The following is a 43,613-nucleotide window of genomic DNA, read 5'->3' as shown; positions in this document are numbered from 1 at the left end:
TCAGGTGGAGAACAATCTAGCGATTTGAACTGAATACGATTCCCTTGTCCAAGTTTTATAGATTTACACAACCCATGCTAAACTGCGAATAGCCAAAAAAGATAAAGCTCGACGTTGCGAGGGTATCCTGCGTTCACTGTGCGGAACGTGGCGAATTTTCCGGCAACCGGTTCAAGCCATTCATTCAACGGTTTATCGTTTGTTATCATGACCGGCGTATAAAGACGGTTCGACGCCTCCGGATCTTCCAGCGGACCCAGTTCGCCTGCAAGCACCAGCGGACCGTACATGACCGCCGCCCGATTCGGATTGTCCGGCATGCTTTCCAGACGCAGCGTCATTGGAATTTTCATTTGTACGATATCGCCATCGTTCCATTCGCTCCGTACTGGGCTGTTAACGAATGGTAAGCGTAAAGGACGTCGCTTGTTTGCAGGATAGCCCTATAACGATGCGATCGTCTTCCGGGTAAAGAGTTTCCTGCTTCAACTCAATCTCTTTTTCCTTCCAGCAAAGAACTGATGGAATATATTGGTTAACATAAAGTTTGTCGCCATGATGAAAATAGATACTGTTGTTATAGCTTGCATGATTTTCCATGCCCGTTCCGATACAGCAGGTAAAATCCTCGAACCGTTTGTTGTAATCTTTAAATCCGCCCATAGTTACACGTTTCCGTCGTTGTCGGTCCGAGGCGGTTGCGCCGCCGGATTAATCCTCTCTGATCCAAACCTGCATTTCGCCCGCTCTGGTTTGCCCAAGCGAAATACGGTATCGCTTTGATCGTGACGGCGCGACCGCTTCGTTTTTTGGCTGCATACAACGTCGCATCCCAACCGAATAACTCGCCGCGCACCGCTTCACCGGTAATGACGGTAACGCCGCCCAGCATGTCCGGTTCGAATCGGGCGTCGAGCGCGGCATGCTCCGGCAACGAAATATCCGGCAAAATCGCGCCGTTGTCGGCTTGCTCCAGACAATACACGACCGGACCGCGCTGCAGCGCCACCTTGCCCGCATTTACAAGCACGTTCGGGTTGGCATAAATACCCTCGATTGGCATCGGCAGGAAGAACCGCACGACATCCCCGGTCTTACATTCACGCTTGATCGCGGCGTAGCCTTTATGTAACACGGCTTCTACAGAAACCGCTTGTCCGTTCACATGGACGGATGCGCCTTCGCACCAGAACTTCAAGCTTCGTTTCGCTGCCGATGAATTGATGAACGTACGCCGTTTGCTCCCTTTGCGAATAAATATATTGGCCAAGCGAGGCAATAAGCCGGGCAATATTCGGCGGGCAGCAGGCGCAGCCGAACCATTTTTGCTGGATATGGCCCGGATAACCGCGCAGCTTTCCTTCCTCTTCGCCGTATACGGAATCGATATGATCCGCGAGCTTGCACGCTATGTCGAGCAGCTTGATTTTGCCCGTCGTTTCATGATAGGCGACCGCCGCTTCAATCAAATGTCCGGCACAATACGTTTCGTGATTGTCACGCTCGTTAAGCCAACGTTGATCCGGATGGTAGCTGTCGGCCTGTTGCGCTCTGCCCAACAAATCGATCGTTTCGTCTGCCAGCTTCTCCAGCTCGGAATCGGGTGACCACGCCAAGCTGTATGCGACGGCTTCCAGCCATTTTACTACATCGCTATCCTGAAATATATACCCGTAAAAGTCCCCTCCCGCTTCGCTTGCGGCAATGCGGAAATTCTGGATCTCATGGCTCGGCTCAGCGTCTTCGATACGGTATTCAGCTTTCCCATTTTGATAAAGTCCTTTCTCTCATGTATATTCCTCGTTGCGGATGTCCCGGCGCCGCACAGCTCCACCTTGCAATCTTCGAGCCGTTTACCGACCAGCTTGACAGCATTGTATAATCCGGCCAGCAGTACAACGGCTGTTCCATGCTGATCGTCGTGAAACACCGGAATGTCAAGCTGCTCGATCAAAAACTGTTGATAAAGCTAATGCTGCGAAAGGTTTAGTTTTTTTCATGCCCTCACCCTCCATCATTTTTACAAACCGTTTATATATTTAGTTTAAGGAAGAGCGCGTATAAATAAAATGCGAACATTTTTGTATAGGTGGAGGATATTTGTATCTTCTTAATCCTTTATGTGACAATAACTCTTACATCCCGCATCCTTCATGTAATATAAATATTGTATTTTATGACAAAGGGAGAGTGACTTTCACGACTGTTCCCTTCTTTACTTCCGATGTCACCGTTACCCCATACAACTCTCCGTAAATCAGTTTAATTCTTTTGTCGACATTTTGGATTCCGATAGAATCGCTTTCGATTTCGGTTAAATTTGCTATTCGATCCTCCGGGATGCCTTTCCCGTTATCCTCAACGGTGAAAATGCGCTGATCGTCCTCGATCCAGCCTCGAATTCTAATAATCCCGCCGCTGTGTATATGGGCAAATCCATGAACGATTGCATTTTCGACAAACGGTTGCAGGAATAGCTTAGGAACCGTATAGGCGTATAATTCCTGAGCAATGTCATAGGAGACGGTAAATTTCCCTTCAAAGCGCTGATCCGTGATGTAAATGTAATGTTTGAGCCAGTTTAGATCTTGGTTCAAATCTCCGAGATCCTGTTTATTCTCGGATGTGTACTGAAGCATGGAAGATAAGCTGACGATCATACTGCTTAGCTCTTTTTGGTTATTTTCAAGCGCTGTCCAATTCATAATGTTTAATGTGTTATACAAAAAATGCGGGTTCAGCTGAATATTAAGCGACATGATTTGGGTTTCCTTTTCCCTTAGCTTTACAATGTAATTTTCTTCTATTAAATTATTGATCTTTGTATTCATTTGATTGTATCTATGGATGAGAAAACCCATCTCATTATAAGATTCTACCGGTATTTTCGTATCGAACTCTCCATCCCCCGTCTTTTTTATAGCTTTAAGTAGCTGGTGAATGGGCCGGGTTATTGAACTAGCGAATATATAAGCCAGCAGGAGCGATACGATCAGCAGGAATAAAGCCAAATACAACGTGTAGAACTCAATTTCCGGTAAAAAGGAGGCCATTAGTTTTTCCGGGGAAATTGTAACAGCGGAGATCCACCCTGTAACTTCGGAAGTATCGAAACAAACAATCATTGGCTTTCCGTCCTGCATAACCGTTAAGGTACCGCTTTTCATTTTCGCTATTTCATCCAGCCATGAAGGCTTGTTTCGGGTGCCTTCTATATCCCTTTCCGTTCCCGACACAAGATCCCCTTCCGGGGTAAAAATTAAAAAAGAAGCCCCGTAGGAAGGGAGCGCATTGGAAAACCGCGAACTATAAATTTCAGGTTTATACGTGATGACCAACACCGGCATCTCAGCCTTGCCTTTTAGCTCGATCACTTCGTTATTTTGAATTTCATATAGCTGGAGGAGCCGTACGCCGGATAGCAAGCGGGAATAGTCAGGCGGATTTGTTAGGCTTGGCTCCCGGTCAAACATTTGATCGAATGAAAAGGTAGGCACCCATTTCATCCCCCCCTTGCCTTCCAAAGCAGCCCGATATAAAGCCGTCTTATCAAACTCTTGATAGGGAATAAATGCGGAAGTACCAATGTTAGCGTAGCTGGTTATCAAATTTATAGCGTACATTCGATTCATCTCAGGGAAATATTTGGTTAAAATCTGATTCACTCTTTTTTCCATCGTTAGCATGGCATATTCGTCATTTGGGTTCGCATTCAAATATTGTTCATATAAGTTCTGATCCGCAATCATGGCCAGGCTGCCGTCTTCTACGCCAGACAGCTCCGAGTCAATAATCTCATTATTTTGTTTAACGATAGAATATAGATTTTGCCGGGAGAAATCCGAAACGAATTTTTTGCTGGAATAGTAATATTTCGTGCTTAGAATAACAAGCGGAATGGTGACGATTAGCGCATAGGTGAGCAATAGCTTTGATCTGTAGCTGAGGTTCTTAATACGGCGCAATAAATAAGGTTTACGCAAATGGGATCCCTTCCTTTAGTGAGCAGCAGATAAATGACGGTATTCTTCCGGACTGGTACCGAACTCTTTGCGAAAGAGCCGTATAAAATATTTTACATCCTTGTATCCTACGGTTTCGGCGATCTGGTAGACTTTCTGAGAAGTTTGCAGTAATAGACCCTCCGCTACCCTCATTCTCGTTTGCGTGATGTATTGGTTGACTGTCGTTTGAGTATGGTTTTTGAAAAGATTGCAAAAATAAGAAGGATTAAAGTGAAACTTTACAGCGAGAGTGCTAAGGGTCAAATCTTCGCTATAATGGTTTTCGATATAAGCTTTGCAACTCTCGATAATGGATTCGTTTTTATTAAGTTTTCGATTTTCAAGGCAATCCGTTATTTCGAATATCCATTCGTGGGTAGCCTTTTTCAATTGTTCCACGGTATGGCATTGCATTAATGCTTCTTCGTATATGGCATGATGTAAAGGTGGAAGCCCTTTTCCCATTAAACAAGAAGTTAAATGATGAAGCACGGCAATGATGGAGTACACGAGCTTTTCTGGCTGAGGGTATCCCTTCGACACCTGATTAATGGCGGAATCCACGCAAGAACGAATGCCAGGCTTGTCTCCCGATAAAACGGCTTGTTCCAACATACTTACATAAAGCTTTACTAAAACAAGGTTATTTTTGCTGTTCTGCTGCTTTTCAGCTTTCAGCAGCGTGCCTCCACCCTTGTAAAATCTTGTCTTAAGCGCATCATTAGCTTGTTCATAGGAATCTCTCGCTTCATCCATCCATGTGGTAAAGGGACTCCCTATTCCAAATGTTAATTCGGCTTCATACTCAACCCTAAAATGTCGAATGACCTCATGGAGCCTATCTTCAAACCCGGCAGTGAGGATCGGACAATGCGCGGGGCTCATAATCATTGTTACAAGCGTTTTATCGGGCATATAAAAAGCGAATGAAAACCTGAATTCCTCCAAAATCGGTTCCATCATGGCCTTTAAGCCGTTCAATAAAAATTTCCAATCCTTGGTCCCATGTTTTGTATTGAATACCGCGGCCAGAGCCACGCCCGTAACCCCTGCGGGAAAAGACTTATTAAGCAGATCGTAATCCTCGTTAGCCGGCGACCCTTCGAGCAATTCGGCAAGCGTAGATTCTACGGAGGCATGACGGACGGCACTTACTTTTTGTTCAGCCTTCTCAAGTAGCTGAATTATTTTTTGTTCTTCAACCGGCTTTAAAAGATAATCGCAAGCACCCAAGCGCAAGGCCCGCTGCACATATTCGAAATGAGAATAAGCGCTCATAATGATAACGCTTTCGTCGCCTCCGCGACGAGATACATGTTCCATAAATTCGAGGCCATCCATAATGGGCATTTGAATATCCGTGAATATCAAATCGATAGAATGTGCGTTCATGCTTTGCAGCGCATCGCCCCCGTCCATCGCGCTGTATATGTTATAATCAGGCTTCAACTCCTTCAGCATTCGGGAAAGTCCCCTTCTATGCTTAGGCTCATCATCCACAACTAATACATTCAACACGTTCAATCCCCCCCATAAATTATAGTGGCCCCATAGAATAGGAAATTGGCTATATTTATTTAATGATAACTGTTTAGTAGCAGCCTTAAGATCGATTTGGCTGCGCGAATTGTCCGCCCGGTCGTCAATTCAAATTTGTGGCTACATACCCGTTCTGCATTCTTGTCCACCTAGGTCATGCGGTAGACTCATCTCGAAGTCTACTAAGCGAGGTGGAGAATAGATGAAAGATCATAAGAAAGCCGAAGCTATTGCATCGGAGCGCGTACAACTGCTGTCTCCGCTGCTGGCAGAAGGTCTCGACCCTGCCAAGGCCAGAGAGATCAAGAAACAGATCTGCGGACAGACCGGACTCTCCGAACGGACATTGCGCCGGTATATGACAAAGTATCGTGAGGATGGGTTCAGTGGTCTAAAGCCTAAAGGCAAAGGACGCCAGTCAGCAGAAGCGACCATTCCGAAAGAAGTGCTGGAACAGGCCATCCTGCTATCGCTTCTTCAATTCGGATCGGAACTTCTTTCGGTCCTTAGCCAGCTGCTTGATGATTTGTCGGCCGGTTGGGGTCTGCGCCAATCCGCCTCTTGCCGTCTCTCGATGAATATCCGGCATCGCGCTGCCGACTTCAAGCATCACTTGGATGACCTCGTCCGAAGGAATGACGCTACTTACGCCTGCAAGCGCCATGTCGGCTGCCGCGAGCGCGTTCACTGCCCCGAATCCATTACGGACGATACAAGGAATTTCCACCAGCCCCCCCACCGGATCGCAAATCAGGCCAAGCGTGTTCTTCATCGCAAGTCCGACCGCATGAACCGCCTGTTCCGGAGTCCCTCCCTTCAGCTCAACCAGGGCACCCGCCGCCATGCCGATGGCGGAGCCTATTTCAGCTTGACAGCCGCCCTCCGCTCCGGATATGAATGAGTTGTTCGCGATGATATAACCGATAGCTCCGGCACAGAACAGCCCGTTCACCATATGATCGTCAGTCCAGCCAAACCGCTCTTGGCTGCTGACGAATACTCCGGGAATGATACCGCAAGATCCGGCGGTCGGCGTGGCAACAATGCGGCCCATGGAGGCGTTCACTTCGGATACCGCGAGCGCGTAAGCCATCGCGAGTCCCGTGAACGGCTCTAGCGACGCTTCCTGCTGACGGGTATATTCATGAACTCGTTTCGCATCTCCGCCAGTCAGACCGCTGCGCGAGAGCTTCTCCGAAGAAATCCCTTTCGTAACGGCTTCCTTCATGATGCCGTAATACTGTTTCATTTTGTCCCATTCCTGCTCCGCCGTCCGTCCGGATTCCAGTGCCTGATCCTCCAGCATGATTAGGTAGATCGGCTTTCCTTCATCCGCGCATAGCAGCGCCAATTCTTTTAAATTGCTAAATCTCAATTCGGAACACCGCCGTTCAAATCGATGTAACTTAAGCCGGTCACATTCGCCAGTCGTTTGATCTTCTTCAGGAGATCCTCTTGTATTACGCCATCCATCTCTATGACGGTCGCCGCATGCCCGAGTCTGGCTTTACGGTCGACATCCATATAACCGATATTGATCCCGGTAACACTCAGTAATCGTGTGACATCCGCCAGCACGCCGGGTCGATCTTCATGGTAAACGATCAGGGTCGGATAGTTGGCGGTAAATTTGAGATCGAACCCGTTCACTTCGACCACTTCAATATTTCCTCCTCCGATCGAGCAACCCGTCATCCTGCAGCGCCTGCGTCCCGAACTGAGAGTAACCGTTAAAGTATTCGGATGAACGGCAGGATCGCTGCCCGACAGGAATGCCACCTTCATTCCCAGTACATCGGCCAGATCCAGCGATTCCGGAATCCGTTCATCATCCATATCCAACCGGAGCAACCCCGCGGTCACGGCCAAATCCGTACCGTGTCCGCGGTAGGTTGCCGCCAAAGAACCGTAGAACACGACATTTGCTTGCTTTGGCTGAATTCCGATCAGCTCACGCGCTACTCTGCCTAATCGGACGGCGCCCGCGGTATGCGAACTGGACGGTCCGATCATCCCCGGCCCAATAATGCTAAAGACGTCTTTGAAGCGCATATTGCATTCACTCCCTTCTATGACAACCAGGTTGAGAGAGACCCCTTACCGAACCCATTAAGCGAAGTTTCACGGATACCAAAAGCTTCACGAGCTTCGTTATTCACGGACGCTTACGGTTGGAGCGTTAATCGAAGCGCCTTTGCTCAACTGATTACGGTAAGCTGCTTAGGGAAAGTCGTCAATGTTTCAGCGCCGGTTGATGTGACTAGGACATCGTCTTCGATTCGGACACCGCCGATACCGGGCAAATAAATACCTGGCTCAATCGTAATGATCATACCTTCACGTAGCAGGTCGCGGTTGTCCCCGTGAACTGAAGGATACTCATGCACCTCAATGCCAAGGCCATGGCCTACCCGATGTGTAAAAAACGCACCGTAGCCCCGACTTGCGATGCATTGCCGCGCAGCGAGATCTACTTCGGCCAGAACAGCGCCCGGACAAACAGATGCAATACCTCGAAGATTCGCCTCAAGCACCGTTTCATATATTTCTGTTAGCTTATCGTCGACATCCCCTACAGCAAACGTCCGCGTAATGTCTGAAAGATAACCGTCGGCGGCAACCCCCATATCGATCAACAGCATGTCACCGCGTTTGATTAGACGATTTCCAGTAGCTCCATGCGGCAACGCCGATTTTTCGCCGGCCAGCACCGTTGTCGAAAATGCCGGGCTGACCCCAGCTTTTTTCATCGCATATTCCAATTCAGCAGCGATATCCATTTCCGTGACGCCGGCCTTAACATGCTTTAATCCATCGTGAAGCACCTGCTCAACAAGACGCGCGGCATTTTTGAGCCGGGCGATTTCGTCGGCGGACTTGATCGCGCGCATATTGGTTAACGGCGCTTCCACGTCGACAAATTGTTCGGCTTCAAGCGTCTCCGATAACATTTCGTATCGCTGCATCGTCAAATGTTTTTTTTCGACGCCCAATCGGCGTACCTCGCTTCGCAAACATCGTTTCAGCACCTCATATGGATTTTCTGTGTCGGTATGCGTATATACCCGAGAAACTGTCGATTCCGCCTTTGCCGCTTCTATATCCAGTGCCGGCACGAGCAAAAACGGCTCTTCCCCTCTCGGCAATATTAGACCGAGAAACCGTTCGTGCGGCTCAGAGGAAAAACCGGTTAAATAATAAACATGCTTAGGCAGCGTAATAATTACGGCATCCAAATTGAACTGCACCATAAAGATGTAAAGCTTTTGCAATCGTTCATTCATCAGCTTTCAGCAATCCTTTCTACATTACAAGTGTTAATCTTCAATGCGGTCAAGCCACAACTCAATTTCATTTGTTCTTCTCCTCGTGTTTTTGGCGATTTTTTACTGTCGATTTAGGAACACAACGAGGAAGCCGTCTGAACGGCTTCCCTGAATAATGAAATGCGACTTAACCGAAGCGGTTACACTGCCGTACTAATGCTCCCTGATCCAAACCTGCATTTCGCCCGCGCCGCGGTTTGCCCAAGCGAAATACGGTATGGCTTTAATCGTGAAGGAACGCTCACTTCGTTTCTTGGCTGCATACAACGTCTCGTCCCAACCGGACAACTCACCGCGAACCGCTTCGCCGGTAATGACGGTAACGCCGCCCAAAAAGTCCGGTTCGAATTGAGCGTCGAGTGCAGCATGTTCCGGCAACGAAATATCCGGCAAAATCGTGCCATTGTCGGCCTGCTCCAGACAATACACGACCGGACCGCGCTGCAGCGCCACCTTACCCGCATTCACACGCACATTCGGGTTCGCATAAATGCGCTCGATCGGCATCGGCAGGACGATCCGCACGACATCCCCGGCCTTCCACTCACGTTTGATTGCAGCGTAGCCTTTATGCAGAACGGCTTCTACTGAAACCGCTTGTCCGTTCACATGGATTGATGCGCTCTCGCACCAGCCCGGAATGCGGACGGCTACCGTAAATTCACCCGGCTGATCCGGGTTAACGGAAAGCTCGATCGTTTCATCCCAAGGGAAATTCGTTTGTTGCGATAACCGGACGGAACGCCCGGCTACTTCAAGCATCGTTTCACTGCTGATGAATTGATGAACATATACCGTTTGCTCGCTTTGAGAATAAATGTACTGTCCGAGCGAGGCAATAAGCCGGGCGATATTCGGTGGGCAACAAGCGCAGCCGAACCATTTTTGCCGGACAGGCTCCACGTGCATTTTATCTGGCCGCTTGCACGCATCCGGCCATACTTCCAGCGGATTGACGTAAAAGAAGCTTTTGCCATCCAATGACATGCCGCTGATCGTGCCGTTATATAACGCGCGTTCGATGACATCGGCATATTTGCCGTCAGGATCAAGGTGCAGCATCCGATGCGCCCAAAATACAAGCCCTATCGCTGCGCACGTTTCCGTATACGCCGTATCGTTCGGCAAATCGTAATCGAAAGAAAACGCTTCGCCGTCGTGGTTCGATCCGATGCCCCCCGTAATGTACATTTGTCTTTGCGTGACGTTGTCCCAAAGTCGCTTGCAGGCGTCGATTAACGATTGATCCTGCGTTGCCGCCGCCACGTCCACCATACCGGCATACATGTAAACGGCGCGAACGGCGTGGCCTGTCGCATGCAACTGCTCGCGCACGGGCAAATGCGATTGATTGTATTCATAATTATTTTTGTATAAGTTGTAATAGCCTTCTTTGAGCAGCGATTCCCGACCGAATCGTTCCGCCCGTTTTTCCGCTTCCAGCTTGAAATAATGCGGCTCCTGGCCGCGCTCGTTAATAAAAAAGTGGCTTAGCTTCAAGTAACGCTCGACTCCTGTTGCTTCATACAGCCGCATCAAAGCAAGCTCGATTTCCTGATGGCCTGGATAACCGAGAAGCTTGCCTTCCCCTTCGCCGTATATGGAATCGATATGATCAGCGAGCTTGCACGCGATGTCGAGCAGTTTGATTTTGCCCGTCGTTTCGTAATAGGCGACCGCCGCTTCGATCAAATGGCCGGCGCAATACGTTTCGTGATTGTCACGTTCGTTGAGCCAACGTTGATCCAGATATTTGATCGTAAAATGCGTATTCAGGTAGCCATCAGACTGTTGTGCTCTGCCCAACAAGTCGATCGTTAAGTCGGCCAGCTTCTCCAGCTCCAAATTGGGAAACGACGCCAAGCTGTATGCGACGGCTTCCAGCCATTTGGCTACATCGCTGTCCTGAAAAATATACCCGTAAAAGTCTCCCTCTGCTTCGCCAGCAGCGATGCGGAAATTTTGGATCGCATGGCTCGGGGCAGCTTCTTCGATACGGTCATTCAACGCATCCCATTGATAAGGGATTACCTCATCCCGCACCAAATGCATATATTTAGTCCAGAAAGGATCGTCAATTTGTACTGCCTTGTACGATAAGTTCTTCAGCTTTTCCATTTTGTTCAAATCCTTTCCCTTGTAAAAGTTCCACGTTGCGGATGTCCCGACGTCGCGCTACCTTTGACTCGTAAGCTGCTTCGATCACGGCTTCCCGCACCTTTTCGACGACGTGCTGATTAAATATGCTTGGGATAATAAAGTTCTCATTCAGCTCATGATCGTTGACGACCGAAGCGATCGCTTTCGCCGCCGCCAGCTTCATCGACTCGGTCACGCGCGACGCTCGGCAATCGAACACGCCCCGGAACAAGCCGGGAAAGCATAACACGTTGTTAATCTGGTTCGGATAATCCGATCGGCCGGTCGCCATAACACGCACGATGCCTTCCACTTCTTCCGGAAGAATTTCCGGATTCGGGTTGGCCATTGCAAATACGATCGGATCAGGAGCCATCTTCTTTACATCGTCTACTTTCAATATGCCCGGACCGGATACGCCGATAAAAATGTCCGCGCCATGAATGACATCGGATAACGTTCCCGTCTCCATATTCGGATTCGTATGTTCCGCATACCATGACCATGCTTCGTTATCGTACGATTGCCCCCGCACCAACGCGCCGCAGCGGTCGACGCCAATTATGTCGGTTACGCCCGCGGACAGCAAAATTTTCGTGCAGGCATTTCCCGCTGCCCCGACGCCGCACAACACCACCTTGCAATGTTCGAGCCGCTTGCCCACAAGCTTGACCGCATTGTATAAACCAGCCAGCAGAACAACGGCCGTTCCGTGTTGATCGTCATGAAACACTGGAATATCGAGTTCCTCAATCAACCTGCGTTCGATTTCAAAGCAGCGCGGCGAGGATATATCCTCCAGATTGATACCGCCGAAAGCGGGTGCGATCCGTTTGATTGTTTCAATAATTTCTTCTGTATCCTGCGTGTCAAGGCATATCGGAAACGCATCGACATCGGCCAGCTGTTTGAACAGCATCGCTTTGCCTTCCATGACCGGCATTGCCGCAAGCGGCCCAATATTACCTAGTCCAAGAACAGCAGTGCCGTCGGAGACGACGGCAACCGTATTTCTTTTGATCGTCAACGAATACGCGCGAGATGGATCGTCATGAATCGCCATGCTGACCCTTGCTACTCCCGGCGTATAGACGCGCGACAGGTCGTCGCGGTTTTTGATCCGCAATTTGGGGGTTACTTCGATTTTGCCGCCAAGGTGCAGCAGCATTGTCTGATCCGAAACGTTGATAACTTTGATGCCTTCCAGATCATCGAGACGTGCAACAATCCGGTCGGAAAACGCCGGATCGATTGTCAGCGTAATATCGTAAATTGTCTTTTGTTTGCCGGCGCGGCTTACGTCGACGGCGACGATATCGCCGCCAGAGTCGCCAATCGCCGTAACGATTTGCCCGAACGTCATTTTTTGCTTATCCGTTTCCAGGCGCATAATGATGTTAGTGTTGCTGCCTGCTTGAACTGCCATTTCATCATCACACTCCAGCTCCAAAGGTTTCTTGCCACATCCGGTATATTTTTCGCCGCGCTTCCGGAATGCCCGGGTGGAACTGAATCAAAGCCGAGGCACGAACGCGGTGCACTTCCTCGATAGCAGCGGCCACTTTGCTCTCGCCATTATGGCCGAAAATACCCGCATCGCTGCAAATCGACGTTGCTGCCAGCTGGCCTTGCGCCATCGCAACGAGCGCGCTTTCCACGCCGGTAATATTGCCAGCCACATAAAGTCCTTCGACCGGCGTTTTCATCCGCTCACTATGCAACGGCAAATGGCCGCCGAGCTCCGGCGTATAAATGAATGGACAGCCGGCAATCGATGCCAGCTCCGCCAAAGGATATAATCCTCCCGCCAAGGCAACGAAGTCGACGGCTTCTTCCCGTTCGCTGCCGGCAATGATCTCGCCTTGCCCGTTAACGTCGGCGAGCGTTACCGACTCGACGCGGTCGGTGCCGTTTATTGATACTACTTTCGTACGCAGCTTCAGCGGAATGTCCCACAATTTAATGCCGCTGCGCGGAAACAAGCTGGACACGATGCCCGCCAAACCGAGCGCATTGGCGATTTTGCCACCGAAGCGAAGGATTGGCGATGGAGCGAGATGCGACAAGCTCATCAGCAGCTGCAAATTCTCTTTTGGCAGAGCCGCTTTGCCGGCGAACGGTCCGCTCGGCGGCAGCACAATGCTGGCGAGCGACACACCGCTGACCGACAGCTCGCGGGCGATCGCCATCGCCAGTACATTCACACCGACAATGATCCCGCGTTTGCCCGGTTTGACATAATGGACGTTCGTCATCACCTGTGCAGCTCCGATCGACATGACTCCGGGCAGGGTCCAGCCGTTTGCAGGCATTGGGATTTCCGCCGCGCCGGTTGCGAGCAGCACACGCGGCGCCAACATCGTGCCATGCGAGGTGGACACCTCCCACATGTCATCGACCTTCAGCATGCCGTAAACCGATACGCCGCAGCGGATCAATACGCCTTGCGCCCGGTTTTTCTCAATCAGTTCATCGGCGATCCGCTTGCCGACCCACCAATGCCCGCGCTCCTCGTGGAATTGTCCTAGCATACGGCCGCCTGGCTCCGGAAATTCATCGATGATGGTCACGCTCAAGCCATTTTCGGCGGCAGCGGCTGCCGCCGCCAAGCCTGCCGGGCCGGCACCCACAATAATCAAATCCGATTGCTGCCGTTTTGACTTCATGGAAGTAGCCTCCCGGTAATTTCGTTTGGCAGTTGCTGTCCCTCGAATACTTTCATACCGTCTTCAAGCGGCGTGAGGCAGGAGCGCACGATGCCCTTTCCTTTCACGCTTAGACGGCACTCCATGCAATGTCCGATGGCGCAGTACAACCCGCGCGAGTTGCCCGATTCCTCGTGCTTCCGCAATGTCCGAACGCCTGCCGCTAACAAAGCCGCAGCAATCGGCTCTCCGCGATAGCCGGCCATCGGCTTCCCGTTGAATATGAAGGAAATGGGCTCCCTCAGCGTTTTTCTGCCCAATATGGGATGGTCTTGTATCCGTTCCATTTACGATTCATCCTTTGCTAACTGGCCGAAGGTAACCGGCCGGATTGGAGGACGGTACGATAACAATTCCGCGTCGCGCGGCGAATCTGGTTTTTTGTCGTGAACCCATGCCTCCAACAGCTGCCTGCATACTCGTCCTTGGCAAGCCCCCATCGACGCCCGCGTTTTCATTTTTAATTGACGCGAAGTGCAGCTTCCCGTCTGATAGGCCTGTTCCAATTGTTCAATCGTCACTTCTTCGCAACGGCAAATGATCAAGGATGACGGTTTCATAGGCTCGCCCTTCTTAAGCGTAGCTAACTGCGCAAGTTTTAATTTCGGTATAAAAGTCCAATGCCGCTTGTCCTTGCTCGCGCGTATGCGAGCTGGACAGCTTCATTCCGCCGAACGGTGCCTGATATTCGACGCCGGCCGTTTCCTGATTGACGCGAACCATGCCCGCTTGCGCCTCATCGAGAAAACGAAGCGCATGAACGAGATTTTGCGTAAACAGAGAGGCGCTTAAGCCGAATATAGTCCGATTGCACAAGGCGATCGTTTCTTCAAAATCGCTTGCCTTCAGCAACGCGGCGACCGGTCCGAAAATTTCTTCTTGGATGAGCGGATGATCCGTATCTACGCCCGCTGCGACGAGCGGACGAATGTAGTGCCCTTGTTTCGCTTCCGCAGGAGACGGCCCTTCGACGACAATTTCCGCTTGCTCGCGAGCCATCGTCACGTAGGACATAACGGTTTTATGCTGGCTGGCCGACGCAACCGGCCCTAGATAAGCCGCAGGGTCAAGCGACGGTGCAAGCTTGATCGCCGAAACGGCTTTTTTCAGCGCGTCGACGAAGGGCTCGTAAATGCCGTTTTCAACAATAATCCTGCTTGTTGCCGTACATTTCTGACCGGCGGAACGGAACGCGCCGCTGATGATCATCGGTATCGTTTTATCAAGATTGGCGTCGTTCAGCACGATAGCCGCATTTTTGCCGCCCATCTCGGTTTGGTATTTGATGTTGCGGCGTGCGCAAATTTCCGCGATGCGCGTTCCGGTTGACGTAGAGCCGGTAAAGCTGACAGCGTTTAACAGAATTTGCTCCAGCAGGACGTCGCCGATTTGGCTGCCTTTGCCGATGACAAGGTTCAGTACGCCGGCAGGCAAATCGGCGGAAGCGAAAATTTCAACCAGCCTGCTCGCCGTCAGCGAAGCGAACTCCGCAGGCTTCCAAATGACGGTGTTGCCGCAAATAAGCGCCGGCGCGATTTTCCAGATCGGGATGGCCACCGGGAAATTCCACGGCGTGATGATTCCGACGACGCCTAGCGGCACTCTTTTCGTGTATTGCAGGACGTTTGCTTCGTTGGATGGGATGACGCTGCCGTTGGCACGGACGCCTTCGGCTGCGTAATAACGGAGCAAGTTCACGCCGCGCATCACTTCGCCGCGCATTTCCATAATCGGTTTGCCCATTTCCATGCTCGCCAACGTAGCAACCTCAACGAGGCGTGCTTCCAAAGCCGCAGCCATTTTATACAAATATTCCGCTCTTGCCGCTCCGGTCAAGCGGGACCAGGAGGCGAACGCAATGCGCGCCGCCTGATCCGCCTGGATGACGTGGGATGCGTCGGACAAATGCAGCACGCCGACGTCATCCTGCACGTTCGAAGGGTTTTTGATTACAATTTCACCTGCATTCGGAGTAATCCATTCTCCTCCGATCCAGTTTTGACTGTTCACCATATCACGTACCTCCCCGTATGTTGCCGATATCGTTCATTTTGACTTATTTGCGATCGACAGCATACTCGAAAGCTTTTTTGATCGCTTGGTAATCGGCTTCAGGCAGCGGCAATCTTGGCGGACGCGTAGGGCCAACCGGGAAATCGGCAAGCTCCATCATATACTTGATCGATTGAACAAGCTGCGGGCTTGCGTCGAAGTGAAACAACGGCAGCAGATGACGGTACAGCTCGGAAGCTTCTTTGACCTTGCCTTGTCTTGCCAGGTTGAACAACTCGACGCCTTCCTTAGGCAATGCGTTCGGTACGCCGGAGATCCAGCCCGTTGCGCCGAACAGCGGTCCTTCCATCGCCAAATCATCAACGCCGATCATCACTTCAAGATCCGTTTTGGCTAAAATTTCGTGTACGCGGCGGATATCGCCAGAAAATTCTTTCACGGCAACAACGTTTTCGAGCTTCGACAGCTTGGCAAGCAAGTCCGGCGTCAAATCGACTTTGTAGTCGTGCGGATTGTTGTAAGCGATGATCGGCAGTCCGACCGTGTTCAGCGCTTCATAATGCGCGATGACTTCATGCTCAAGCGGCTTGTAGTTGATTGGCGGAAGCGCCATAACGCCTGCAGCGCCAGATTCTTTCGCGTGGCGAACCCAAGCGACCGCTTGCTCCGTCGAAGGCGATGCGGAACCGACAACAACCGGCACGCGGCCTGCAGCTGCTGCGATAACCGTTTCAACCACTTTCGCGCGCTCTTCGTTCGACATGGTCGCATATTCTCCAAGGGAGCCGGTCGGTACGAGACCGTTAACGCCTTGATTGATCAGCCAATCGCAAAGCTCCGTCAAACGTTTGTAATCTACCTCATAAGATGATGTAAAAGGTGTAACGATTGCCACATAAACGCCTTCAAAACGTGCCATTGAAAATTTCCCCTCTCAAAATGTTAGTGTAAATAATGAATGTAAGTCATGAATACTAGCGCAAAACAAAACCATCGGACAGCGGATCGCTCGGGTCGACCACAAAATTCATCAGCCCCAGAATATAGGCATCTCCGGTCAACCGGGGAAGGATCGCTTTATAGCTGCCATACGTCAATTCTTCCATCGTTCTGCCAATCGCTTGCGAACCGGCAATCCCTTCGTACACAACTTCTTTGCCGAGCAGAAGCTCGCCGCGCCGCATCAGCACCGCCATATGCGCGCATGCGCCCGCTCCGCCCGGCGACCGGTCAAACTGTTCGCCGGCAAATACCGTCACATTGCGATAGTCGGAACCATGCTGATGCACGTCGTCCGCATCGCAAATAACGACACCATGAATACCCGTTATATCGGCCAGCTTAGGGTGAACAACGGTGAGCTGCGATTCGACAGCCCGACGAATCTCACCGCCCCATGCCTGCAAATCCGGCAGCGCGCTTTCCGTTAGCTTGATGCCACCCAGCGCCTTTGCGTCGACGATGGCATAAAACGCGCCGCTGAAAGCGACATCCACCGTAAACTCAAGGCCTTGCAGCGAAATCGGGACATCCAGCTCGTAGACGAAGCTCGGCACGTTGTCGAACGAAACCGACTTCACTTCCGATCCTTCGCAATCGGCGTAAGCCGTAATGCGTCCTGCCGGACAGTCGATGCGAATACCTTGAGCAGCTTCGTCAGGCAGCAGCTGCCCGGTTTCGATCCATGCGGTGACGGCGGCGATAACGCCGTGTCCACTTACAGGGGCAAGCCCTTCATTATTCATGAACAACAAGCCGAAATGGGCGTCTTCACTCGCGGGCGGTGTAACAATCGCACCGGTCATGCCGTGGTGCCCGCGAGGCTCTGCCATCAGCACCCGGCGAACCGAATCGAAGTTCCGGATGAAATAAGCCGCTCTAGCTTGCTGTGTAGCTCCTTCCATTTGCGGCAAACCGGCGGTTATGACTCGGAGCGGCTCGCCGCCGGAATGCGTATCGATTGCAGCAAACCATTTGTTGATTTCCATATTTTCACCTCCCAAGGTTAAGCTAACGTTGTCAGCGTCAGAGCAGGAAAAATCCGTTGTTCAGTGCGTCTTTCTCATGAAAGACGAACTGATGGAATCCGGTTATCCATGCGGAGCCGGATATTTGCGGAATGACTGCTGACAAGCCGCCTACCTTGGTTTCCTCCAACACCTTCGCATGGAACATAGAACCGACGATGCTTTCGTGCACAAACTCCTCGTTCATCGCCAGCTCTCCCTTCGCGTACAAGGCGGCAACCTTGGCCGATGTTCCGGTGCCGCAAGGCGAACGGTCGATCCCGCCCGGAGGCACGACAACAGCGTTCCGGCAGTGCGCCTGCTGAGATACTGGATCGCTGTAGAACTCTACATGCGTCAAGCCGCGGATCGCCGGAATTTCCGGATGCACGACTTCGACTTGGGCATTTACGGCGTCGCGAATTTTAATCGCGAGACGGATAATGTCCGAAGCACGGTTCGGCATCAACGGCAAATTCAGCGGACGAGAGTCGATCAAGCCGTAAAAATTGCCGCCATAAGCAATGTCGAGCATTAACTCGCCTAAACCGTCAACCTGAACCGTCACGTCCTTCCGGTACAAAAACGAAGGAATATTCGTAAACGTAACCTGCTTCACTTTACCGTTCTCAATGTCCAGATTCGCCTCCACGAGACCGGCCGGCGTATCGAGCCGCAGCACTTTTTTATCCTTCGGATATATTCCGGCTTCGATCAAAGCGGTGCAAACTCCGATCGTATCGTGTCCGCACATCGGCAAGTAACCGCCGGTTTCGATGAACACGACGCCGATATCGGCCGTTGGATCGCACGGGTCGGTCAGGATGCAGCCCGACATTACCTCATGCCCTCGCGGCTCGAACATTAATGCCCGCCGGAAATCGTCGTGATGCTCCGACATGTACACCATCTTTTCCGTCATCGTGTTGCCGAATAACGTTGGCGCGCCACTGGTTACCGTACGGGTCGGATTGCCGCCCGTATGCGTATCGATCGTCGTCACCATTTTGAAAACCTTCATATGAGTACCTCCTGATGGACGCGCCCGTTGCGGAAACGATCGTGTCGTAAAGGCTCGGCCGGGATGCACGTCGGCGCACCGCATAGCATTTCGCTGATCACTTTGCCCGTGACGGCCGCTAGGCTGATCCCGTCGCCTTCATGACCGGCCGCCACATAAAACCCGGGAATTTCGTCGATCTGCGAAACGATCGGCAAATGATCCGGCGTCCACGGGCGCAAACCGGCATAGGTACGCAGCATCGGAATATGCTCGATGACCGGGAAAAAGCGTATCGCCCGTTCAGCGATCAATCGGATAACTTGCTGGTCGACGCGTGCGTCCATACCGACAAACTGGCGGCTCGAGCCGATCAGAAAGTTTTGCGAGGCTGTCGGTTCAAATACAAGCGCGATACCGTATTTCTCAAACTCCGGATCAACCTTCCGCTTGCCTCCGAACTTGCTGATCAAATAACCGAACTCCATCACTTTCCGCTTCCCGATATTGGCCGTTCGCGACGCTACGAGAATATGGCCTTTGCGCGGTTCAACCGGAATATCGATGCCGACCATTTGCCCGATCACCTTCGACCATACGCCCGCTGCGTTGATGACAGTGTTCGTTTTAATCGTACCGTTCGTGGTTTCCACGCCCCGTATCTTCCGCTGCTCGTCCAGCAATATGGCCGTGACCGACGTATTCGTTAGAATACGGGCACCAAGGCGGCGCATCGTAGAAGCAAGCAAATAAGTGAGCAAAACAGGATTTACCGTCGAGTCGGTAGCGCATTCCAAACCGCCAAGCAAATCGTCGGCCATATACGGCCACTCATCGCGTAAATCTTGGCGATCGAGCATGCGGAACGGAAGTCCCGCTTCCTTCTGGCGAGCTACCCATCGCTCCGCAGCAATCATCTCTTCATCGCTTTCGCAGACGAGTATGCTTCCCGGCGCTCGATACTCAAATTCTTCGTCGAGCTCATGCACCAATTCGGCGATCAGTTCCTGCGATTTCAAAGACATTTGACTGTCGAAGCCCGGATCTTTATCGATCGCCAGGATGTTGCCGTCACATTTTGACGACGTTCCTCCGGCGACCTCTCCCCGTTCCACAACAACGACGTCCATACCAAGCTTTGCTGTGTAATAAGCGATCGCCATCCCGATGATACCCCCGCCAATAATAACAACCTCTGCCGAATCGGACTTCATCGTTTATACCACTTCTTTCCCATTACAGAACGATAAGTTCTTTGTTCGACTTCATCAGCACTTCAATGCCTGTTTCGGTAACGACAAAGTCATCTTCGATTCGAACGCCGCCGAAGCCTGGAATGTATATACCTGGTTCAACCGTCATCACCATGCCAGGCTGCAAAATATCTTCGCTTTGCTGCGACAACCGCATTGGCTCGTGAATTTCGAGACCGAACGCATGACCGAGGCCGTGACCGAAAAATACTCCGTAGCCGTAGCCTGCGATAATATCTCTGGCAAGCGAGTCGCCCTCTTTGCCAGACATGCCGGGTTTCAGTCCGGCAAGTGTCGCACGGTTCGCTTCCAGCACAATGCGATAAATCTCTTTGTGATTATCGGTAGGCTTACCGATAAAGACGGTGCGAGTCAAGTCGGAGCAATACCCTTCGTAGCTTGCGCCAAAATCGAGCGTAACGAATTCATTTGCAGCAAGCAGCTTATCGCTTGCCAAGCCATGCGGCAAAGCTGACCGTTCACCAGATGCTACGATCGTCGAATATGCTGAAGAAGTTGCTCCATTTTTGCGCATAAAATATTCAAGCTCCGCAGAAACGTCTCGCTCGGAAATGCCCGGCTTCAAAATACCCAAAATATGTTCGAACGCTAATTCGGTAATTTTAACGGCGTTGCGAATGTAGCCCAATTCCTTCTCATCCTTAATCCCGCGCAGCTTTTCAACGATATTCTCGGTTGGAACGAGCTCGATGCCAGGAAACTGCTCTTGGTAACCCGTATAAGCTGCAAATGTGACGTTGTTCTTCTCAAAACCCAACTTTTTCACGCCAAGCGATTGAATCGCTTCTAAAATCGATTCGGCCGGCTTGATCGCATGTTGAACGATTTCATACGCCTTTGCTTGCTCGGCAGCTTGACTGGAATAGCGAAAGTCGGTGAACAGCAGCGCTTTTTCCTTCGTAATAAGCACATATCCTGATGAACCGGTGAAACCTGTCAAATACCTGCGGTTGAAAGCGTTTGTAATAAATAGAGCATCCAATCCCAATTCATCGAGTTGTTGCCGGACGCGTTCCAGTCGTAAAGCTTCCATCGAAATCAACCTCCCTCTCCTGAGTTGAACTCGCATGTACAAATTTGCAGCACATTTCTCATGGTTCAACAAAATATAATTTAATTCAATTTAGTTGAATTGTCAATCAACGAGAAGATTCTCACCAATTAGACCGAGTCAAGATACGAGATTGCCAATATCCGGCAGATTAAGCAGAATGTTGAATAACGATCTAAGTATAGATGGAAGGAGAACGTTCGATGCAATTTGTTATGACCGACATCCGGAAACCTTTGGAATTTTTATCAGCCGGGCAATTCCATTCTTCTGAACCATCGACACATGCTTCTCCGAACAGCCGGCATCGCGGATGAAGGGGCAACCGTTACCGTATTATTCACTACCGTCCGCCCATAATGTACCCACCTGCTCGATGTCGAGTTGTTCGGGCCTCCGCGAGTCATAATATAGGAGTCGTCACGGAAGCCGTTTCCGTGTAAGCCTGGATGATAAGCGGATGCATAATCCGTCCTTCGGCAATATTCAGGCCGGCCGCCAGCGCCCCACCCTCTTCCACGATTTGCTCCCACGGTCTAGATGCCAATTGTAAAGCGTATGGCGCTGCGGCGTAGGTCAGCGAAGTGGTCGAAGTTCTCGGCACGCTACCCGGCATATTCGTTACGCAATAATGGACCACATCATGTTCTAAAAGCGATTGAATCGCTTCTAAAATCGATTCGGCCGGCTTGATCGCATGTTGAACGATTTCATACGCCTTTGCTTGCTCGGCAGCTTGACTGGAATAGCGAAAGTCGGTGAACAGCAGCGCTTTTTCCTTCGTAATGAGAACATATCCCGCCGAACCTGTAAAACCGGTTAAATACCTGCGGTTAAAAGCGTTTGTAATAAATAGTGCATCCAGTCCACAACCATCAAGCTGCTCCCGGACTCGTTTAAGACGCAAAGCTTCCATCGAAATCAACCTTCCTCTCTTGCCAATTAAAGCTTACCCCTTAATTCCCGTAAGCGTGATCCCCTCAATAAAATACCGCTGCGCGAAAAAAAACAATAATAGGATCGGAGCCACGATCGTTGCCGAAGCAGCCATCAAAAATCCCCACTGTGCATTGTACAAGCCCTTGAAGGTCGCAAGTCCTAGCGCAAGCGTAAATTTCTCATTGCTGTTCAAATAAATGATCGGTCCAAGGAAATCATTCCACACATCAATAAACGAGAAGATTCCCACAACAATCAATGCCGGCTTCGCCAGCGGAAGGATAACTCTCCACAGCACCGTAAACGGCTTTGCGCCGTCCATATAGGCCGCTTCATCCAACTCCTTCGGAATGCCCATAAAAAATTGCCGCAGCAAGAAGATATTGAAGGCGCCTCCCCCGAACCATGCCGGAACGGTTAATGGAACAACCGAGTCTAACGCCCCCATGCTTTTCCATAACATGAACGTAGGAATCAACGTGACCGCATATGGCAGCATCATCGAACCTAGAAGCAGCGCAAATACGAAGTCTCTTCCTGGCCACTTCAACCGGGCAAAGCTGTAAGCCGACATGATGCTTGTAAACAACACCCCGCTAACAGTAAACAATTCAATCGTCATCGTATTTATGAAATATTGCCCGAACGGAACGGACGTCAGCGATTCTGAAAAATTGCTCCACATGAATGGCTCTGGAATCCATTGCGGCGGATAAATGAATATTTGACTGTTTTCCATTAAAGAGCTGCGAAGCAGCCACAAAAACGGAAAAATCATTACTGCGCTGCCTGAAATCAAAATCAAATAAATCAGAATTCGGGCCGGCGATATTTTTTTGCCGGTTCGCAAGGCACTATTCACTCGAACAGCAACGGTGGAATCAGCCATTATCTTCCCCCCTCTTCATAATGAACCCATCTCTTCGACGATTTAAATACAATTAACGTCAAGGTCATAATGATAATGAACAAAACCCATGCCAATGCTGAGGCATACCCGATTTTCGATTCCGTAAATGCCTTACGGTACAAATAATACACATAAAATAAGGTTGAGTTGTTCGGCCCGCCTTCCGTCATGACATACGCCTGATTAAACGCTTGGAAAGTACCGATCAGCGACATAACCAAGTTGAAGAAAATCGTAGGCGTCATGCACGGAAGCGTGATATGCCAGAACTTGTGCCAACGGCTTCCGCCGTCAACCTCCACCGCCTCATACAGGTGAGAGGGAACCCCCTGCAAGCCGGCCAGAAAAATGAGAATTGTGTTGCCTACGCTCCAGCTGCTCATCATAATGAGTGACGGGATTGCTGTAGATTCGTGATATACCCATTGAGATGTAGGCAACCCCACCGACTTCAGCATCGAGTTCAACAACCCAAAGTCCGGGTTGAAAATCCATAACCACAAGATCGTATTGGCGATGCTCGGAACAATCGTCGGCAAGTAAAAAATCGTCCTGAAAATCGACAAGCCCTTCACCTTCTGGTTCAACAACATCGCTACCGTAAACGCGACTATCAGCCCGATCGGCACGCTGCCTAAAGCATAATAGGAAGTGGCGTACAACGACTTCTGGAACAGAGGATCTCCAGTAAAAAGCGTTTTATAGTTATCAAAACCTACCATCTTCCAGTCGCTGCCGATGCTCCAATTCGTAAGGCTGTAAAAAAATGAAGCGGCAACAGGATAAAGCGTAAAACATAAGAGCCCCAATATCGGTGGCAACGCGAAAATAATGCCCCAGTTTCGTTCCATCCGGGAAATACCCGATGATTTCGCGTGCATGTGTGACTCCCCCTTTCCGTCGTGTTATTTGTTTTGTTATATAGGCCGTAATACAATTATCACAGGAAGCGCTATCAGGAACAATCGAATGAGTCCACAGCTTCTTTGTTTAGGTACGTTTTTTCGTTTAGCCAATATCGATCGTTTGGAATACCATCGAGGGGGCGGTTTGTAAGAACTTACGTTGTTGACAGGAGAGGATTTTTCGGCAAAACAGCGTGGAGATAAGGAAGGCCTCGTACCCCGTTTTTTAGATGTATAGAGGACTATAGGATGACCTGTATCGAATCTTTCTTTTCCCAATTAAAACGGAAAGCATCTATATGAAGGAATCGCTACCAGAAAAAATTAAACGACCGCTCCCCGATTGAGGTTCGGGAAGCAGTCGCTGCTTGAGTCTTTTATCATTTTCTACTTCACAGGGGTATGACCTGCCCTTGTACGTTGATGCGTTTATTTACTTGTCCGCGTATTTCCCCTGCAGCAACGGCTGAACTTCTTTCTCCAGCTCGTCAAGCACTTCTTTCGCTGTTTTTTTGTTCGTCCAGATCAACTCTAGCGCCGGCGTAATTTTTGTACTCAATTCCGGCCAATTTTTCAGACTGGACGTAGGCGCTTTAATCGAATAATTCAACGCATAATCCATCGCAGCCGTTTTCCATTCCGGCGGATGCACGTCATTAGTCCACAAATCGATCGCGGCTTGGTCGGTATAATATTTCGTTTCTACCGGCATCCACAATCCGATTTTATACAAATCGACTTGCTCCGGGTTGTTGTGGAATTTGTAAAATTCCATCGCTTCCTTCTGATGCTTCGTGTTCGCGAACACAACGCTTGCTCCGGCAATATACGTCGTTTTTGGCTCTTTGAATTTCGGCAGGACACCGATACCGTAGTTCAGCTTTGCTTTGGAAATATCAAGCTGAGCCCATGTTCCGTCAATAACCATTGCAACTTTGCGGGTTTGCAGACGGACATAGTTATCCGGCATATTTTTTTGCTGGATCAAATCCGGTGCGACATGATACTTGAACAACAAATCTTGCAACGACTGGAAAACCTCAACGGATTCCGGACTGTTCATCGTATATTTCATGCCCGTTTCGTCGGTAATTCCAGCGCCATTGCTCGCCATGAACGGCCCCCAGGTGGAACGATCAGCGCCAAAGGAGAAGCCGTATTGATCGATGTTGTTTGGATCGAAATCCGGGTCGGCCGCCGTTTTGCCGTTTTTATCCTTAGTTAGCTTTTTAGCGATTTCCAGGAATTGATCCCAGGTCCATGCTTTTTCCGCTTCGGCCGGAGGCAGCTCGATACCTGCTTCAGTGAACAAATCTTTGTTGTAATAAATAACCATGACTTCGGCTGCGGTCGCATAACCGACAACTTTGCCCGGCTCGCTGTAATAGTACGATGCATCCAATCGGTTTTGCAATTCCTCGGACTCCTCTACATAAGGTGTAAGGTCAAGCAATTTCCCTTCGGAGCCCCATTTCGATGCCAGTGAATCAGACAAATAGGCGACGTCAGGAAGTTCATTGGATGCCATCAATGTGTTGATTTTCGTATTATAATCACCAGGTACGTGCTCTGCGGATACTTGAATATTCGGGTGGGACTGGTTAAACGAATTGACCATGCCTTCAATCGCTTTTTTCTCTTCATTGCTGCCCCAGAACATAAATTTCAATTTCACGGTTTCTTGCGGTTCGGTCGATTCTCCTTCTGTCGACTTGGTTCCTGTTCCTCCGTCGTTCTTGCTGCCGTCACTACCTCCGCAAGCCGCGAGCGTGAAGGTCAATACAAGTGTCATGACGATGGTACACCATTTTTTCGTGTTCATGAAAACAACTCCCCTCGTTCATTTTTAAGTACACTTATATTATCGCTAGGAAGCGTATCATCGAACAATTGAATATGTCCACATATCCTTTGTTTTGGTAATTGTTTTTTCGATCCGTTACAAAAACCGTTTTCGGTATTCAGTTGGTGTAATGCCGATATTTTTTTTAAACGCCATGCTGAAATAGTTTGTGTCCGTGAAGCCGACCATGGTGGCGACATCCAATATTCTCAGCGACGAATCGGCGAGCAACTCCTTTGCGCGGTCGAAACGAACTTGCGTGGAAAAATCGGCAAACGTCTCGCCCGTCGCTTGTTTAAACCGATTGCTGAGATATTTAGGGCTCATGTTCAAGTAATCCGCAAGGTTGACCAGGCTCAGTTCCTCCGACAAATGCTCACGAATCCATTCCTTCGCCTGTTCGATCATTCGGTACGATGGAACTTCCTTCGATAAGTGAATAGCCCGGCCGACTTCGGTAAAATAACTTGTCAAAAACCGAATCATTTCGTCGTTCGTACGGCAATTGGACATATCGACGAGCGGATTGGCGTGCAGAAACGTTTGGTTTTTCAACTTGACTTCCTTGAACAGACGAATAACGAACATCACGAGCTGGGATGCTACTAGCTTCACATCGCTCCAAGGCATCGTGCGCAAATTTTCCGACCATTCCCGCAATATGTTTATGACGTTCACCTCGTTGCCTGCGCGCATTTCGCTCAGCAAATATAGCTCTTTGTCGAGCAGTCGGCTGTTCTGCGTCATCGTCACAGCCATTGAAGAATAAGGAATAATTTGCCCTCCACCAACGATGGCCTTATATTCGATCGCCGAGCTCGCTTCATGATACGCTTGGTATACATGCTCCAAGCCTTGGATCGGATTGCTGATGCCGATGCTTATCGAAAGCTTCAAATACTGCGAGATCACGGATCGCAGACGGCAGGCGATATCAAGTAAAACGCTTTGATCCTTGACACTTCCAATCAATAATACGACCCTGCCGGGCGTTTCGCCGAACGTATTAACTTGCTCATACGATTCCACCGCCTCCTCCGCAATCTTGCGATAGGCATATTGATTCAACTGACGGTCTTTGGCTGTAATCCCTTCGATCAGCGAAACAAAATCATCGATGTCGCTGCACAGCACGGCGTAATGACCTGAAGGATTGAGATGGATGCCGCTAGAAGCCAGCTGGTCGAGGCAATGTGCAAGTGGACTTCGCTGCTGCACAAGGTCGATCAACCATTGTTCATGAGCGGCCTTGCTGTAATTGTGCACCTGCCGCTGCAGCTGTTCTACATACTGATTGCTATCCTCCCATTTTTTCACCCTTTCATTCGCTTTGACCAACGCTTTATGCAGCTCCTCGCGAACAACTGGTTTCAGCAAATAATCGGAAGCCTGCAAAGCAACCGCTTCCTTCACCCATTGAAACTCGTCGTAACCGGTTAAAAATATGATTTGCGCATCCTCGTTAACGTTGCGGATCGATCTGGCCAATTCGATACCATTCATCTCCGGAATATTAATGTCAAGCAGCAAAATATCCGGCTGGCACACCTGAAACATTGCCCATGCCGTCGTTCCGTCCTCGGCTTCACCTACCACTTCAATGGCCAACTCGTTCCACAAATCCGATTTTTTCAAACCTTCCCGAATATAATATTCGTCATCGACAATCATCGCCTTCAGCATTGATCACGCCCCCCGGATGAGATTTTAGTCGTACTTCCGATCACCTTACCATCCTTATCCAGAAGTGGGATCCTTATGGAGACGGTCGTATACTTTCCTGCCTCGCTCTTAATTTCAAGGCCATACCCAATATCAAAACGCAAATGAATGCGGTCATGCACATTTTTTAAGCCATAAATTTTCCCCGATTCGCTGACGGTCAGCGCATCGACGATTTCCCGCAGCCGTTCATCCGGAATGCCAGGTCCGTCATCGCTGACGCTGAACTTGATCGCTGTTTCGGACAGCTCGCCCGAGAGCATGATCATTCCCGGGCTTGACCGTCCCTTTAAGCCGTGATGGATCGCATTTTCCACGAGCGGCTGCAACAGAAGTTTGGGCATCATATATTGAGCCATTTCTTCGTCCACCTCGCAAATCCATTCGAATTTACCTTTGAAACGGAACTGCTGCACCTTCACATAGGCGGTAACGTGCTCGACCTCATCGGCCACCGTTATCAAATCGTTTCCCCGATTCAACGTGATACGGAAAAACTTGCCCAACGCGCCGATAACCTCACTCATTTCCGGCTGGTTGTTGGAAACAGCGAAGCCGTTCAACGATTCCAGCGTGTTGTATAAAAAGTGCGGATTGATCTGTGCTTGAAGCACTTGAATTTCTGCTTCCTTACGTTTGAGCAGCGCATCGTAAACTTGATCGTTCAGCTTGCGATTTTCCTCCATCATCCGTAAAAACCTCTCGCCGATTTGACTGACTTCGTCGTCTGCGTTAAATTGATAGTTATGCAAAGATGGTAAGTATTGATTGACGACCATCATCGAACGCAGCATGCTGAGCGGGCGCCTAATTGAATTGCCAAAAAGAAGCGCGAAAATCCAGCCGATAATAAGTACAAACAAAAACGTTTGAATCGTATAATCGCCGATTTCGTTCGCATCCTCTAACAGTTTCGAATCCTCGATCATTGAAATCATGCTCCAGCCGGTTCTTTCATTGATGACTGAAGCGCCGAAGTACTTTTTGTCATCCCCTAGTACTTGCTGCTTGGACGTTGTGAACTTTTGATGGCGCAGCTTGTCCACGATTTCATGCTCTCTAATCGGATCCTCCGATCGGGGCATATGGTACATCAGCTCGCCTCGGTCATCCCATACGAACAATTGCGATTGCTCCGTCGGGTTTAAAAATTGCAACCCTTTAAAGAAGGCATCTTTATCGATTTCCAGCATGACAAATCCGAGATCTTCAAAATTGCCTCCGGTTTTTTTGAGTAGCTTGACGACAACCATCATCTGAGAATAAGCTTCTTCATTGACGTTGCCAAAAGGGTCCTTGTTGATCCACATAATAGCATTTTTAGTCAACAGATCTTTATAATAACTGTTCGCTTTTTCGGGACTCATCATGTTGCGGGAACCAAATGTGATCGAATCGGTACCGCGGTAAAAATGTTTTTTATCTATACCGTTTTTTGAATAAATTAAATATGACGTTATAAAGGGTTTCGATTGCGTGTAAACATTCATTATTTTAGAAACTTTGTCAACATTACGAAGATAGGCGTAATCATCCATTTTTTTTTCGGCCAAAATGGCTTGCAACTCTTGGTTGCCCAAAATAACGTTTGTTAAATCATTAACGTCACTAATGACTTGATCCATGTAGAGATCCGCCATATTCAACGAAGCTAACGCCTGATTTTTAGCTTTGGAACCGAATTTATCGGCAGTGATATTGTAAAATATAGTACTCAAAATGACCATCGGTATGACGACAAGCGTGGTCGTTAACCAAAAAAATTTGCCACGGATCGTGTTGATATTAATATATTCCCTAAACATGCGGATCACAAAAGCACCTCCGAAACGTTTATGAGCCCTTCTTTGTGATCTAGCATATCACGAACTTGAACGAACATGTCATCCATGTAGTGGTAAATAAATACCCCAGAAGCTGGTTAGACCATCCGCTGGGGAATGAATGTGAGCTTGTTAAACGTGCTCATGAAGCCATACTAGCATTTCACCCGGCTCACGGTTTGCCCAAGCATAATATGGGATTGCTTTTACTTGAACATTTGTGCTGTCAAAAGGAACGGTTGTGTACAAGCTGTTGTCATCGTATGAGGTTTCGTCGGTGCGACATGCACCGCCATTCAGGACAACTACGCCTTCGAGCAACCCGTCTTCATAACTTACCGTAAATTCGCTAGAGGCCGAAACGCGAATGTCGCGCAAGTTGTCGCCGTTATCCGCTTCTTCCAGGCAAAATACGATTGGGCCGCGCTGCAATGCCAGCTTGCCGACATTTTCGCGCACCTTCGGATTGGAGCGCACCTTCTCCACCGTCATCGGCAATACAAGCTCAATCCGGTCGCTATTGTGCCATACTTGTTTGATTTTAGCATACCCTTTATATGTCGCTAAATTGACGGCTTCGCCGTTAATCTTCAATGCTGCGCCTTTGCACCATCCCGGCAAACGGAGGGCGATCGTAAATTCGGCAGGTTGCTCCGCAGAGACCGTCAGCGTAATATGTTCATCCCATGGGTAGTTAGATTGCTGCGTCAATTGTACCTGCTGTCCGCCGATGTTTTGATACGCATTGCCGCCGATGTACAAATGGACGAACCATTCCAGTTCACGTTCGTTATACGAATAAATGTATTGTCCAAGCGACGCGATCAAGCGGGCGATGTTCGGAGGACAGCAAGCGCAGCCGAACCAGGCTTGTCGCGTTCTGGCCACCGACCGCAAATCTTCGCGAATGTCGCAGGCGGAAGGCCATACTTCCAGCGGATTGACGTAAAAGTAACTTTTTCCATCCAGCGATATGCCGCTCAATATTCCGTTGTACAGCACGCGCTCCATCACATCTGAATATTCCCGATCCGCTTCGATTTGCAGCATACGGCTCGCCCAGAACATGAGGCTGATCGATGCGCACGTTTCCGTATAAGCCCGGTCGTTCGGCAAATCATAATCCACGGTGAATGATTCCCAGTATTCGTTCGAGCCGACGCCGCCGGTAACGTACATTCTTTTGCGGGTCACATTTTTCCATAGCTCTTTGCATACGTCCAGCAGCTCGAGGTCGTTGTATTCCGCGGCGAGATCGGTCGCGCCGCTGAACAAATACAATGCGCGGACGGAATGGCCTTCGGCCGTCTTTTGCTCTCGCACCGGCAAGTGCGCTTGAAAATAATCAGCTTTCCTTCTGGCTACCCGATGCTCTGTTCGCCCGGATTCCTCGATATCGAAAAAGTATGGCTCTTGGCCGCGTTCCTCAACAAAATAACGGCTCAGCTCTAGGTAGTTGTTGTTGCCGGTTGCATGATACAGTCTGACCAACGCAAGCTCGATTTCCGGATGTCCGTCGTAACCCCGGATTTGCTCGGGCTTCGTTCCGAACACATCCACCATATGGTCGGCGTAACGGCTCATGATATCGATGATTTTCCGTTTTCCCGTAGCCTCATAATAAGCTACGGCTGCTTCGATCAGATGCCCTGCACAATAAAGCTCATGATCGTCACGCAGATTTGTCCACTTTTTCCCTGGTTTAGCTACCGTAAAATACGTATTCAAGTAGCCGTCATCTTGCTGCGCCCGCTCCAGCAAATCGATTACACCGTCGGCAATCGCCTCGAGCTTCTCGTCACGCTTGACGGACAAGGCGTATCCGACGGCCTCCAGCCATTTGGCCAAATCGCTGTCCTGGAACACCTGTCCGTAATAATCTGCCTTCAGCTCGCCGGCCGCAATGCGGAAATTTTCTACCGTGTGGCTCGGCTCGGAGTCAAGGATTTCGTCATTCAATGCATCCCACTGGTAAGGAATCACCGTTTCGCGAACGAGCTTTTGCCTTTTCGCCCAAAAAGAGTCGTCGATCGTTACATTTTTTATCGGTATCGCATTCATATGCTTTATCATCATGTTGTTCCTCCTCTGGTCAATTCACTTGATTTGTCTATTATGATAGCATCGCTGTATCGGCTTTGTCGGTAGTCCAATAACAATATTAGGTGGACAAAACTGTCTTACCGGATTAGTCTGTACTTGGACAATAATTTCCGGAAGCAAGGCGGGATACCAGCATGCGATTGTTAAAAACGAACATTAAAATGCCTCTTGAATTCGTCTCGGCGGGGCAATTCGTGACTGACGTTCCGTGGACGCATTCGCAACGGACGATCGACAGCTTTGAGCTTATCATTGGCGTGAAAGGAACCTTGTACATGCAGCAGTACGACGAAAAATACGAAGTTCGTCCGGGTGATGTTCTTCTGCTGCTACCGAACCGCATCCATCAGGGATTTGCCGCAAGCGGCAAAGACACCTCGTTTTATTGGCTCCACTTTTTGTGCCCGGACGCTTTCCACATTGCTGATGAAGAATTCCGCGAAGAAATGTATATACTGCAAACCAATCCGGAATCGCACCGAATCAACACGGCCATCTACATCCCTTTATTCTCAACGCCATCCGGCATCGAAAGATTGAATATTTTATTCCATCAACTGCTTCACATCGCGTATTCAGATTATTCGTCCCGTTATGCTGCCGGATATATGACTACTTCGCTTCTACTCGAGTTATCCGAACAGACCATATCCGGTCTTCGCACGACCATAGAGCAGACGCCTTCGGATAAAAACTTGGCAAATATCTTGGAATGGGTACGTATCCATGCCATCGAACCGATCAGCGTAACGGCGCTTGCCGATAGATTCAATTACAACAAAGATTATTTGTCGAGGTTTTTCAAACGGAAAACGGGGATGAATTTGCAGGAGTACATTCACGCCTTAAAGCTTTCGAAAGCGAAGGATTTGCTGGTGCACACTCGGCAAAGCATCAAAGAAATCGCCTATGCAGTAGGCATCGCGGATGAGAAATATTTCATGCGATTATTTAAAAAATACGAAAAAATAACGCCCACGGAATTCCGTAAGGCGTATTATATGACGCATTTGAACAAACAGTAGGGAGTGTTATAAAACTTGTGCATCCTAATTAATAAATGACTACCTATAAGCTCAGAATCAGTCCTATGGCGATCTCGGATATTTTTGCAAGCTTCAATTTCTGCTCCTCACTTCTCCATTAATCTATCATTTATGTCGAAAAAAATGCTCTATTTCGTTAAGCTAATCTGCTGTTCGAATGGCCATAGCAACCGTAGTCAGTGTAGAATTGACTGCTCCAATGGCCGGAACGTGCCGCATGTGGGATGATCCATCTATTTCTGCAACCAATCGGTATGGTCAAGTCCATAATGTTCCTGGTCTTTATATCGCCGATAACAGTGTGCTGCCTCCTATAGCGACAGAGATCTGGCGGTAATTCAACAGATGACGTCAAGCCTTGTATCAAGCTTCCGCTAGACGAAGTATGGGAAACACCATTCTAACGTCTTTTTCAGTTCCATCATATTTCTGGCCAGAGCTTTGAATACACGACCCTTCGATTTAGTGGTGAATGCCCGGGCCCCAAGTGAACACCGAGAGCGGGAAAGCAGTTGGGGTTACGGTGATGAGTCCCGACAAGAAACGTATGTTCTCAAAGCGAAAACTGTCGTTTTATCGACAGGTGCTCTGGAGACACCGATTAACTCTCAGGAAAAAAATTCATTTTTGCAGGAGTCCGTAAAAATGCATCTTTCCATTCCTGTCGTTGAAAATTTTCGTGTAATCTTGACTGATTTATTGAGACAGGAGAAGTTGAGTCCGGCGGATACAAAGAGCGAAGGGCCGATCCGACAGCCATACGGCTGCAGGACCGGTCCTTCTTGGGCTGCTATTCCTCCGGGAGAAGCTTCAGCTCGAACGGTTCGTCGCGGCGGCAGACGAGCATGCCGTTCTCGACCTCAAGCTTAGCGGCCTGGATCGAGGAGCGCCTGCTCTCGTAACGCTGCTCCTGCCCCTCCTGGTTGAGCGCACCGTATCTGCCGGGATGCGTGAAGTAGAAAATATACGCTTCATCGCCCTGCACAACCACATCCGCATGCAGACCGATCCCTCCGTCATCCTCGCGGCTTCCCGGCTGATCGAGAATGAGGCCGTTCCGCTCCCACTTGTCCAAATCGTCTGAGCGGTAGACGCCTTGGCCCCTCCATTCGTCGACGATCATCCAGTAAGAGCCTTTGAACCGGAATACGTTAGGTCCTTCGTGGCTCCGCCCCGTAATGACCGGACCGATAACCTTCCATTCGTACAAATCGGGACTGTCCGCCGCATAGGTTGCGGAGCCGTTGCCCTCGTCCTTGTACCACATGCGGAAGCCGCCGCCGGGCAGCGCATGAATGCACGAGTCGATTACGCGGTCCGAGCTCAGCTTGAGCTTGGACTGAAAGGTCCAATCAAGCAGATTGGAGCTTGTATAGTGCATAACGTCGCGGCGGTGACCCGGCCAATCGGACGGCACTCCCTGAATATAGCTGACATACATATGGTAAACGCCGTCGTGATAAAAAATCTCCGGAGCCCAGAACGTATTCCGGCCCCACTCGATGTCCAGCCCCTGCAGCGTGCCGCGGTATAGCCAGCTCTGCCCGCCGTCGAGGGAAGAGGCTACCCCAAGATCGGTTCCGTGCACCCATGAAAATTTCGGTCCCTCGGCAGTGGCCCGGCGATTCGTATAAATCATCCACCACTCTTTGGCTTCTCTGTTCCAGATGACAACCGGGTCGGCTGCGCCGTCGTAAATCGGATCGCGGAATAATGGTGCGTTCATCGTTGTATCGTCCTCTCAGGTTAATTTAACCGGCTTATCCCTTCACGGCTCCGCCGACAATTCCTTTCACGATCTGCTTTTGCATCAGGATAAAGAAAATGAAGATCGGAATAAGCACGATTACCGTCAAGGTCATGAATAAAGGCCAATCGACGGCGAACTCTCCCTTCGCTTTATACACCTGCAGCACAAGCGTTGCATTATCGGACGAATTGAGGAACAGCATAGGCGCCAGAAAGTCGTTCCATACCCACATCGTCTGATAAATAATCGCCGTTACGGTAATCGGCTTGAGCAGCGGGAAGATGATCCGCCAGAAAATGCCGCTTACGGTACAGCCGTCGATAATCGCCGCCTCGGGCAGCTCCTTCGGAATCGTCTTCATGTAGCCCATCATCAGGAAAAAGACGAACACGGCCCCGCCCATGTAGATGAAGATAAGCCCGTACAGCTTGTCGATCATCCGGAAATCCGTCATCAGCTCGAACAGCGGAATCAGCGTCGTCTGGAACGGAATGAGAAAGCCCGCCAGCAAATAGCCCATAATAACTCGGCTCAGCTTCCCCGGATTAAAGACGATCGGATAGGCGGCCATCGCGCCGATCAGCACCATTAGAAGCACCGAAACGATCGTAATGACAAGACTGTTGCCAAAGCTTTGCACCAGCGGAATCTCCTTGAACACCCTCGCGTAGGTATCGAAATTCAGCTTCGTCGGCAGGCTCATCGGATTAGCGGCCGTTTCGACTGGCGACTTCAGCGTATTGACAATGATTAAATAAAACGGAAAAAACGTAACAAGTCCGACCGGCAGCATCAGTATGTCCAGCAGCCAGCTTTTGCGGGCGGATTCCGTCATAGCATTTTCTCCTCTCTGCGCTGCATTACGGTCACCTGGAAGTACGTCAGGGCGAGTACGATCAGGAAAAAGACGATCGACATGGCCGAAGCAAGCCCGAACTGCACCTCGGATATGCCGCGGAGCACGATGACCTGCGTGATCGTATGCGTCTCGAAGCCCGGTCCGCCCTTGGTGAGCGCGAACGGAATTTCGAACACCTTAAGCCCTCCGGTCAAGAGCAGCATGACGCTGATCGTCATGGCAGGCGCAAGCAGAGGCAGCGTAATGCTGCGGATTTGCTGAAAGCGCGTCGCCCCGTCGATGGCGGCGGCCTCATAATAATCCTTCGAGATCCCTTGCAGGAAAGCCAGATAAAGCACGGCATGCCAGCCGGCTCCCGCCCAGACGGCCACCATGATCGTCGACAGCTTCGCCAGAAACGGCTCCGAAAGCCAAGGCTGCGGTCCCATGCCGAACAAGTCGTGCAGCACGCTGTTCAGTACGCCCGATGCGATCGGCGACAGGATAAAACCCCATACATAGGCCAGAATAAGGCCGCTCGGAATGGACGGAAAGAAAAAAATCGCCCGGTGAATGTTTCTTGTATAAAAATTCCGATCCAGTACTAGCGCAAGCACGATGGCAAGCAGCGTGGTCAGAACCGTAGTCGAAATCGCGAAGAGCAGCGTGTACGAAATGCCGGAAATAATGGCCGTATCTTTGAATATTTTCAGGTAATTCGTAAGCCCGACGAAATCGTATTCCTTCGAATATCCGTTGAAATTCGTAAGGCTGAAGAAGAACGACTTGATCAGCGGGTAAATCGTGAAGACCGTATAGAAAAATAAAATCGGCAGCAGAAATAGTTGATACTGTAAACCTCTTAGCAGCTTCATCCGGCAGGCTCCCTCCTCTAAAGCAGGGAGGGGGCGGGCGCCCCCTCCGATTGCCTTAAGCAGTCTTTATTTATTTGCTCTCCATCTCTTTCAGCTTCTGATCGAGCGCCTTGGTAACGTCCCCCATCGATCCTTTGCCTACAAGCAAGTCTTGAACGGAGACGACCATTTGATTGCGGAGCGCTTCCTGATGTCTCGGCCAAGAAACCATCGGGAGATAGAATTTGCCTGCGAGCAAGCCTTCTTTATACGCTTTTTCCAGGGCCGGGTGAACCTTGCTCTCATAGCCGTTTACCGTAATGATTTGGCCGGTTCCCTTCTCGAACAGCTCCAGCCCTTCCGGCGTAGAGAGATACTCGACGAATTTCAGCGCGGCTTCCTGATTTTTCGATTTGCTGTTCACCGCAAAGCCTACGTTAGGCGCGCCTGAGTAATATTCCTGACCCGGCTCCACGCCCGGTACCGCCATCATGCTGAACTGCAGCTCCGGATTCGCCTTCTCGATGGCCGGAATATTCCAAGGTCCGCCTTGAATCATGGCTACATTGCCTACCGCAAACTCATTGACAATCTGATCGCCGGTCAGTCCGATCATGCCGGAATCGATGATGCCGTTATCGACGAGGCCTTCCTTCCACAGCTTAAGCGGCTCGGACCAGCCGTCGGCAAACGTTTTTTCGCCGGTGAACAATTTAGCGTCGTACTCCGGATCCTTGGACAGCGTCATGCTCGCCACCAAAGCCCCTTGAATCGTGGAAATGTCTCCAGCGTTGTCATAAAGCGGCATGATGCCCGCTTCCTTCAACTTCAAGCAGAGGTCGATGAACTCCTGCCAGGTTTTCGGCTCTTCCGTTACGCCGACCTTAGCGAAAAGGTCTTTGTTGTAATAGATGCCGCCTACCCAGCCGGCTTGGGAGAAGGCGTACGTTTTGCCGTCGCGGGTGAACATCCCTTTGCTGGCTTCGGTCATTTGCGACATGAACGGCTGATCCGTCAAGTCGAGCGCGTAACCGCCGTCGATCAGCTCGTTGCGGTTTTCCGCCGCCATAATGAACACGTCGGTTGCGGAATTGGACAGCAGCATCGTCTGCAGCTTGGCGATATAATCCTTGACCGGCGGCGCCGTCTGGAAGTCAATCGTGATGTTCGGGTATTTCTTCGTAAAGCCGTCGATGACCGGCTTCATTTCCGTCTCGTTGTTCCAGGAAAGCAGACTCAACTTGACCTTTTGTTCGGAAGCCGCCCCCTCTCCGTCCGCAGCCCCCGTCTGATTGCCGTTCCCGTTATTTCCGTTGCCGCCGCACGCGGACAACATAAGGGTAACGGCCATCATCGCGACAAGCAGCATATAGCTCGTTTTTCTCATGTTTCATTCCCCCTGGCTATGATTGTTGTAAGCACTTTCAATGTTAGGATACCGCATGAGCTGGAGGCGATGAATTTACATTGTTGCACGATTTATTGTATATTGTTGCACGCTTACATTTGCTGATGCCGCTGCGCTCCCGCTCTGTATTCCTTCGGCGAAGCGCCGTAAAACTTCTTGAACGCCTTGCTGAAATGGCTCTCGTCCACAAAGCCCGTCATTTCGGCGATCGCGCTGTTCTTCAAAGCAGTTCCCGCAAGCAGCTCGGCTGCCTTCTTCATCCGGACCTCGGTAACAAACGGCCAATAGTTGATCCCGTACTGCTGCTTGAACAATCGGCTCAGCTGGTATTTGTCGATACCGAATGCGGCTGCGACGGTCTGAAGCGACAGATCCTCGGCGAGATGGAGCTCCGCGTACCGCTTGATCCGCCCGATCGTCTCCTCCGTCATAGCCGCCGCCGGACTCGTATCGTCCGCAATTTCGCCGATTAAGGAGCGGAAAAAACGTTCAAGCCCGTCGGCCGTGCCGTATGTCCTCAGTCTGTCCAAAGGCACTCCGGCATATTCGGCGGGCAGCCGGTTCGACCGTTTCAGCATCTGCTCCGTCAGAATCATATAATGGCCTGTAAGCTCGTAAACGCGGTAGGGGCTAAGCCTCAGGATGGCGAACTCCCGAAACAGCTCGGATACAAGCTCCTTTAAAGCTTCGCGTGAAAAGGAAAGGGCGATTTTCTCCTCGAACGCCTGATCGAACTTCTGGTAGTGAGCCGCCGTCCATTGTCCGGGCGTTTCCTTCTCCGAATAAGCATGTACCGCAGCTTTCGAGTAGAAGGCTGACGCCGCCGCTTGCAGGCTCTGCAGAACTAGCTCAGGCAGCAGGGACGGATCATCGCCGATGCCGCCGACTCCGATTCTGACGCCGGCATCCGCTCTAAGCCCGTCAAACGACTCCGCTGCCTGCCGGCTCAGCTGCATCACCTCTTCCTGAAGCCAGAGGCCGCCATTTCCGAGGATGACGGTGCAGCCCTGCGTATAGGTATGAAACGGAAGAGGTATCGCATGCGGCGCATGGCGATTGATCGTCTCCTTGACCGCGGCCGCTTCCGGCGCGATTCCCGATACGGTCAGCACGGAGTAGCTCCGTATTCCAAACGTCCGAAAGGCGGATTGAACGGCCGCGAGCGCCTCCGGCTGCATGGACTCCCCTTGCTGAAGGCCGGCGAGCACAGGCTCCAGCGATTTTTCACGCTCCTCCCTGATCTCTCCGATCAGCTCCTTCAGTGCCTCTTCAAGCGCCGCCGAGTCGACGGGCTTAAGCAAATACTGCGCAACGCTCAGCCTCAGCGCATCCCGGGCATACTCGAACTCGTCATACGTGCTCAAAATAACGGTTTTGGGCTTGCGAGGCAGCGATTGCAGACGGGTTAACGCCTGAATGCCGTTCATATAAGGCATTTGAATATCGATAATCATCAAGTCGGGCAAATATTCCTCTGCAAGCTCGGCCGCTTCCTTCCCGTCGTAAGCATGCTTGATCTCCGTGATGCCGAGCGCCTCCCATTTCATTACCTTATCCAAAAACGTATGCAGCGATTGCTGATCGTCCGCTATAAGCAGTTTCATGAGCTTACTCCTTTCGGTCAAATGCCGGTTCGCCGTGAATTGGAAGCAGGATCGATATCGAGGTGCCTTTTCCGGGCCGGCTGCGGATTTGGATGCCGTAATCCTCCCCGTACTTCAGCTTAATTCTCTGTCCCACATTGTACAGGCCGATATTGTCCGACTTCTGGCCTTGGCTGTTCACATGCTGGTTCAGCCGTTTAACCTCGGAAGGCTCGATCCCCCGCCCGTTATCCGCGATGACTAGCAGCAGCCCTTTGCGGCCGGTGACGGCTGTGATCCGGATCTTCCCTTCCCGGACATGCTCGCCGAAGCCGTGGCGGATGGCGTTTTCGACGATCGGCTGCAGGGTTAGCTTCGGGATGCGGCAGCGGAGCACGCTCCGGTTCGGGATATGGAAGGAAACCGAGATGCCTCCGTTATATTTTTTGTTCAAAATATACAGATAATCGTTGACGTTGTTGATTTCCCGCTCCAGCGCCACCTCCTCCTCCGACCTTTTCATCGAATACCGGAACAGGCTGCTGAGCGACAGGACGATGTGATTCGATTCCTCCGTGTTGCCGCAGACGATTTCCGTTTGCAGCAGCTGCAGCGTATTAAATAAAAAATGAGGATTGATCTGGGATTGGAGCGTTTTCAACTCCTCCTCCTTCAGGCTGATTTGAGTCAAATAGTTCTGCTTGATGAGCAGGTCGATGCGGCCCATCAGCTCCTTGAACTTGTTCCCGATATGATTAAGCTCCCGGTACCGGTACTCCCGCGGCTTCACGTACAGGGAATCGTCCTCCCCCATCCGGTCGAGCGCCGCGAGCAGCCGCCGCACGGGCAGCGATATGCGCAGCGTAATCAGCAGGCTGATCAGCGTATTGGCAATGAGGCACAAATATAGCAGACGGGTCAAATTCGATTTGAGAGGCTGCGATTGCGCCGTAATGTCGGACATCGGCACGGTCGCGATCATTTTCCAGCCGTTGACGGCCGTGGGCTGATAGATAACCAGCGTCTCCGTCCCGTCGATCGTTTCGGTAAAATGGCCGGCGGCCTGCTCGTACAGCTTCTCCTCCGAGGGAAACTGCAGCGTCTCGCCGATTCTGGCGCTGTCCTTATGAACGATAATGTTGCGGTTCTCGTCCACAAGGAAAATGCTGCCCCGGTTCTGATAGGTGCTCTGCTCGAACATGCCGTTGATTTTGCCCAAATCCAGATTCGCAATCACGGCGCCGAGCGCCTGCCCCTGGTACCCCTTCACCTGCAGGACGACAGACAAAGTAGGCTGGTTGTAACGGGTAAAGTTGGTTTCGAGGTAATAGTCCTGCTTGTGCACGCCGATACTGAAGAAGCTGCCTTCCCGGTGTGCGCGGAACGTATCCTGTACCCAGTCCTGGGTAAGGAACGGGAAATCCCACTGCAGCGTTTTGCGGCCGTCCAGATTGTTGATGTAGCCGGTTTTCCCGATCATCAGCACATCGCTGATCAGCGTTTGGTAGGTGCTTACGCCATGGGCGATTTCCGCGATGTTCCGCTCATGCTGAAGCCTGCTCGGGATTTCGATCTTGTCATGCTCCTTCATCATCGTGATAACGGAATAATTGCCGGCCAGCATGACTAGCGAGCGCTTCGACTCCTCCAGATTGAAGCTGAGCCCAAGCGCCGCCTGCTCCATCACTTTGTTGCTGGAGCGGATGATTTCGTCCGTCATCATTTTAGTGGAATCCTTGATCGACAAATAGCCGAGCAAAAGCAGCAGCAGGACGTTGACGAGCAAATAAGAAATCAGGATCGTCCTCACGATCGTTCGGTCCAAAAACGTATGCCGCAAAAACTGAGCCGCTTTCTTCATGTTGTCACCTTCCCCGACCTTCGGGCTAGTCGGACTAATTCCCCCGGTCATGTCATTTAGAGGTTATTATAGCATTACTCGCTGATGAACCGTACAAACGCTATATGGACGATTTGGACTGTCATTGAGATGTAACGAACTGCACAATTCTAATTTGGGTGTAAAGCTGCCGGAAACTGTTCATTTTCGGGTAATAACGTGCGCTGAGTTCGGTAATAGTGAAATTCGTTGTTTGGAGATCGATTAGCGTGAAGCAGATTCGTTAGCTCTGGGTATTTTCATGTGTAATTGAGTAGCAGGGGGCGGCTAGCCCCCGAGCTCTCACACCACCATACGACAGTCTGTCTAACAATTGATTGTTGAGCACGCTTTAAAACTTGGATTTATGCAATTTTACTCAAATAAACGTTACGCATCTTAGATATCGAATGAACTCGGTTTCTGAAGAGACGTATGAGCTCCTTTACTCCCTTTATATTGACCATTCTCTTGAGATTATAGGCAAGACAAATCAGATTGGTCTCAGGCCTACTGATGCCAACCTCGTGTTAAAAAGTATGTATTGCCCCAGTGACGTTTTATTGTTTCGAAGGGGTGCTCAACAATGGCCGCTCTTTGCCTATAAATCTGACTTTGACTGCGCGTATTTTTGCAATCTTTTCAATTACTTCTTCGTCCTTCAGCGTAAGCGTCAAATAGCCAGTTTTCACAACGCTAACGATGTCTAATGTCATAAAGCTTACTTAATGACACAGTAGAAAGACAATTCTAACCTGAATGTCAAAAGGCGAATTATCTCATTTTGACATATGTCATCAAAACACATTTTGAAATGCTTTTCTGATTGAACTTAATCCTTAGCGTGGTTTTTTCGCGTTTTGCTAGGGGTACCCCATGTAATGACTGCTTAGCGTACGATTTTTTCCGTTTCGTGAGGTGACCCCATAATGATTGTAGAAGAGTTCTTACATAGGAGTTCTTCTTTATTTTATAATGGTGGAAAAACAATCGAGGGACGAAATGACCGAACCAATCAAAAAAACCGACCTATACAACGACGGCATATGCCAATGTAGGGCCGCGATGAAGGGAAAGCATATCACATTCAATAAGACACTACTTGCCAGTCACCACTTTACCGTTATGACTGGTCGAAATCATACTGGAGAGATGAAAAAAAAGATTACCGTATTGAAAGCCATCGCAGTTTGCAAATGGTCTGTACCTGAAATTAATCATTGCTTGTGTCCCGGCTGCTGCATATGGGCAATCAGGTCGCTCAGGTATTGATCCGTAATTCGGGTCAAAAAATGACCCATCCGACCGCACAAAATGTTTTCAATTACCCAAGCCTTTCGCGTCCACCATTCGTACGTTTTCCCCGACTCTTGCGATGCTTCCAGATACTCATTTGTTTCGCTGTCGGTCACCTTATTGAAAAGCCGCACTTGGTTGTATATGTTTCTCCGTTCTTGCTGGACTAGCCGCAGCAGAAACACAAAAAAAAACGTAGATTTTTTCATCAACTCCGGCGTGGAAAGCTCAGCATAATCGGCAAAAAAAAACGAATCGAGCACAAGAGGCTCCTGACTCCCATCGATAGGAACGTCAATCGAAACCACCGTCATCTGACAAAACGTGCAGTAGTACTGGTCTGCATCAAACACAAGTGCTACATGACAATAAGGGCATGTTTCCATTAACATCTTCCCTTCCTGCCTTATCCGTTTCTTTACGCTTTCATGGTAGATATTAAGCAATCTGTCGAGTCTTTGGGACTGCTCTAAAACCAGCGGTGTATTGAAACCGTACTGTAAGGCTAACTGATGCATGCTCGACCGGGCTTCTTCAATCCGCTGCAGAAGATCGTTCATTTGCCCATCCCCCTCTCTCTAGCCTTAAAACTTCAAATGATGATGATCGCCCATCGGAGGGATATCGCTTGTGGTAGTTTTAAGATTGAAAAAGCCATCGCTCACCCGTCTGCTTCAACGGCAATGCAGTACGTTGCTTCCGTATGACGGAAATGGGGAGCTCCCCATTTGCGACATACAAAAGCGATGCATTTATTACAAGCCGGAGTTAATTTGATCTATATTCGGGATCTTCTAGGGCATGTTGACATTGCAACAACGGAAGTTTACGCTCGGGCGGATACGGAGTTGAAACGAAAAGCGTTGGAGCAGGCCTATCCTAACATGGTGTCGGAGGGGTTACCGCAATGGAACCAAGATGAAGATCTCATTTCCTGGCTGACCAGCCTCTAACTTGAACCGATATTATGCAAAGTAAACTAAGCTAAGATCCTGATGGATATTGGGTTTGTAGCGATTTACTTTGCATAATACTTTACTTTTCATAAGGAGGATTATGCTAAGCTTTGCATAATCCTCCTTGCGGCGCTCCTTCCGTCGTCGGCTTAACCAATCCATTCTCCATGACGCCCGATTGCAGGTATTTACGGATAAGTAAGAGTACTTTCTTGTCCTTCACTTTCTCCGAAATTTTCATCATTAGACGGTCATGATTGACGCGGTCAAAGAATTTCTCCAAGTCCAGATCGACCACGAATCGGTATCCTTCTTTCATGAATGCTCTTGCTTTCCTCACTGCATCATGTCCGCGCCTTTTAGGGCGGAAGTCGTAGCTATGTTCGGAAAACTGTGGATCAAACAATGGGTTTAACACCTGTGCGATTGCTTGCTGAAGCATGCGATCTGTCACGGTAGGTATACCTAGCATCCTAATGCCTCCGCCATTCGGTTTCGGGATTTCGACCCGTCTCACGGGGTTAGGCTGGTAGGTTCCTTCTTCTATCTCCTTGCGTATCGTCGACCAGTTTTGTACGATGTGTTCGCGTAAGGATTTTACGGACTGATGCTAGACTAAATAGTAGACACAGATTAAGCTAGATTCAGAAGATGAATTGGGGGAACTGTGTCAGATGAAGAAACCACTGTATGATGAAGCG

At 50.0% G+C, this 43,613-nt stretch carries 36 protein-coding genes and 4 pseudogenes; 4 read left to right on the top strand and 36 right to left on the bottom strand.

Annotated elements, in window-relative coordinates:
- Positions 1-77 precede the first annotated feature (77 nt).
- The 7 genes and pseudogenes from L1N85_RS27365 to L1N85_RS20975 form a co-directional block, all read right to left on the bottom strand.
- A complete protein-coding gene (locus tag L1N85_RS27365) occupies positions 78-353 on the bottom strand; it encodes a hypothetical protein (RefSeq protein WP_268818405.1) in 276 nt (91 codons plus the stop codon).
- Positions 354-396: 43 nt separating this feature from the next.
- Complete coding sequence (locus L1N85_RS27360; RefSeq protein WP_268818404.1) at positions 397-663, bottom strand: beta-L-arabinofuranosidase domain-containing protein; 267 nt, start codon at positions 661-663, stop codon at positions 397-399.
- Positions 650-1,165 (bottom strand): hypothetical protein, encoded by a 516-nt coding sequence (locus tag L1N85_RS27355; protein WP_328285253.1) that lies wholly within the window; start codon positions 1,163-1,165, stop codon positions 650-652. The genes L1N85_RS27360 and L1N85_RS27355 overlap by 14 nt, the downstream gene beginning before the upstream one ends.
- Positions 1,125-1,667 carry a beta-L-arabinofuranosidase domain-containing protein gene (locus L1N85_RS27705; protein WP_328285255.1) on the bottom strand — a complete coding sequence of 181 codons (543 nt, stop codon included), beginning with the start codon at positions 1,665-1,667 and terminating at the stop codon, positions 1,125-1,127. The genes L1N85_RS27355 and L1N85_RS27705 overlap by 41 nt, the downstream gene beginning before the upstream one ends.
- Positions 1,668-1,807: 140 nt before the next feature.
- Positions 1,808-1,954: pseudogene (locus L1N85_RS27700) on the bottom strand (NAD-dependent malic enzyme); the annotation flags it as partial.
- Positions 1,955-2,174: 220 nt separating this feature from the next.
- On the bottom strand, positions 2,175-3,983 hold the full coding sequence (locus tag L1N85_RS20980; protein WP_235241000.1) for a cache domain-containing sensor histidine kinase: 1,809 nt from the start codon (positions 3,981-3,983) through the stop codon (positions 2,175-2,177).
- 15 nt (positions 3,984-3,998) lie between these two features.
- Positions 3,999-5,504, bottom strand: a complete 1,506-nt coding sequence (locus tag L1N85_RS20975) for a response regulator (protein WP_328285254.1) — start codon at positions 5,502-5,504, stop codon at positions 3,999-4,001.
- Between the two features lie 241 nt (positions 5,505-5,745).
- Here L1N85_RS20975 and L1N85_RS27695 point away from each other — a divergent pair.
- Positions 5,746-5,946: pseudogene (locus tag L1N85_RS27695) on the top strand (helix-turn-helix domain-containing protein); the annotation flags it as partial.
- A 63-nt stretch (positions 5,947-6,009) separates the two neighbouring features.
- On the opposite strand, the gene sdaAA reads toward L1N85_RS27695, so the two are convergent.
- The 21 genes from sdaAA to L1N85_RS20870 form a co-directional block, all read right to left on the bottom strand.
- Positions 6,010-6,918: an L-serine ammonia-lyase, iron-sulfur-dependent, subunit alpha gene (gene sdaAA, locus L1N85_RS20970; RefSeq protein ID WP_235240999.1), complete on the bottom strand. Its 909-nt coding sequence runs from the start codon at positions 6,916-6,918 to the stop codon at positions 6,010-6,012.
- On the bottom strand, positions 6,915-7,595 hold the full coding sequence (gene sdaAB / locus L1N85_RS20965; RefSeq protein ID WP_235240998.1) for an L-serine ammonia-lyase, iron-sulfur-dependent subunit beta: 681 nt from the start codon (positions 7,593-7,595) through the stop codon (positions 6,915-6,917). The genes sdaAA and sdaAB overlap by 4 nt, the downstream gene beginning before the upstream one ends.
- Positions 7,596-7,741: 146 nt before the next feature.
- Entirely contained in the window at positions 7,742-8,830 is a 1,089-nt protein-coding gene (locus L1N85_RS20960; RefSeq protein ID WP_407946532.1) for a M24 family metallopeptidase, read from the bottom strand.
- A gap of 192 nt (positions 8,831-9,022) precedes the next feature.
- The gene (locus L1N85_RS20955; protein ID WP_235240996.1) at positions 9,023-10,987 is read right to left on the bottom strand and encodes a glycoside hydrolase family 127 protein; all 1,965 of its coding nucleotides are present in this window, start codon (positions 10,985-10,987) and stop codon (positions 9,023-9,025) included.
- The gene (locus tag L1N85_RS20950) at positions 10,944-12,434 is read right to left on the bottom strand and encodes an NAD-dependent malic enzyme (RefSeq protein WP_235240995.1); all 1,491 of its coding nucleotides are present in this window, start codon (positions 12,432-12,434) and stop codon (positions 10,944-10,946) included. Before L1N85_RS20950 ends, L1N85_RS20955 begins: the two co-directional genes overlap by 44 nt.
- A gap of 7 nt (positions 12,435-12,441) precedes the next feature.
- The gene (locus L1N85_RS20945; RefSeq protein WP_235240994.1) at positions 12,442-13,674 is read right to left on the bottom strand and encodes an NAD(P)/FAD-dependent oxidoreductase; all 1,233 of its coding nucleotides are present in this window, start codon (positions 13,672-13,674) and stop codon (positions 12,442-12,444) included.
- The gene (locus tag L1N85_RS20940) at positions 13,671-14,000 is read right to left on the bottom strand and encodes a (2Fe-2S)-binding protein (RefSeq protein ID WP_235240993.1); all 330 of its coding nucleotides are present in this window, start codon (positions 13,998-14,000) and stop codon (positions 13,671-13,673) included. The genes L1N85_RS20945 and L1N85_RS20940 overlap by 4 nt, the downstream gene beginning before the upstream one ends.
- The gene (locus tag L1N85_RS20935) at positions 14,001-14,273 is read right to left on the bottom strand and encodes a (2Fe-2S)-binding protein (protein ID WP_235240992.1); all 273 of its coding nucleotides are present in this window, start codon (positions 14,271-14,273) and stop codon (positions 14,001-14,003) included.
- Positions 14,274-14,286: 13 nt separating this feature from the next.
- Entirely contained in the window at positions 14,287-15,723 is a 1,437-nt protein-coding gene (locus L1N85_RS20930; RefSeq protein ID WP_235241002.1) for an aldehyde dehydrogenase family protein, read from the bottom strand.
- A gap of 46 nt (positions 15,724-15,769) precedes the next feature.
- Positions 15,770-16,645: a dihydrodipicolinate synthase family protein gene (locus L1N85_RS20925; protein WP_235240991.1), complete on the bottom strand. Its 876-nt coding sequence runs from the start codon at positions 16,643-16,645 to the stop codon at positions 15,770-15,772.
- 55 nt (positions 16,646-16,700) lie between these two features.
- Positions 16,701-17,714 (bottom strand): proline racemase family protein, encoded by a 1,014-nt coding sequence (locus L1N85_RS20920; RefSeq protein ID WP_235240990.1) that lies wholly within the window; start codon positions 17,712-17,714, stop codon positions 16,701-16,703.
- Positions 17,715-17,751: 37 nt separating this feature from the next.
- Positions 17,752-18,753, bottom strand: coding sequence for a 4-hydroxyproline epimerase (locus L1N85_RS20915; protein WP_235240989.1), 1,002 nt, complete (start codon positions 18,751-18,753; stop codon positions 17,752-17,754).
- Positions 18,750-19,946, bottom strand: coding sequence for an NAD(P)/FAD-dependent oxidoreductase (locus L1N85_RS20910; protein WP_235240988.1), 1,197 nt, complete (start codon positions 19,944-19,946; stop codon positions 18,750-18,752). The genes L1N85_RS20915 and L1N85_RS20910 overlap by 4 nt, the downstream gene beginning before the upstream one ends.
- Before the next feature lie 22 nt (positions 19,947-19,968).
- Positions 19,969-21,039, bottom strand: coding sequence for a M24 family metallopeptidase (locus L1N85_RS20905; RefSeq protein WP_235240987.1), 1,071 nt, complete (start codon positions 21,037-21,039; stop codon positions 19,969-19,971).
- Between the two features lie 421 nt (positions 21,040-21,460).
- A complete protein-coding gene (locus L1N85_RS20900) occupies positions 21,461-21,973 on the bottom strand; it encodes an aminopeptidase P family N-terminal domain-containing protein (RefSeq protein ID WP_235240986.1) in 513 nt (170 codons plus the stop codon).
- Between the two features lie 33 nt (positions 21,974-22,006).
- Positions 22,007-22,885 (bottom strand): carbohydrate ABC transporter permease, encoded by an 879-nt coding sequence (locus L1N85_RS20895; protein WP_235240985.1) that lies wholly within the window; start codon positions 22,883-22,885, stop codon positions 22,007-22,009.
- Positions 22,885-23,787: a carbohydrate ABC transporter permease gene (locus L1N85_RS20890; RefSeq protein WP_235240984.1), complete on the bottom strand. Its 903-nt coding sequence runs from the start codon at positions 23,785-23,787 to the stop codon at positions 22,885-22,887. Before L1N85_RS20890 ends, L1N85_RS20895 begins: the two co-directional genes overlap by 1 nt.
- 457 nt (positions 23,788-24,244) lie before the next feature.
- On the bottom strand, positions 24,245-25,633 hold the full coding sequence (locus L1N85_RS20885) for an ABC transporter substrate-binding protein (RefSeq protein WP_235240983.1): 1,389 nt from the start codon (positions 25,631-25,633) through the stop codon (positions 24,245-24,247).
- A gap of 117 nt (positions 25,634-25,750) precedes the next feature.
- On the bottom strand, positions 25,751-27,337 hold the full coding sequence (locus L1N85_RS20880) for a helix-turn-helix domain-containing protein (protein ID WP_235240982.1): 1,587 nt from the start codon (positions 27,335-27,337) through the stop codon (positions 25,751-25,753).
- Positions 27,331-29,181: a sensor histidine kinase gene (locus L1N85_RS20875; RefSeq protein ID WP_235241001.1), complete on the bottom strand. Its 1,851-nt coding sequence runs from the start codon at positions 29,179-29,181 to the stop codon at positions 27,331-27,333. The genes L1N85_RS20880 and L1N85_RS20875 overlap by 7 nt, the downstream gene beginning before the upstream one ends.
- 150 nt (positions 29,182-29,331) lie before the next feature.
- Positions 29,332-31,275 carry a glycoside hydrolase family 127 protein gene (locus L1N85_RS20870; protein WP_235240981.1) on the bottom strand — a complete coding sequence of 648 codons (1,944 nt, stop codon included), beginning with the start codon at positions 31,273-31,275 and terminating at the stop codon, positions 29,332-29,334.
- A gap of 161 nt (positions 31,276-31,436) precedes the next feature.
- Between L1N85_RS20870 and L1N85_RS20865 the strand changes: the two genes are divergently transcribed.
- Positions 31,437-32,327 carry a helix-turn-helix domain-containing protein gene (locus L1N85_RS20865; protein WP_235240980.1) on the top strand — a complete coding sequence of 297 codons (891 nt, stop codon included), beginning with the start codon at positions 31,437-31,439 and terminating at the stop codon, positions 32,325-32,327.
- Positions 32,328-32,550: 223 nt separating this feature from the next.
- Positions 32,551-32,664, top strand: a pseudogene (locus L1N85_RS20860) (GMC oxidoreductase); the annotation flags it as partial.
- A gap of 474 nt (positions 32,665-33,138) precedes the next feature.
- On the opposite strand, the gene L1N85_RS20855 reads toward L1N85_RS20860, so the two are convergent.
- The 7 genes from L1N85_RS20855 to L1N85_RS20825 all read right to left on the bottom strand — a co-directional run bounded on the left by L1N85_RS20855 (position 33,139) and on the right by L1N85_RS20825 (position 42,516).
- On the bottom strand, positions 33,139-34,074 hold the full coding sequence (locus L1N85_RS20855) for a glycoside hydrolase family protein (protein WP_235240979.1): 936 nt from the start codon (positions 34,072-34,074) through the stop codon (positions 33,139-33,141).
- A gap of 34 nt (positions 34,075-34,108) precedes the next feature.
- Positions 34,109-34,933, bottom strand: a complete 825-nt coding sequence (locus L1N85_RS20850) for a carbohydrate ABC transporter permease (RefSeq protein ID WP_235240978.1) — start codon at positions 34,931-34,933, stop codon at positions 34,109-34,111.
- A complete protein-coding gene (locus L1N85_RS20845) occupies positions 34,930-35,811 on the bottom strand; it encodes a carbohydrate ABC transporter permease (RefSeq protein ID WP_235240977.1) in 882 nt (293 codons plus the stop codon). The genes L1N85_RS20850 and L1N85_RS20845 overlap by 4 nt, the downstream gene beginning before the upstream one ends.
- 70 nt (positions 35,812-35,881) lie before the next feature.
- Positions 35,882-37,177 carry an ABC transporter substrate-binding protein gene (locus L1N85_RS20840; RefSeq protein WP_235240976.1) on the bottom strand — a complete coding sequence of 432 codons (1,296 nt, stop codon included), beginning with the start codon at positions 37,175-37,177 and terminating at the stop codon, positions 35,882-35,884.
- 113 nt (positions 37,178-37,290) lie between these two features.
- A complete protein-coding gene (locus L1N85_RS20835) occupies positions 37,291-38,802 on the bottom strand; it encodes a response regulator transcription factor (protein ID WP_235240975.1) in 1,512 nt (503 codons plus the stop codon).
- A 4-nt stretch (positions 38,803-38,806) separates the two neighbouring features.
- A complete protein-coding gene (locus L1N85_RS20830) occupies positions 38,807-40,642 on the bottom strand; it encodes a cache domain-containing sensor histidine kinase (RefSeq protein WP_235240974.1) in 1,836 nt (611 codons plus the stop codon).
- 1,235 nt (positions 40,643-41,877) lie between these two features.
- Positions 41,878-42,516, bottom strand: a complete 639-nt coding sequence (locus L1N85_RS20825) for an aspartyl-phosphate phosphatase Spo0E family protein (protein WP_235240973.1) — start codon at positions 42,514-42,516, stop codon at positions 41,878-41,880.
- Positions 42,517-42,684: 168 nt separating this feature from the next.
- Here L1N85_RS20825 and L1N85_RS20820 point away from each other — a divergent pair, with 168 nt between their 5' ends.
- Positions 42,685-42,909, top strand: coding sequence for a tyrosine-type recombinase/integrase (locus L1N85_RS20820; protein ID WP_235240972.1), 225 nt, complete (start codon positions 42,685-42,687; stop codon positions 42,907-42,909).
- A 121-nt stretch (positions 42,910-43,030) separates the two neighbouring features.
- On the opposite strand, the pseudogene L1N85_RS20815 reads toward L1N85_RS20820, so the two are convergent.
- Positions 43,031-43,516 (bottom strand): annotated as a pseudogene (locus tag L1N85_RS20815) (reverse transcriptase domain-containing protein); the annotation flags it as partial.
- Positions 43,517-43,613 lie beyond the last annotated feature (97 nt).

It is taken from the genome of Paenibacillus alkaliterrae (assembly GCF_021532375.1).
Lineage (GTDB): Bacteria > Bacillota > Bacilli > Paenibacillales > Paenibacillaceae > Pristimantibacillus > Pristimantibacillus alkaliterrae.
Note: the sequence above shows the minus strand (reverse complement) of the source record. Positions and strands in the feature narration are given on the sequence as shown.

Coding starts and splice junctions, on each gene's coding strand:
- L1N85_RS27365 (WP_268818405.1), bottom strand. CDS start 353: ATGAAAATTCCAATGACGCTGCGTCTGGAAAGCATGCCGGACAATCCG.
- L1N85_RS27360 (WP_268818404.1), bottom strand. CDS start 663: ATGGGCGGATTTAAAGATTACAACAAACGGTTCGAGGATTTTACCTGC.
- sdaAB (WP_235240998.1), bottom strand. CDS start 7,595: ATGCGCTTCAAAGACGTCTTTAGCATTATTGGGCCGGGGATGATCGGA.
- L1N85_RS20955 (WP_235240996.1), bottom strand. CDS start 10,987: ATGGAAAAGCTGAAGAACTTATCGTACAAGGCAGTACAAATTGACGAT.
- L1N85_RS20950 (WP_235240995.1), bottom strand. CDS start 12,434: ATGGCAGTTCAAGCAGGCAGCAACACTAACATCATTATGCGCCTGGAA.
- L1N85_RS20945 (WP_235240994.1), bottom strand. CDS start 13,674: ATGAAGTCAAAACGGCAGCAATCGGATTTGATTATTGTGGGTGCCGGC.
- L1N85_RS20940 (WP_235240993.1), bottom strand. CDS start 14,000: ATGGAACGGATACAAGACCATCCCATATTGGGCAGAAAAACGCTGAGG.
- L1N85_RS20935 (WP_235240992.1), bottom strand. CDS start 14,273: ATGAAACCGTCATCCTTGATCATTTGCCGTTGCGAAGAAGTGACGATT.
- L1N85_RS20925 (WP_235240991.1), bottom strand. CDS start 16,645: ATGGCACGTTTTGAAGGCGTTTATGTGGCAATCGTTACACCTTTTACA.
- L1N85_RS20920 (WP_235240990.1), bottom strand. CDS start 17,714: ATGGAAATCAACAAATGGTTTGCTGCAATCGATACGCATTCCGGCGGC.
- L1N85_RS20915 (WP_235240989.1), bottom strand. CDS start 18,753: ATGAAGGTTTTCAAAATGGTGACGACGATCGATACGCATACGGGCGGC.
- L1N85_RS20910 (WP_235240988.1), bottom strand. CDS start 19,946: ATGAAGTCCGATTCGGCAGAGGTTGTTATTATTGGCGGGGGTATCATC.
- L1N85_RS20905 (WP_235240987.1), bottom strand. CDS start 21,039: ATGGAAGCTTTACGACTGGAACGCGTCCGGCAACAACTCGATGAATTG.
- L1N85_RS20900 (WP_235240986.1), bottom strand. CDS start 21,973: ATGGAAGCTTTGCGTCTTAAACGAGTCCGGGAGCAGCTTGATGGTTGT.
- L1N85_RS20895 (WP_235240985.1), bottom strand. CDS start 22,885: ATGGCTGATTCCACCGTTGCTGTTCGAGTGAATAGTGCCTTGCGAACC.
- L1N85_RS20890 (WP_235240984.1), bottom strand. CDS start 23,787: ATGCACGCGAAATCATCGGGTATTTCCCGGATGGAACGAAACTGGGGC.
- L1N85_RS20885 (WP_235240983.1), bottom strand. CDS start 25,633: ATGAACACGAAAAAATGGTGTACCATCGTCATGACACTTGTATTGACC.
- L1N85_RS20880 (WP_235240982.1), bottom strand. CDS start 27,337: ATGCTGAAGGCGATGATTGTCGATGACGAATATTATATTCGGGAAGGT.
- L1N85_RS20875 (WP_235241001.1), bottom strand. CDS start 29,181: ATGTTTAGGGAATATATTAATATCAACACGATCCGTGGCAAATTTTTT.
- L1N85_RS20870 (WP_235240981.1), bottom strand. CDS start 31,275: ATGATGATAAAGCATATGAATGCGATACCGATAAAAAATGTAACGATC.
- L1N85_RS20865 (WP_235240980.1), top strand. CDS start 31,437: ATGCGATTGTTAAAAACGAACATTAAAATGCCTCTTGAATTCGTCTCG.
- L1N85_RS20855 (WP_235240979.1), bottom strand. CDS start 34,074: ATGAACGCACCATTATTCCGCGATCCGATTTACGACGGCGCAGCCGAC.
- L1N85_RS20850 (WP_235240978.1), bottom strand. CDS start 34,933: ATGACGGAATCCGCCCGCAAAAGCTGGCTGCTGGACATACTGATGCTG.
- L1N85_RS20845 (WP_235240977.1), bottom strand. CDS start 35,811: ATGAAGCTGCTAAGAGGTTTACAGTATCAACTATTTCTGCTGCCGATT.
- L1N85_RS20840 (WP_235240976.1), bottom strand. CDS start 37,177: ATGAGAAAAACGAGCTATATGCTGCTTGTCGCGATGATGGCCGTTACC.
- L1N85_RS20835 (WP_235240975.1), bottom strand. CDS start 38,802: ATGAAACTGCTTATAGCGGACGATCAGCAATCGCTGCATACGTTTTTG.
- L1N85_RS20830 (WP_235240974.1), bottom strand. CDS start 40,642: ATGAAGAAAGCGGCTCAGTTTTTGCGGCATACGTTTTTGGACCGAACG.
- L1N85_RS20825 (WP_235240973.1), bottom strand. CDS start 42,516: ATGAACGATCTTCTGCAGCGGATTGAAGAAGCCCGGTCGAGCATGCAT.